We start from the raw sequence: 56,561 nt of genomic DNA on the forward strand, positions 1-56,561 counted from the left end.
TCAGTTAGTCTTGGTTCGAGTCCAGGTAGGCCAGCTCGCAGAGCTTATCTGCAAAGCCCCCGTTGTGTAGCGGCCTAGCACGCTGCCCTCTCAAGGCAGTAGCGCCGGTTCGAATCCGGTCGGGGGTACTGATCTCGATCTTGTCGGGATCGCTAGGGCCCCCGTTGTGTAGCGGCCTAGCACGCCGCCCTCTCAAGGCGGTAGCGCCGGTTCGAATCCGGTCGGGGGTACTGACTGGTCTAAACCATCATTGGTCTATGGTGTAATTGGCAGCACGACTGATTCTGGTTCAGTTAGTCTTGGTTCGAGTCCAGGTAGACCAGCTCGGACCTGCGGAAACGCAGAGTCCACGCCCCCGTTGTGTAGCGGCCTAGCACGCCGCCCTCTCAAGGCGGTAGCGCCGGTTCGAATCCGGTCGGGGGTACGCACAGGGAAGGCCCTCCACTTCGGTGGGGGGCCTTCGTCGTGCCGGGCGCTACTCGAAGCCGTACCGCCGGGCCGACTCCTCCTCCTGGGCCAGCCGGCGCAGGGCCTGCAGGATCGGCTCGGTCAGCACCGCGCCGAGCACCGCCGTCTCCACCTTCTCCGCCTCCGACGGACGGGTCTCCACGAAGTCCAGATCGAGCTTCGCCGTCCGGTGCATCAACTCGGCATAGGAGACGAGCAGTTCGCTGCCCCAGTCGTAGCCGAGCCGGCGGAACGCGGCCACCGCCACCACCAGGGACCGGTACGCGGGGGAGATCGTCGTCAGCAGCCGAGCGTTCGACCAGCCCAGCCGGTCCAGCAGCTCGTCGGCCTCCTGGCGCGCGGCCCGGACGTACTCGTCGTCCTCGTCCGGTTCCGGCACCTGCGGCAGCGCCCACAGGGCCGCGCCGAGCCGGATCGTGCGGCCCAGGGACTCGTCGTCGACGTTGCGCAGCACCTCCCGGACCGTGGCCACCGGCAGCCCGCCGACCTGGATCATCGCGCGCACCAGCCGCAGCCGGCGCAGGTGCTCCTCGCCGTACTCCGCCGTCGTCCTGTTGAGCTGGCGGCCCGGCGGCAACAGGCCTTCGCGCAGGTAGTACTTGATCGTCGCGGTGGCCACACCGCTGCGTTCGCTCAGCTCGGCAAGCCGCATGTCTTGCGCTCCTCCTTGGATATCGCCACTATCCAAGCATCGGCCGTTGGATAGTGCCGCTCACCGACGAGGGGGAAGTCATGGTGTCCCGTACCACCGCCGACGCGAAGGGTGACGTCGTCGTCCTGCTGATCGGCATGCGCATCAACCGCTTCCGGGCCGTCCACCTGTGGCTGCCGGTGATGCTCGCGATGCTGCGCATGCTGCGGGAGCTGGAGAAGGACCCCGCGCGCGGGCTGCGCGCCAAGGTGCTGCTCACGGCGTCGCCGCGCACGTACTACGTCGTGCAGTACTGGGAGTCCAAGGAGAAGCTGTACGCCTACGCGACCGCGCCGGACGCCTTCCACCACGAGGTCTGGGCCAGGCTCAACCGCAAGGAGCGGGCCGGGAAGCTGCGCGGGGAGGTCGGGATATGGCACGAGTCGTACGTCGTGCCGGAGGGGTCGTACGAGGCCATCTACGGGGACATGCCGGCGTTCGGGCTGGCCGCCGCGCACGGGCAGGTGCCGCTCGCGGCGCGCGGGCGGTACGCCAAGGACCGGTTCGCCTACCGGTCGGGGGAGGGTGCGGGCGCCTGACCGCCGTGGGGTGTCCGCCGCCGGGCCGGTGCGGGCCCGTGCGCGGTCCTCGCGCCCGCGCGGCGGAGCCGCACGTCGACACGGCCCGGGCCCCGGGCCGGCCGCCCCGCCCCCGGGAAGGACCTGCCGCGGCGTTGAGGCGGGTCCTTCCCCGGGCGGGGTCTTCCGGTGCCGGCTCAGCCCGAGCGGCGCAGGGCCTCCGAGAGGCGGGCTGCCGCGTCGATGACCGCCTGGGCGTGCATGCGGCCCGGGTGGCGGGTCAGGCGCTCGATGGGGCCCGAGACGGACACGGCGGCCACCACGCGGTTGGAGGGGCCGCGTACGGGCGCCGAGACGGACGCGACGCCCGGCTCGCGCTCGCCGATCGACTGGGCCCAGCCGCGCCGCCGTACGCCCGACAGGGCCGTCGCCGTGAAGCGGGCGCCCTGCAGGCCCCGGTGCAGGCGCTCGGGCTCCTCCCAGGCCATCAGGATCTGCGCCGAGGAGCCGGCCTTCATCGTGAGCGTGGAGCCGACCGGGACGGTGTCCCGCAGGCCGGACAGGCGTTCCGCCGCGGCCACACAGATCCGCATGTCACCCTGGCGACGGTAGAGCTGCGCGCTCTCGCCGGTGACATCACGGAGGTGGGTGAGCACGGGGCCCGCCGTCGCGAGCAGGCGGTCCTCGCCCGCCGCCGCCGCGAGCTCCGCGAGGCGCGGGCCGAGGATGAAACGGCCCTGCATGTCGCGTGCCACCATGCGGTGGTGTTCCAGGGCCACGGCCAGGCGGTGGGCCGTGGGTCGTGCCAGTCCGGTGGCGCCGACCAGACCCGCGAGGGTGGCCGGACCGGACTCCAGAGCGCTCAGGACGAGGGCCGCCTTGTCCAGAACGCCGACGCCGCTACTGTTGTCCATGCAACGATACTCACGTCTCACTCTGTGAAACGCAAGTTCAATTTTCCGTGGAACGCGCCACCCTGGAATCACACAGCGGCCCGGGGACCAACGGGCCTGGCGGTGGACGCCCGGAATCACGACGTTCAGGGGCCCCCAAGAAGGGCAGCCACCGCTCCTCAAGATCTCTAGTTGGGTCGGTGGACGCTTGCCGGCCGGAGGGAAAGCGATGGGTAGGACACTCGCGGAGAAGGTCTGGGACGACCACGTCGTCCGGCGCGCCGAGGGCGAGCCCGACCTCCTCTACATCGATCTGCACCTGCTGCACGAGGTGACCAGCCCCCAGGCCTTCGACGGTCTGCGCAAGAGCGGCCGGACGGTGCGTCGCCTCGACCTCACCATCGCCACCGAGGACCACAACACCCCCACCCTCGACATCGACAAGCCCATCGCCGACCCGGTCTCCCGGGCCCAGCTGGAGACCCTGCGCAAGAACTGCGCCGAGTTCGGCGTGCGGCTGCACCCGCTGGGCGACGTCGAGCAGGGCGTCGTGCACGTCGTCGGCCCGCAGCTGGGTCTGACCCAGCCCGGCACCACCGTCGTCTGCGGCGACTCGCACACCTCCACGCACGGCGCCTTCGGCGCGCTGGCGTTCGGCATCGGCACCTCGCAGGTCGAGCACGTGCTGGCCACCCAGACGCTGCCGCTGGCCCGCCCGAAGACCATGGCGATCACGGTCGACGGCGAGCTGCCCGAGGGCGTCACCGCCAAGGACCTGATCCTGGCGATCATCGCCCGCATCGGTACCGGCGGCGGCCAGGGCTACATCCTGGAGTACCGCGGCTCCGCCATCGAGAAGCTCTCGATGGAGGCCCGGATGACCATCTGCAACATGTCGATCGAGGCCGGCGCCCGCGCGGGCATGATCGCCCCCGACGAGACCACCTTCGCGTACCTCAAGGGCCGTCCGCACGCCCCCGAGGGCGCCGACTGGGACGCCGCGGTCGCGTACTGGAATACGCTGCGGACCGACGAGGACGCCGTCTTCGACGCCGAGGTCGTCATCGACGCCGCCGCGCTGTCGCCGTTCGTCACCTGGGGCACCAACCCCGGCCAGGGCGCGCCGCTTTCGGCGGACGTCCCCGACCCGGCTTCGTACGAAGACGCTTCGGAGCGCCTCGCCGCCGAAAAGGCCCTGGAGTACATGGGGTTGGAGGCCGGGCAGCCGCTGCGCTCCATCAAGGTGGACACCGTCTTCGTAGGCTCCTGCACCAACGGCCGCATCGAGGACCTGCGCGCCGCCGCGGATCTGCTGCGGGGCCGCAAAGTCGCCGACGGCGTACGGATGCTGGTCGTCCCGGGCTCCGCGCGCGTGGGGCTGCAGGCCGTCTCCGAGGGCCTGGACGTGGTCTTCAAGGAGGCCGGCGCCGAATGGCGGCACGCGGGCTGCTCGATGTGCCTCGGCATGAACCCGGACCAGCTGGCCCCGGGCGAGCGCTCCGCCTCCACCTCCAACCGCAACTTCGAGGGCCGGCAGGGCAAGGGCGGTCGCACGCACCTGGTGTCGCCGCAGGTCGCGGCGGCCACCGCCGTCCTGGGCCACCTGGCCTCCCCGGCCGACCTGACCGACGTCCCCGCGCCCGCTGGAGTCTGAGAACCATGGAAGCCTTCACCACCCACACCGGCCGGGCCGTCCCGCTGCGCCGTAGCAACGTCGACACCGACCAGATCATCCCTGCTCACTGGCTCAAGAAGGTCACCCGGGACGGCTTCGAGGACGGGCTGTTCGAGGCCTGGCGCAAGGACCCGGAGTTCGTCCTCAACCGCCCCGAGCGGCAGGGCGCGACCGTCCTGGTCGCCGGCCCCGACTTCGGCACCGGCTCCTCCCGCGAGCACGCCGTCTGGGCGCTGCAGAACTACGGCTTCAAGGCCGTGATCTCCTCCCGCTTCGCCGACATCTTCCGCGGCAACTCGCTGAAGAACGGCCTGCTCACGGTCGTGCTGGACCAGAAGATCGTGGACGCGCTGTGGGAGCTGACCGAGCAGGACCCCACTACTGAGGTCACTGTGGACCTTGAGGCGCGTGAGGTCCGCGCCGAGGGCATCACCGCCTCCTTCGAGCTGGACGAGAACTCCCGCTGGCGGCTGCTGAACGGCCTGGACGACATCTCCATCACGCTCCAGAACGAGGCCGACATCGCCGCCTACGAGGCGAAGCGTCCCGCCTACAAGCCGCGGACGCTCCAGGTCTGATCCGGATCCCCTGACCGGGTCGTATTTCGGCCACCTCAACATCCCCTCTGTACCCCCGATCGCCACGATTGGGGGTACAGCCATGTCTGCACCCGAACGGCCCTGCGACTCCGCCCAGCTCAGCCCAACTGCCCGCGTTAGGAGGGCTGTTGTTTGGGTAAGTGAGTGCTGTGTTCGCGTCCACCGCAAGTGCCTGGAAGGCCATTTGAGGCGGCAGTTGCCCCCTGCGCAGGCGACAACTCGCCCCAGATGGCACAATCTGTGCATGGAACACGACGGCCAACTCCAGCTCTATACGGCGGTCGCGAACCAGCTCAAGGAAGCGCACGCAAGAGTGCGCGCACTGCAAGTCCCGGAGGGCGTACGGATGGCGCTGACCCGGAAGCTGCTGGTCATTACGGCCGCGGCCAAGCACGATCTCGCCGACGCGGCAAGGCGGCTCGATCGGTTCACGGCGGACCTCGACGCGGGTCGGATCCCCGAAGAGGACCGCTGAACCGTCCGGGACGGCCGAGTCCGTTGCGGCACAAGGGTGATAAGCCCGTTTCGTGTTTGATTTGCGGTATATATCTGCCTAACGTGCGAAAAAGCTTGAACACTTTCGTTCTGGCGAAGTCTCCGAAGGGGAAGACGTGAACAAGGCGCAGCTCGTAGAAGCGATTGCCGACAAGGTGGGTGGCCGCCAGCAGGCCGCCGACGCTGTCGATCATGTCCTGGACGCCATCGTCCGCGCGGTCGTCGCGGGCGAGCGGGTCTCGGTCACCGGCTTCGGGTCCTTCGAGAAGGTGGACCGCCCCGCCCGCTACGCCCGCAACCCCCAGACGGGCGAGCGGGTTCGGGTCAAGAAGACCTCGGTGCCGCGGTTCCGCGCCGGTCAGGGCTTCAAGGACCTGGTGAGCGGCTCGAAGAAGCTGCCGCGCGGTGGCGAGGTCTCCGTGAAGAAGGCGCCCAAGGGCAGCCTGTCCGGCCCGCCGCCCACCATCGCCAAGGCCGCCGGCAAGAAGGCCGCCGCGAAGAAGACGGCCGGTGCGGCCAAGAAGGCCACGGCGGCGAAGAAGGCGACGCCCGCGAAGAAGACCACGGCCGCCGCCAAGAAGACCACGGCGAAGAAGGCGCCCGCCGCCAAGAAGACCACCACGGCGACCGCCAAGACCGCCGCGACGAAGACCGCCGCGAAGAAGACCACGGCGAAGAAGGCCCCGGCGAAGAAGGTGACCGCCAAGAAGGCCCCGGCGAAGAAGTCGACGGCCCGCAAGACCACCGCCAAGAAGACCACCGCCCGCAAGGCGACGTCGTAGGACCGCCAGGGCATTCACGCGCCGGGCCGGACTCCCCAGGGGAGCCCGGCCCGCGGTGTGTGTAAGGGCGGTCAGAGGGTCTGAAGGGTGACGAGGGTGATCCGGAGGGTCTCGCCCCCGCCCTCCGTCTCGATCCGCACGCGCTGCCCGGGGCGCAGCAGCCGCAGGTCCCCGGCGTCGAACGCGGCGCGGTCGAACGGCACCGGGGTGCCGTCGTCGAGGAGCACCTGCCCGCTGCGGGTCTCCGGGTCGTAGGTGAACGCGGTGGCTTGCATGGCCGTCAGCGTAGTGGCTTCGGCCGCCGGCCGCCGGGGCCGCACGCCGCCGCCGGACGCGGGCCCCCCGGGGCCGGCCGGGCGCCCACCGCCAAGGCCGCCGAGACCGCCGCCGTGTAGGGCCCCACCCCCAGGGCCAGCGCCGCCCGCAGGTCCTGCCCGGTGTCCACGTCCTGCCGAACCGAATCGACCCCGGCCAGCGTGAGTTCCGCCGCGCCCGACGCCCGGTGCCGCATGCGCGAATCCACACCGAACAGCGGACGCAATGCGCGGTCGCCGGCCGCCGCCAGTAAAGTCGTGCCCACTTCGGCCGCATCCGCGAGAAAAGCCCGGGGGAATTCCGCGGCGGCGGTCAGCACCCGGGACAGTTCCGCCGGACGCAGGGCCGGCAGATCGGCGTTCAGGGCCGCGACCGGAGTGCCGGGGCGGATTTCCCGTACGACGGCCGCCCCGTGCGCCAGGGCGGCGTTCAGGCCGCTGCCGGGGGTGTCCGGGACGATCCGCGCGCCCAGCGCCGCCAGTTCCCGGCCGGCCAGCTCGTCGTCCGTGACGACCGCCACATCCGACACCGCCGGGCAGGCCACCGCCGCGGCCACCGTGTCCTGCGCGAACGCCAGCGCCAGCGCCGGGCGCACCCCGTCGTCGGCGGTGTCCGCGAGCCTGCTCTTGGCCCGCGTCAGGGGCTTCAGGGGGATGACCAAGGTCCACTGCACCGGCGTACCGTCCCTCTCTCGTCCCGCACATTGTCCCCGGGTCATCTGGCGCCGCGGGGAGCGGGGCGTACGGTGTTCTCGACAGACCGGCGGCCCGGGGCCAGACTTGTGCGGCCCCCGCCGGGGTGGCAGTCCTAGAGGAAGGTGTCCTTGTGCCCCGCCGCAGAATCGGCTTCTGGTACCGCTTCGCCGCGGTGATCTGCAAACCGCCGCTGGTGGTTCTGATCAAGCGGGACTGGCGTGGAATGGAGCACATTCCGGCCGAGGGCGGATTTATCACCGCGGTGAACCACAATTCCCACGTGGACCCCTTCGCGTACGCGCACTATCAGTACAACACCGGGCGGGTCCCGCGATTCCTGGCGAAGAGCGGGCTTTTCAAGAAGGGATTCGTCGGGGCCGCCATGCGCGGCACCGGGCAGATCCCCGTCTACCGCGAGTCCACGGACGCCCTGAGCGCCTTCCGGGCCGCCATCGACGCCGTCGAGCGCGGCGAGTGCGTGGCCTTCTACCCCGAGGGCACCCTCACCCGCGACCCGAACGGCTGGCCCATGACGGGCAAGACCGGCGCCGCCCGCGTCGCCCTGCAGACCAAGTGCCCGGTCATCCCGGTCGCCCAGTGGGGCGCCAACGAACTGCTGCCGCCGTACGCCAGGAAGCCCAGCCTCTTCCCGCGCAAGACGCACCACGTGCTCGCGGGCCCGCCGGTGGACCTCTCCCGTTTCTACGACAGGGAGATGACCCCGGAGGTGCTGAAGGAGGCCACCGAGGTCATCATGGCGGCCATCACCCGCCAGCTGGAGCTGATCCGCGGCGAGAAGGCGCCCGAGACGCCGTACGACCCGCGCCGTGAGCGGATCGAGCAGCGGCGCCGCACCCAGGCACAGGCGCAGGCCAGGCAAGCGGAAGGGCAGAGCAAGTGAGCAAGCCTGTGCGGGCGGCCGTCATGGGCACCGGTTCGTGGGGCACCGCCTTCGGCATGGTCCTCGCCGACGCCGGCTGCGACGTGACCCTGTGGGCCCGCCGCGCGGAGCTGGCCGAGGCGGTCAACTCCACCCGGACCAACCCCGACTACCTGCCCGGCGTGGAACTCCCGGAGAACCTGCACGCCACCGCCGACGCGGCCGAGGCCCTCCGGGACGCGGACTTCACCGTGCTCGCGATCCCCTCCCAGACCCTGCGCGCCAACCTCGCCGAGTGGTCCCCGCTGCTCGCCCCGGACACCGTCCTGGTCTCCCTGATGAAGGGCGTCGAACTCGGTTCCACCATGCGGATGAGCGAGGTCATCGAGGACGTCGCCAAGGTCGGCGCCGACCGGATCGCGGTCGTCACCGGGCCCAACCTGGCCCGCGAGATCGCCGCCCGCATGCCCGCCCTCGCCGTCGTGGCCTGCACCGACGAGCGGGTCGCCCAGCGGCTGCAGGCCGCCTGCCACACGCCGTACTTCCGGCCGTACACCAACACCGACGTGGTCGGCTGCGAACTCGCCGGCGCGGTCAAGAACGTCATCGGGCTCGCGGTCGGCATCGCCGACGGCATGGGACTCGGCGACAACGCCAAGGGCTCGCTCATCACCCGCGGCCTCGCCGAGACCACCCGGCTCGGCCTCGCGATGGGCGCCGACCCGCTGACCTTCTCCGGACTCGCGGGCCTGGGCGACCTGGTGGCCACCTGCTCCTCGCCGCTGTCCCGGAACCACACCTTCGGCACCAACCTCGGCAAGGGCATGTCCCTGGAGGAGACCATCGCGGTCACCCGGCAGACCGCCGAGGGCGTCAAGTCCTGCGAGTCCGTGCTGGATCTGGCCCGCCGGCACGGCGTCGACATGCCGATCACCGAGACGGTCGTCAGCATCGTGCACGAGGGCAAGTCGCCGGTCGCCGCGCTCAAGGAGCTGATGGCGCGCAGCGCCAAGCCCGAACGCCGCTGAGAGCGGCCGGGCGGCCGGCTCCCGGGGCCGCCTTTCGGGGCCGTCGCGCGACGCTGTGCAACCGTCCGCGCGACGCTGAGCGACCGCCCGGGAGCGCGCGCTGACTTGGCCGCTACCTCCGGGTACTCTCAACGCGATATGAGCACCGAGAACCTTCCCCAGAGCCCTGAGCAGCCGTCGCGCAAGCCGCGCGTGGCCGTCGTGTTCGGCGGGCGCAGTTCCGAACACGGGATCTCCGTGGTCACCGCCGGCGCCGTCCTCAAGGCCATCGACCGGACGAAGTACGACGTCCTGCCGATCGGCATCACCTCGGACGGCCGCTGGGCGCTGACGGCCGACGAGCCGGAGCGGATGGCCATCACCGACCGCCGTACCCCCAGCGTGGCCGAGCTGGCGGAGTCGCACGAGGGCGGCGTGGTGCTCCCCGTCGACCCCGCGAACCGCGAGGTCGTCTACAGCGAGCCCGGCTCCGTGCCCAAGGCGCTCGGCGAGGTCGACGTGGTCTTCCCGGTGCTCCACGGCCCCTACGGCGAGGACGGCACCCTGCAGGGCCTGCTGGAGCTGTCCGGGGTGCCGTACGTCGGCTCGGGCGTGCTCGCCTCGGCCGTCGGCCAGGACAAGGAGTACATGAAGCGGGTGTTCACCTCCTTCGGGCTCAAGGTCGGCCCGTACCTGGTGATCCGGCCCCGCGAGTGGGCGCAGGACGAGTCCGCCGCCCGCAAGCGGATCATCGACTTCGCCGGTGAGCACGGCTGGCCGCTGTTCGTGAAGCCCGCGCGCGCGGGTTCCTCCATCGGCATCACCAAGGTCGACGACCTGTCCGGGCTGGACGAGGCGATCGCCGAGGCGCAGTCCCACGACCCGAAGATCCTGGTCGAGGCGGCCCTGCGGGGCCGCGAGATCGAGTGCGGCGTCCTGGAGTTCGAGGACGGCCCGCGCGCCTCCGTCCCGGCCGAGATCCCGCCGCCGGACGCCCACGCGTACTACGACTTCGAGGCCAAGTACATCGACTCCACGCCCGGCATCGTCCCGGCCCCGCTCACCCCGGAGCAGACCGCCGAGGTGCAGGGACTCGCGGTCGAGGCGTTCGAGGCGGCCTCCTGCGAGGGCCTGGTCCGCGCGGACTTCTTCCTCACCGAGGACGACGAGTTCGTGATCAACGAGATCAACACCATGCCCGGCTTCACGCCGATCTCGATGTACCCGCAGATGTGGCAGGCGAGCGGGATCAGCTACCCCGAGCTGGTCGACCGCCTGGTGCAGGCGGCGCTGCGCCGCTCCACCGGACTGCGCTGAGCCCGCGGCGGGTCAGTGCCGCATGGAGGCGAGCCCCTCGGGGATCGCCTTCTTGACGGCCGTCGCCAGGTCCATCAGCACCTGGGCGCTGTCGTCCGACCCGGACAGCTTCTTCGGCAGGGTCACCTGCACATACGCGCGACGGCCGGACGTGGTGAACCGCCACGTCCCGTCGTCCTCCTTCTCCATCAGCCACTCCACCCCGTTGACCCCGCCGCCGATCGCGTCCGGGTCGTCGCCGAGGGCCACCTTGGGATCGACCATCTTCGGCGGCCGGACGATGCCGCAGCGCAGTATGATCGCCGGGCTTCCCCAGCCCGCCGTGTAGGCGGACCGGGGCTCGGGGTCCTGGCGGCTCGCGCCGTTCACCTTTCGCGGCAGCACCTTGTCCAGATCCCGGCAGAGCGGGGCGGTCTTCGCGTCGGGGGTGGGAACTGCCACGGTGTCGCCGTCGTCTGCCGAGGAGCAGCCCGCGACCACGACGAGCAGGGCCGGCGCGAGCAGGGCGAGGGGCCGGTGGCGGAAGATGTTCACCGGCCAAGCGTAGACGGGGGCTACAGATGCACGACCGGACAGGTCAGGGTGCGCGTGATGCCGTCCACCTGCTGGACCTTGGCGACCACCATGCGACCGAGTTCGTCGACCGTGTCGGCCTGGGCGCGCACGATGACGTCGTACGGACCCGTCACGTCCTCGGCCTGGAGGACGCCAGGAATCTTGGTGATCGTCTCGGCGACGGTCGACGCCTTGCCGACCTCCGTCTGGATCAGGATGTACGCCTGTACCACGGAACCTCCAAGGCGGCCACGAGGATCATGTGGGGAAAAGGAACGCCACGGTATCGCGTCGCCGCACCCCGCGGGGAGACCTGCGGGAACCGGGCTTGCGCGCCAGGGTGCAGGCACGACAGGAGTTGACGGTCACCTCGACCGTATCGGGGACACTGAGGACGCGCGACCGGGCAGGGCACGGCACAGAAGGGGCTTGAGGCAATGAAGGGCACAGTGGGTGAGCTAGGTGAGTTCGGGCTCATCAGGGAGCTGACCTCCCGTCTCACCACCACCCCGGCGGTCCGGGTCGGCCCCGGCGACGACGCCGCGGTGGTCGCCGCCCCCGACCGCCGGGTGGTGGCGAGCACCGACATCCTGCTGGAGGGCCGGCACTTCCGCCGCGACTGGTCCACGGCCTACGACGTCGGCCGCAAGGCCGCCGCACAGAACCTCGCCGACATCGCCGCGATGGGCGCCGTACCGACCGCCCTGCTGCTGGGCCTGGTCGTCCCGGCCGAGCTGCCGGTCACCTGGCCGACCGAGCTGATGGACGGCCTGCGCGACGAGTGCCAGGTCGCGGGCGCCTCCGTGGTCGGCGGGGACGTCGTACGCGGCGACACGATCATGGTGTCGATCACCGCGCTCGGCGATCTGCGCAACCAGGAGCCGGTCACGCGCGCGGGCGCCCAGCCCGGCGACCTGGTGGCCGTCACCGGCTGGCTCGGCTGGTCCGCGGCCGGGTACGCGGTGCTCGCCCGCGGTTTCCGCTCGCCGCGCGCCTTCGTGGAGGCCCACCGGCGCCCCGAGCCGCCGTACCACGCGGGTCCGGCCGCCGCCGCGCTCGGCGCCACCGCCATGTGCGACGTCAGCGACGGCCTGATCGCCGACCTCGGGCACATCGCCGAGGCCAGCAAGGTCCGCATCGACATCCGCTCCGGCGCCATCGACATCCCGACGCAGATGCACGACATCGGGCAGGCCGTCGGCGTGGACCCGCTCCAGTGGGTGCTGAGCGGGGGAGAGGACCACGCGATCGTGGCGACCTTCCCGGCGGACACCAAGCTGCCCGCCCGCTGGAAGGTCATCGGCGAGGTCCTCAACCCCTCCGCGCTGCCCCAGGTGACCGTCGACGGGGCGCCCTGGACCAGCAAGGGCGGCTGGGACCACTTCGGGGACATCGAGTCGTGATCCCCCGCGTCCTGACCGTGGCCGGCTCGGACTCCGGCGGCGGTGCCGGCATCCAGGCCGACCTGAAGACCATGCTCGCGCTCGGCGTGCACGGCATGAGCGTGCTCACCGCGGTGACCGCGCAGAACTCCACGGGCGTCCAGGGCGCCTGGGAGCTGCCGGTGGAAGCGGTCCGGGCCCAGTACCGCAGCGTCGTGGACGACATCGGCGTCCAGGCCGTGAAGACCGGCATGCTGGCCTCCGCCGAACTGGTCGAGGCGGTCGCCGAGTTGATCTCCGGCACGGACGCGCCGGCCGTCGTCGACCCGGTCGGCGTCTCCAAGCACGGCGACCCGCTGCTGGCCGCCTCCGCCCTGGACTCCGTGCGGACCAGGCTGCTGCCGGCGGCGACCGTGGCCACCCCGAACCTCGACGAGGTCGCCCAACTCACCGGCGTCCGCGTCCGGTCGGAGGACGATCTGCGACCGGCCGCCGAGGCCGTGCTGGAGTTCGGGCCGCGCTGGGTGCTGATCAAGGGCGGACACCTCGCGGGCGACGCCGTGGACCTGCTCACCGACGGCTCCGAGGAACACCTGCTGCGGGCACCCCGCCACGACAACCGGCACACCCACGGCACCGGCTGCACCCTCGCCTCGGCGATCGCCTGCGGTCTGGCGCGGGGGCGGTCCGTGCCGGAGGCGGTCGCCGCGGCCAAGGAGTACGTCACCGGGGCGATCGCCGCCGGGTTCGCCCTCGGCGCCGGGATCGGACCCGTGGACCACGGGTGGGCGCTGGGGCGGGACGGCCGCTGAGGGCTCAGGCGGGGTACTCCGGCAGGTCGATGGCGGTCGCCGCCTTCTCCGTCAGCCGCTTGAAGAAGCCGGCCAGCGGGCGGGAGGCGAGCAAGCGGTACATCCGGTCCCGGCTGCGGATGCGCCGCTCGGTGGGCGGGGCGAAGAACGGCCCCGCGTTCCCGGAGATCTTCTGGCAGCCCTTGGCGAAGCCCCGGATCCGGCTCTCGTAGGCCGGCAGCGCCACCCGGTGGTCGCCGCCCGCCAGGGCCAGCTCACCGGCGAGGACGTGGGCGGCGACGATCGCCACGCCCGTGCCCATGCCGCCCATCGTCGCCCCGTACCCGGCGTCCCCGAGCAGCGCCACCCGGCCCCGGGTGAGACTCTCGACGTGGATCTGCGCGATGGCGTCGAAGTACAGGTCGTCCGTCTCCGCGAGGCCCTTGAGCACGGCCGGCGTCTCCCAGCCCATCCCGGCGAACCGCTCGGTGAGGATCCGCTTCTGCGCCGCGACGTCCCGGCGGTCGTACGCCAGTTGCCCGGACCGGAAGACCAGCAGCGCCCCGGCCCGCTCCGGGTCGCCGTCGTAGTTGTTGAGGCCGACACAGCGGCCGGGCTCGCTGTACAACAGGCCGGTGCGGTTCAGGCCCAGGTGGTTGGGGAGGCTGAAGCCGGCCACGTAGTGGTCGAGGAAGCGCAGGTAACGCGACTCGTCCCCGAACACCAGGCGGCGGGTGTTCGAGTGCAGGCCGTCGGCGCCGACGACGAGGTCGAAGCGGCGGGGCGCACCCCGCTCGAACGCGACCTCCACGCCCCGCGGGGTGTCGGTCAGCGCCGTGACGGAGTCGCCGAAGACGTACTCCACCGAGTCCTTCGTCCGCTCGTACATGATCCGCGCGAGGTCGCCGCGGAAGATCTCCACATCGCCGCTCATCATCTCCGCGGGCAGGTCCACCCGCGGCGTGCCGTCGGCGGCGACGACGCTCTGCGGGCCCATGCGGGTCTGGTGGGCGTGGACGTCGTCCCGGATGCCCATCGCGGTGAGCACCCTGCGGTGCACGTGCCCGCGGAAGTCGACGGCGAAGCCGCCGGCGCGCAGGGCGGGCGCCTTCTCCACGACCGTGACCCGGGCGCCGCGGCGGGCCAGGTTCAGGGCGAGGGCGGGACCGGCGACACTGGCGCCGGAGATCAGGACGGACAGGTGGCCGAGGTGGTGTGTCTTCGTCATGCCGGCCACTGTCCCGGCCCCCGCTTACCGCGCGCCTACCGTTCGCTGACCGCCGCCGACCGCAGGCCGCGGCCCTGTTCGTAGGCCGTGGCGTAGGCCTCCGGGGACAGGCACGCGCGCGTGTGCCGCGTCGTCCGGGCGACGTCCGGGTCCCCGGGCAGGGGCACGCCGCGCAGGCCCGCGGCGGCGCCGAGGAGTTCGGCCGCCCGCTGCGGGCGCGGGGCGAGGGCCGCGAGGGCGTCGGCGACATCGGCGAGCAGGAGCGCGTCGCGCGACTCCAGGGCCTGCGCACGGGCCTGGGCGAGCCAGTCCCGGGCGGCGTCCCGGTCGCCCTCGGCGGCGGCCGTACGGCCCAGCCCGATGAGGATCCGCACCGTCTCGCCGACGCTGAACCAGGTGGCCGCGCAGGCCTCCAGGGCGTTCTCGTAGTGCACGCGCGCGCGTGCCGTGTCCCCGGCCAGCCGGGCCGTGTCCCCGAGGCCGCGCAGCGCCCCCGCCACCTTGTCGCCCGCCCCGGCGGCACGGGCCAGCTCGCCGGCGCGCGTGAAGTGGGCGGCGGCCTCCTCCGCCGCCCCCCGGGCCAGCAGCACCACCGCCCGTGTGCGCAGCAGGTCGGCGGTCTCCTCCGGCGCGTCCAGCTCCCGGACGTGCACCAGGCCCTCGTCCAGCAGGGCCAGCGCCCGCGCGTACTCACCCCGGCCGTACGCGAACCCGCCCAGCGGATCGAGGCAGTTGGCCATGCCCCAGCGGTCGCCCGTGCCGCGGAAACCCTCCCACGCGCGCGTGAAGCCCGCCTCCGCGTCGGCGGCCCGCCCCGCGAACAGCGCCTGGTAGGCGAGGCCCACGTCCAGCAGGGCCCGGCCCCAGGGGTCCTGGCCCAGCTGCACACGCACCCGCTCGTCCACGCTCAGCTGGGGGCCGCCCGTGAGGGACCACAGGATCACCGTGAACGGGAGCCGCAGCGGGCGGTCGAAGGAGGACATGAGGGCGGCCACGCGCGCGATCAGACCGGCGTCCTCCGGGTCGTCGCCCCGCCCGGAGACGGCGTTCATCGCGCACAGCGCGTACTCCTCGGCCAGCCCGGGCGGCGGCTTGGCGCCGACCGCCGCGAGCAGCGCCCGGGCGCCCGGCACGCGGTCGCCGTGCAGTCCGCGCAGCCGCCGGAACCAGGTCAGCGCGGCCGTCAGCCGCAGCGCGTCCCGCGGCGCCGTCCGCGTCAGATACCGCAGCGCCGCGTCCAGGTTGCCCTGCTCGGCCGCCAGCCGCCCCAGCCAGCGCACCTGGTCCGCGCCCCGCAGCAACGGCTCCGCCTCCTCGGCCAGCCGCAGGAAGTAGGCGGCGTGCGCCGCGCGCAGCTGCGCGGCGCACGGCTCCCGGCGGTCGGTCAGTGACTCCGCGGCGAAGGCGCGGATGGTCTCCAGCATCCGGTAGCGGCCGTCGGAGACCTCCAGGAAGGACTTCTCCACCAGGGACGCCAGCGGGTCCTCCGGGTACGGCACCCCGCACACGGCCGCGACGGCGTCCAGCGTGGCACCGCCCGCGAAGACGGTCAGTCTGCTCGCCAGGTCCCGTTCCCCGGCGTCCAGCAGCTCCCAGCTCCACTCGACCACCGCGCGCAGGGTGCGGTGCCGGGGCGCCTTGGCCCGGTCCCCGCGCGCGAGCACCCGGAACCGGTCGTGCAACCGGTCCGCCAGCTCGTCCACGGAGAGCGTGCGCAGCCGGGCCGCGGCCAGCTCGATCGCCAGCGGGAGCCCGTCCAGCGCCCGGCAGATCTCCGGCACGCGCGCGTGGCCGTCGAAACCGGGCCGTACCGCGCGCGCCCGGTCAAGCAGCAGTCGTACCGCCGGCTCCTCGGGCAGCGGCGGCACCGGCACCAGCACCTCGCCGGTGATGCCCAGCGTCTCCCGGCTGGTCGCCAGCACCCGGACCCCGGGACAGGCGCCCAGGAGCAGCGCGGCCGTCCGCGCGGCGGCCTCGACGAGGTGCTCGCAGTTGTCGAGCACCAGCAGCACCTCACGGTCCGCCAGCGCCTCCAGCAGCCGGTCCAGGGCGTCCGTGGCCGGGCTGCGGAAGCCGTCCCGCACCCCGAGCGCCGCCAGCACCGCGGACGGGATCCCGGCGCCGTCGGCGAGCGGCGCCAGCTCGACCAGACAGACGTCGGCGCCGGTGCGGGCACGGGCCGCCTCCAGCGCGAGCCGGGTCTTGCCGACGCCCCCGGGACCGGTCAGCGTCACCAGCCGGGACCCGGCCAGCGCCCGGTCGATCCGGGCCAGCTCCGCGTCGCGGCCCACGAACCGGGTGAGCTGGGCCGGGAGCCGGGGCCGGGCCGGGGCGTCGGTGCCGTCCCGGAGCAGCCGGAGGTGGAGTGCGGACAGCGTGGGCGACGGATCGGTGCCCAGCTCGTCGGCGAGCGTGCGCCGGGCCTCCTCGAACACGGCCAGCGCCTCAGCGGGCCGCCCGGCCGCGTGCAGGGCCCGCATCAGCTGCCCGTACAGCCGCTCGTCCAGCGGCTGCTCCCGGAGTAGCGTCCGCAGCTCGGGCACCAGCTCCGGGCCGCCCCCGGTGCCCAGCTCGGCCTCGATCCGGTCCTGCACGACGGCCAGCCGCAGCTCCTCCAGCCGGGCCCGGTCGGCGTGCGCGTCCGGCAGGTCGGGCAGCGCGGGACCGCGCCACAGCGCGAGGGCGTCGCGCAGGAGGGCCGCCGCGCGCGCGTGGTCGCCGGCCGTGAGCGCGGTACGGCCCTCGGCGGCCAGCCGGGCGAAGCGGTGGGCGTCGACGGTGTCCGGGTCGACGGCGAGGGTGTAGCCGGCGGGCACGGCGTCGATCCCGGTGTGCGGTGCGAGCCGCCGGCGCAGGCGGGAGATCTGCGACTGGAGGGCGCCCAGGGCCCCGGCGGGCGGCTCGGCACCGTACAGGCCGTCCAGGAGACGCTCGACGGGGACCGGGCGGCCGGCGTCGAGCAGCAGCAGGCCGAGCAGGGCGCGGGGCCGCGGGCCGCCGGGGTCGACGGGGGTGCCGTCGCCGGTGTGGATCTCCGTGGGGCCCAGGATGCCGAAGCGCATTCCGTGGATTCTCGCAGCCCGGAACCGTTCATGGGTACGGCAAAAAGCCGGCCCACCCGGAGGTGGACCGGCTCAGTGCAGCGAACCAGGCAGTGGCCGCGCGCTCAGCTGTAGCGTCAGCGCGAGACCTTGCCGGCCTTGATGCACGAGGTGCAAGCGTTCACGCGCTTCGGCGTCCCGCCGACCACGGTACGCACACGCTGGATGTTCGGGTTCCAGCGGCGGGACGTACGGCGGTGCGAGTGCGAGATGTTGTTGCCGAAGCCCGGCCCCTTGCCGCAGACGTCGCAGTTGGCAGCCACGGGTCACTCCAAAGACTTCAGATGCACTTACGGTTAATCCCGGCATGCCGGGATCGAGATCCTAAGACCTGAATCTGAGTGGCGTTGCCAGGGGGAATGGCCCGATCAGGATCGGGCAACCGGAGCAGCATACAACGACTGCGTCCGTACAGCGAAACTACCATGGCAGTTCAGGCCCCCGCTCCCGGCCCTCTTCCGGAACCCGGCGGTCCGGGGTCTACGCTGCGTCCCACGTCCAGCCAGCTCAGGGAGGCGCAGGTGGCGCAGGTGCCGCAGACATTCCTCGATGCTCTCGCGGTGCGCACCTGGTGCGGTCTGGCGCTCCGGGCCCTGGGGCGGGCCCGTGAGGAGATCGACGCGATCAACGTCTACCCGGTGGCCGACGGCGACACCGGGACCAACCTGTACCTGACCCTGGAGTCCGCGGCGACGGCCGTGGAGGCGGTGTTCGCCGGATACGAGACCGGCTGCGCCGAACCCGCCCTCGCGGACGCGGTACGGGCCATGGCCCACGGGGCGCTCATCGGGGCCCGGGGCAACTCCGGGACGATCCTCGCGCAGCTGCTGCGCGGGATGGCGCAGGTCCTCGCGGACACCGGTGAGGCCTCCCGCACGGACGGCCCGACGCTGCGGCTGGCCCTGCGCCGGGCCGCCGACTCCGCCCGGCAGGCCGTGGCCCACCCCGTCGAGGGCACGGTGCTGACGGTCGCCTCGGCCGCCGCCGACGCCGCCGAGGGAGCCGAGGGGGACTGCGGGACGGTCGCGCGGGCCGCCTACGAGGGCGCGCGGGCGGCCCTGGCGGCAACCCCCGGCCAGCTGGCCGTGCTGAAGCGGGCCGGCGTGGTCGACGCGGGCGGACGCGGGCTGGTGGCGGTGCTGGGCGCGCTGGTGGAGGCGTTCACGGGGGAGGCGGTGCGGGAGACCCCGCCGCGCGGGATCCCGCAGCCCCCGGGGGCCGTCCCCGGAGCGCGCGCGGAGGCGGTGGGGCGCGGCGAACTGCGCGACCAGCCGGACACGGCCGTTCCCGGTGCGCACGCGCGCGCGGAGGCGGTACCGGAGTGCGGGCCCGAGGGCGGCCCGTGCCCCGACGCGGCCGGCGCCGACGGGCCCGCGTTCGAGGTGATCTACCTGCTGGAGGCCGAGGACGCGGCCGTGACCCGGCTGCGCGCGCGGCTCGACGCCCTCGGGGACTCCCTGGTCGTGGTCGGCGGCGACGGCCTGTGGAACGTCCACGTACACGTCGACGACGCCGGCGCCGCCGTGGAGGCCGGCGTGGAGGCCGGGCGGCCGTACCGGATCCGGATCACCCACTTCGGGCTCGGGGACGTGCACACCGGCCGGGAGCGCCCGCCGCGTGAGCGGGCCCAGCGCGCGGTCGTCGCCGTCGTACCGGGCGAGGGCCTGGCCGGGCTGTACACCGAGGCCGGCGCGACCACCGTCCTCGCGCGCCCCGGGGAGCCGCCCGCCAGCGGGGAGCTGGTGCAGGCGGTACGGCGTGCCCACGCGCGCGAGGTCGTCCTGCTGCCCAACGACGCCGAGCTGCGCCACACGGCCGCCGCCGCGGCCGAGCAGGCCCGCACCGAGGGCATCCGGGTGGCCCTGATCCCGACCCGCTCGGCGGTCCAGGGCATCGCCGCGCTCGCGGTGCACGAGCCGGAGCGCCGGTTCGACGAGGACGTCGTCCAGATGACCTCGGCGGCGGGCGCCACCCGGTACGCCGAGGTCGTGGTCGCCGAGCACGAGTCGTGGACGACGGCCGGCATCTGTCAGGCCGGGGACGTGCTCGGCCTGATCGACGGCGACGTGGCGGTGATCGGCGCGGACGTCACCGCCACCGCCCGGACCGTCCTGGACCGCATGCTCCAGGCCGGCGGCGAGCTGGTCACGCTCGTCGTCGGCGACGAGGCGCCGCGGACCGTCGCCACGCACCTGGAGGCCCACGTACGCGAGGCCTACCTGGCCGTGGACACGGTGGTGTACCGCGGCGGCCGGCAGGGGGCCCTGCTGCTCGTCGGCGTGGAGTGACCCCGGCCCCGCGTCAGCCCTCTTCCGGCTCTGTTCCTTCCCGTGCCGCCTCCAGCCTGTGGGCCGCTTTCTCCTGCCGGGCCTGAGCCGCCTGGTCGGCTCGTGGAGTGGGCCCGGCCCGGCGTGAGCCCTCTTCCGGTTCCGTCCCTTCCCGTGCCGCGTCGAGCATCTGGGCCGCCTCTTCCCGCCGGGCCCGGGCCGTCTGGTCGGCGTGGGGTGGGCCGGGCGCCGCGTCAGCCCCGTTCCGGTTCCGTTCCCTCCCGTGCCGTCTTTGTGGGCCGCCTTCTCCCGCCGGGCCCGGATCGTCTGGTCGGCGTGGAGCGGACCGGGCCCGCGTCAGCACCGTTCCGGATCCGTTCCCTCCCGTGCCGCGTCGAGCATCTGGGCCGCCTCTTCCCGCCGGGCCCGGGCCGTCTGGTCGGCGTGGGGTGGGCCCGGCGCCGCGTCAGCCCCGTTCCGGTTCCGTTCCCTCCCGTGCCGCCTTTGTGGGCCGCCTTCTCCCGCGGGCCCGGGCCGTCTGGTCGGCGTGGAGTGGGCCGGGCCCCGCGTCAGCCCTCTTCCGGTTCCGTTCCCTCCCGTGCCGCCTCCAGCATCTGGGCCGCCTCCTCCCGCCGGGCCCGGACCGTCTCGTCGGCGTCGTCGGTGCCCTCGTAGACCGCGAGCACCGCACGCGCGCGTGCCGCCGCCCGCGCCGGACGGCCCAGGTCCGCCTCCAGCCAGCCCGCGCCCAGTTCCGCTCCGGTACGGCTGTGCAGCCCGGCCGCGCCGAGGTCGGCGAACACCGCCACGGCCCGGGTCATCTGCTCCAGCGCCGCCTCGAACGCGGCCCGGATCGCCGTGTCCTCTGCCTCCTCGGACGCCGAGCGGGCCAGCAGCTCCGCGAACTGCCGGTGGGTGCCGCCCAGTTCCGCGACCAGCTCCTCCCGGTCCGCGCCCCCCGCCGCCAGTGCCGCCTCGCCCTCCCGGACCGCCTCCGCCATCAGCGCACGGGCGGGCTCCGCCCCGCGCTCCCCGCCCAGCGCCAGCCAGGCCCGGGCGCGCAGCGAGCGGACCAGGAACGGTGCGTTGCCGAGCGCGCGCCACAGCTCGCCCGCGCGCGCGTAGGCCCGGTCCGCCTCCTCGTCCAGCCCCGCGCTGCCCAGCGACTCCGCCGCGAGGTGGGCGAGGGTGGCGTGGTCCTGCTGATCGGGCCAGTGCCGGGCCAGCTCCGCGGCCCGGAGCCGCTGTTCGGCGGCGGCCCGGTGCTCGCCCAGCTCGCCCAGGCAGTCCCCGAGCCACCAGCGGGCCTGCACCACCAGCCCGTCACCGTGCGTCTCGGCGCTCAGGTCGGCCAGCGCGGACTCCAGCACCTCGGCGGCCTCCGCGTACCGGCCCCGGCGCAGCAGGAAACCGCCCAGCTGCTGCCGCGCCCACGCGCCCAGGGTGCCGCTCTCGCCGGCCTCGTCGGCCCAGTGCGCGGCCTCCAGCGCGTGCTCTGCGGCCTCGGCGGGCGCGTCCCGGCCGCCGAGCACCTCGGCGAGCTGGAGGTGCAGCTGGGCCCGCCCGACGGGCTCCACGTACGGCCCGCCGTGCTCCAGGGCCGCCCGCAGCGCCCGCTCGGCCCCGGCCGGGTCACCGGCCTGGTGGGCCAGGGCGGCGACCTGCACCTCGTACTCGACCGCGAACCACGGCAGCCCGGCGGTCACGTACCCGTCGGCGGCCCGCCGGAACAGCTCCGCCGCCCGCTCCGCGTCCCCGGTGAGCCCGGCGAGTTCGGCGAGCATCGCCCGTGCCTCGGCGGCCCGCGCCGCCAGCCGCACATCGTCCCCGCCGCGCCCCTCGACGAGCGCCAGCACCTCCCGCACGGACGCCTCGGCGTCCCCGACGGCCTGCCCGGCCTCCCGTTCGGCACCCCGGGCGGCGGCCTCGTGCACCCGCCGCATCAGGATCCGCGCCCGGCTCATCACCACCGACGCGGTCTGCCGCATCCCGGTGCCCTCGTCGGCGTACAGCGCGAGCACCTCGTCGTACAGGCCGGTGACCGCGGCGAGGGCCGCGTCGACCTCTCCCGCCAGCGCGCGGACGTACGCCCCACGCGCGCGTGCCGCCAGCGCCTCCCCGGGGTCGCCCGCCTCCGCGTACAGCACCGCCGCCCGGTCGAACAGGGGCAGTCCCTCGGGGCCGCGGGCCATCGCCTCGTGGTCGGCGATCTCCGCGCGGCCCCGCGGTTCGAGACCGGCGCCGTCCGGAACGGCCCGCGCGAGGGCCGCCCACGCCTCCAGCGCGTGCGGCTGCAGGGTGTCCGACAGCCGCCGCGCCTCGGCGAGCAGGGCGGCCACGCCGGGCTCGCCGGGGAGGTCCGGCGCCGGGGGCGCGACCGCCGGCGCCGGCGCGGTGCGCACCGTACGCACGCCCAGCGGCAGCCGCTCCACCAGCGGGCGCCCGGCCATCCGCGCGCGGATCCGGTCGCCGACCGCGGACGTGCCGTTGCGCCGGTCGAACCGCTCGGCGAGGTCCGTGGCCTCCGCGCGCGCGTGCGCGCCGAGTTCACGCGCGGTCCACGTCCGCCCGGCCGGCCCCGGCACCCGCTGCCCGCCGAGACCCAGCTCCGTCAGCCGGTCCATGAGCAGCGCCACCACGGCCATGAAGTCCAGCCGGCTGCGCGGATGCCCCGTGTCCGTGAAGTACGCCGGCCGCTCCGCCAGCAGCTCCAGACCGCGCGCCTCGTTCCCGGTCAGCGCGCAGAACTCCACGTGGTCGGCGTACGCACCCCGCATGCTCTCCATGGGCCGCACCAGCCGGACCCCGCGCAGGTGGTGGGCCCGGGCATCCTCGGTGCGGCCGAGGCGCAGCAGCGGGGCCAGCGAGGAGGCGAGCACCGTGTGCGGCTCGTGCGCGCAGGCGAACTCGCCCTCCAGCACCGGCCGCCACAGCCGCAGCGCCTCGGCGTCCCGGCCGCACCGCACCTGCCAGACGCCCTGCGCGTGCAGCTCGCAGGCGTGGCAGTCGGCCATCCGGTCCCGGTCGGCGGCCAGCCACGCGGCGTACGCCCGCTCCGCGCGCGGGAGGTCCCCGATGTGCGCGGCCACGCTCAACTCGGCGCTGCGCACGGCCCGTTCCGAGTAGCCGGCGAGCCGGTAGCGGTGCTCCATCTCGCCGAGCCACTTCTCGATCGAGGCGAGCGGGATGTGCGGCTGGTCCAGCATGCCCGCCGACATCCACTTGAAGACCCAGTGCAGCGAGTGCGCCTCGTACTCGTCGAAGTCCTCCGGCCGTTCGTCCCACAGGCGCAGCAGCCGCGCGAACGGGACGAACATCTTGTCCTTCTCGGAGCTGTAGTTGTAGACCTTCAGCTGGTGTCCGAGCGCCTCGATCACGGCGAGCGGGACGTTCAGCTTCTCGGCCTCGGCCAGCAGCTGCTCCGCGCGCGCGTTGCGGGCCGGTCCCTCCGGCTCCTCGGAGTTCTCCGCCAGCGCCCGGCGCAGCGCGTCGAAGTCGGTGATCTCGCTCATCGTCCGTCCCCCTCCCCGTGGGTCGCCCAGGCGAGCAGCCCGATGAACGCCCGGTTCAGCAGTGCCGAGTCGGCCGGCCGCAGCGGGCGCTGCGCCATCAGCAGGGCCTGTCCGTACAGCGACTCGGTGGCGGTGCCGATCAGCTCCGGGTCGCCGAGCGAACCGATTCGCCGGACCAGCGGGTTGAGGTGGTTGAGCACCAGACGCGCGCGCGGGGCGCTGCCGCGCAGCGAGCCCAGGATGCCCGCCCACAGGTCGTCGGCCTGCTCCTCGGCCGCCGCGCGGGCCTGCTCGTGCCGGGCGGCCCGGTCGTCCAGGTGCAGCGCGGGCACGGAGAGGGGATGGAAGGCCCGCAGGACGACGTCACAGCCCAGCGGATCGAGGGTCGCGCGCGCGGCGGCCAGGAAACCGGCCAGCGCCAGCTCCTCGCCCGGGTCGACCGCGTCCAGGTGGGCGGTCACGGTGTCCGCGTCCAGCTCGGCGACCACCGTCCCCGGCCGCACCCGCGGCAGCGCCTCGACCAGCTCGCTGTCGTAGGTGTAGCCGCCGTTGACCACGCCGACGCCCTGCGCCGAGGCGATCGGCGCGACCTGCCGGTACTCCTCGACGGTCCGCGTGAAGTGCACCACCGGGTGCCGCCGCGCGAACTCCTCCAGGGACAGCTGCCCGTCGGTCGTCTCGAACGGCAGCCACGGCAGCATCGTGCGCAGCATCTCCACGTCATGCCTGGCCAGTGACTTCACACCCAGGTGGTGCACGGCGAGGAAGGCCGACAGCCGCTCCGGGTCACCGGCGGCGAGCCCGGTCAGCCACGACCGGATCCTCGCCCCGAGCGCGTCCCGTACCGCGGCGAGCGTCTCGTCCTCGTACAGCGCCTCGCGCGAGGCGGTGGGCCGCAGGCTGTCGGTGTCCAGGACGCAGCGCACGAAGAACGCCCAGTCCGGCAGCAGCTGTTCGGCCCGCTCGGTGAGCAGCATGCCCTTCAGGTGCACCCGGTGGCCGGCCCGCCGGGCCGGGCTGACCGCCGCCGGCAGCACGTACGCCACCCCGCGGATCCCGGCCAGCGGCACGTCGAGGTCGATCGAGTCCAGCGGGGTGAAGCCGAACAGCTCCCGGCAGTGCCGGGCCAGCGCCACCCGCCGCCCGGCGGGACTCGGGTGGGCCCGGTCCCAGGGCGCGGGCAGGTCGGTGACCGGCTCGTCGCCGACCCGGACGTCGTAGGGCAGCAGCGAGCCGAAGTCCCGGGCCAGGTCGCGGACCCGCTCGGGCGCCAGCCACTCGGCCGCGCCGGCCCGCGCCGTCAGGTACACGGTCGTACCCGGCTCGGGCCGCTCGGTGTCGGGCAGCGTGCGCACGGTGTACGAGCCGTCGTCCCGGGCCGTCCACTCCACCGGCGGCGCCCCGGGCGTACGGGCGCTGCGGCTGACCACCCGGATCCGCTCGGCGACGACGAAGCAGGCCAGCAGGCCGATGCCGAACTGGCCGAGGAAGTCCGCCCGGGCCTCCTGCAGGCCCTCGGCCCGTTTGGAGCTGCGGCCGATGGTCGCCAGCAGGCTGTGCACGTCCGGCTCGGTGAGCCCGACACCGGTGTCCTCCACGCGCAGGGTGCCGTCCGCCGCGTACAGCCGGATCCGCGCCGGGGCGTCCGGTTCGGCGGCGCGGCGGGCGGTGACGGCGTCCACGGCGTTCTGCAGCAGCTCGCGCAGATAGACCTTGGGGCTGGAGTAGAGGTGATGGGAGAGCAGGTCCACCAGGCCGCGCAGGTCGACCTGGAAGCTGTGAGGTGGGTGAGGTGACTGGGATGCCTGGGATGCCTGAGAGGTCTGGGAGTCCATCGTCACTGCGCCGGAGGGGGGCGTGCGTGCGGCGCGGGGTCGGGCGGTCCCGTCGGGGCGGTGACCGCGAAGGATGGCCGGAGCGCGCCATCCTAAGCCGGAACAGCCCGCCTGACCAGGAGTTTCCCTGATGTTTACAGCGCCCCGGACGGAATGCGCGGGGCAGCGTCTACGGCATTGTCGGTGCCGTGGTGTGCAATGGATCGCGTGCCCGCACTGCAAGAACCGCTCAAGAAGGTGCTCGGCCCCGCCACCGCGAAGGTGATGGCCGAGCACCTCGGCCTGCACACCGTCGGCGACCTCCTGCACCACTACCCCCGCAGATACGAGGAGCGCGGCCAGCTCACCCACCTCGCCGACCTCCCCATGGACGAGCACGTCACGGTGGTCGCCCAGGTCGCCGACGCCCGCCTGCACACCTTCGCCTCGGCCAGGGCCCCCCGCGGCAAGGGCCAGCGCCTGGAGGTCACGATCACCGACGGCAGCGGCCGGCTCCAGCTGGTCTTCTTCGGCAACGGCGTCCACAAACCCCACAAGGAGCTGCTGCCGGGCACCCGCGCGATGTTCGCCGGAAAGGTGTCCGTCTTCAACCGCCGCCTCCAACTCGCCCACCCTGCATACGAGTTGCTCCGGGGTGACGGCGAGGAGGCGATCGAGACCTGGGCCGGCGCACTGATCCCCATCTACCCCGCCACCGCCAAACTGGAGTCCTGGAAGATCGGCAAGGCGGTGCAGACCGTCCTGCCCAGCGCCCAGGAGGCCCTCGACCCGCTCCCGGACTCCCTCCGCGCCGGCCGCGGCCTGCTCCCGCTCCCCGAGGCCCTCCTCAAGATCCACCGCCCGCACACCAAGGCCGACATCGCCGACGCCCGCGCCCGACTGAAGTGGGACGAGGCCTTCGTCCTCCAGGTCGCCCTGGCCCGCCGCCGGCACGCCGACACCCTGCTGCCCGCCGTCCCCCGCGTCCCCGCGGCCGACGGCCTCCTCACGGCCTTCGACGACCGCCTCCCCTTCACCCTCACCGAGGGCCAGCAGAAGGTCTCCGAGGAGATCTTCGCCGACCTGGCCGCCACCCACCCGATGCACCGGCTGCTGCAGGGAGAGGTCGGCTCCGGCAAGACCCTGGTGGCCCTGCGCGCCATGCTCGCCGTGGTCGACGCCGGCGGCCAGGCGGCCATGCTCGCGCCCACCGAGGTCCTCGCCCAGCAGCACCACCGCTCGGTCACCGAGATGATGGGAGAACTCGCCGAGGGCGGCATGCTGGGCGGCACCGAGCACGCCACCAAGGTCGTCCTGCTCACCGGCTCCATGGGCACGGCCGCCCGCCGCCAGGCCCTGCTCGACCTGGCCACCGGCGAGGCGGGCGTCGTCATCGGCACCCACGCCCTGATCGAGGACAAGGTCCAGTTCCACGACCTCGGCCTGGTCGTGGTGGACGAACAGCACCGCTTCGGGGTGGAACAGCGCGACGCTCTGCGCGGCAAGGGCAAGCAGCCCCCGCACCTCCTCGTCATGACGGCCACCCCCATCCCGCGCACGGTCGCCATGACGGTCTTCGGCGACCTGGAGACCTCGGTCCTCGACCAGCTCCCGGCCGGTCGCTCCCCGATCGCCACCCACGTCGTCCCGGCCGCCGACAAACCCCACTTCCTGGCCCGCGCCTGGGAACGGGTCCGCGAGGAGGTCGGATCCGGCCACCAGGCGTACGTGGTCTGCCCGCGCATCGGCGACGAGGACGACGACCCGAAGAAGGCCGGCAAGAAGAAGTCCCCCGAGGACGAGGCGGAGAAGCGGCCCCCGCTGGCCGTGCTCGACGTCGCCGGCCAGCTGGGCCGCGGCCCCCTCCAGGGCCTGAAGGTCGAGGTGCTGCACGGCCGGATGCACCCGGACGACAAGGACGCCGTCATGCGCCGCTTCGCCGCCGGAGAGACCGACGTCCTCGTCGCCACCACCGTCATCGAGGTCGGCGTCAACGTCCCCAACGCCACGGCCATGGTCATCATGGACGCCGACCGCTTCGGCGTCTCCCAGCTCCACCAGCTGCGCGGCCGGGTCGGCCGCGGCTCCGCCCCCGGCCTGTGTCTCCTGGTCACCGAGATGCCCGAGGCCAGCGCCGCCCGCCAGCGCCTGGGCGCCGTCGCCTCCACCCTCGACGGCTTCGAACTCTCCCGTATCGACCTCGAGCAGCGCCGGGAGGGCGACGTCCTCGGCCAGGCCCAGTCCGGCGCCCGCTCCAGCCTCCGGGTGCTGGCGGTCATCGAGGACGAGGAGGTCATCGCGGAGGCGCGGGAGGAGGCGGCGGCGCTGGTGGCGGCCGACCCCGAGCTGGAGCGGCTGCCGGGTCTGCGCACGGCCCTGGACGCGCTGTTGGACGAGGAAAGGGAGCAGTACCTGGAGAAGGGCTGAGGTGTGGCGTCCCCCCGGCGTCCCCGGAAACGGCGCGGGGCCGTGTCGATGTGCGGCTCCGCCGCGCGGGCGCGAGCAGCCACGACGGGCCGCCTGCAAGACTGAATCCGTAACCACCCCCGAACAAGGACCGAAGATGACCCGCGTGATCGCCGGCAGGGCAGGAGGCCGTCGCCTCTCGGTACCGCCCGGCACCGGAACCCGGCCGACCTCAGACCGTGCCCGCGAAGGTCTCTTCTCCACCTGGCAGTCCCTCCTCGGCGGCCCCCTGGACGGCGAACGGGTCCTCGACCTCTACGCCGGCTCGGGCGCCGTGGGCCTGGAGGCCCTGTCCCGGGGCGCCGGCCACACCCTGCTGGTCGAGGCGGACGCCCGGGCCGCGCGGATCGTCCGGGAGAACGTGCGGAACCTGGGCCTGCCCGGCGCCGAGGTCAGAGCGGGCAAAGCGGAACAGATCATCCGGCAGCCCGCCCCGGAGGAGCCGTACGACCTGGTCTTTCTCGATCCGCCGTACGCCGTGACGGACGACGATCTTCGGGAGATTCTCCTCACACTCGCCTCGGAAGGCTGGCTCGCTGAGCAAGCGCTCGTCACCGTGGAGCGCAGCACCAGAGGCGGCGAATTCCACTGGCCGGACGGCTTCGAGGCGATCCGGTCCCGTCGCTACGGCGAGGGAACGTTTTGGTACGGTCGCGCCGCCTCTACGTGCGAAGACGCACGATGACCGGACCGGAGAGCGAGGGATCACAAGTGCGCCGCGCCGTCTGTCCCGGGTCGTTCGACCCGATCACCAACGGACACCTCGACATCATCGCCCGGGCCTCCCGTCTCTACGACGAGGTCTACGTCGCGGTGATGATCAACAAGTCCAAGAAGGGCCTGTTCGAGATCGAGGAGCGGATCGAGCTGATCCGCGAGGTCACCTCCGAGTACGCCAACGTCCGCGTCGAGGCCTTCCACGGCCTCCTCGTCGACTTCTGCAAGCAGCGCGACATCCCCGCCATCGTCAAGGGCCTGCGCGCCGTCAGCGACTTCGACTACGAACTCCAGATGGCCCAGATGAACATCGGCCTCACCGGCGTCGAAACGCTGTTCGTGCCCACCAACCCCACCTACAGCTTCCTCTCCTCCTCCCTCGTCAAGGAGGTCGCGGCCTGGGGCGGCGACGTCTCCCACCTGGTGCCCGCCCCGGTGCTCGAGGCCCTGAACAAGCGTCTGCGCAAGGACTGATGGGGCTACAGTCGTCCCGTCCGTCTCCAACCCGGCTGTAGAGAGTGGCGAGCACAGGTGGACGTGCAGAAGAAGCTCGACGAGATCGTCACCACGGTCTCCGGCGCCCGGTCCATGCCCATGTCGGCGTCGTGCGTGGTCAACCGCGCCGAGCTGCTCGCGATGCTCGAAGAGCTGCGCCAGGCACTGCCCGGCTCCCTCGCCCAGGCGCAGGAGCTGATCGGCGACCGTGAGCAGATGGTCGAGCAGGCCCGGCTGGAGGCCGAGCGGATCATCGAGAACGCGCACGCCGAGCGCGGTTCGCTGATCTCCGACACCGAGATCGCCCGCCGCTCCCAGGCCGAGGCCGACCGGATCCTCGCCGAGGCCCGCAAGGAGGCCGAGGAGATCCGCGCCGAGGCCGACGACTACGTCGACTCCAAGCTCGCCAACTTCGAGGTCGTCCTCACCAAGACCCTCGGCTCGGTCGGCCGCGGCCGTGAGAAGCTCCTCGGCACCGGCCCCGGCCTGGACGAGAACGGCTACGAGGACGAGGACGCCCCCGAGCGCAGCCACGACCCGCAGACCCTGCGGCAGAACGCCGACCAGTACGTCGACGCCAAGCTCGGCGCCTTCGAGGCGGTCCTCGCCAAGACCCTGGAGGCCGTCGGCCGCGGCCGGCAGAAGCTGCACGGCCGGATCGCCACCGACGACCTCGGCGCCCTCGCCGACGACACCACGACCTTCCAGCACTCCAGCGACGCCGACTACCTCGCCGACCTCGCCGCCCTCGCGGACAGCGACCGCGCGGCGGAGCGGCAGCAGGAGCGGCCGGAGCCGGCCCAGCCGTCGTACGACCCGCAGCCCGCCTACGGCTACGGGCAGCAGCCGGACCCGTACGCGGGCTTCCCGCAGCAGCCGGAGTACGCCCCGCAGCAGGACCCGTACGGCTACCAGCAGGCCGACCCCTATTCCCCCACCTCCGGCTACGCTCCGGCGGGAGGTGCCCCCTTCCAGGGCTACGAGCCCCAGCAGGCCGCCTACGACCCGCAGCAGCCCCACGGGTCACACCAGCCCCAGCAACAGGGCCACGAGCAGCAGGGCCGGCAGGGCTACGACCTCGACGAGACCAGCCTCTTCGACACGAGCATGATCAGCGCGGAGCAGCTGAGGGCGTACGAGCAGGGCCGGGGGCTGTAGCCGCGCACCGGATTGGGCGCTGAGCGAAAGGTCCAGTATCCTGGCTCTTCGGTCGCGCGTATGCCCGCGATCACCGCTGCCCCGAGCACCTGCGGGCGGCGTCCCTCCGAGTTCGCAGATCGAAAGCAGGAATGGCTTCCAACGCCCGCCTCGACCACCGCAACCCCCTCGTGTTCGATACGCACGAGCTGGGTCGGCGTCCTGGCGCGCTGCAGCGCCTGACCCGCGAGATCGACGCTCCCAGGGATCTCGGCATCCAGGGGGTCATCGGAGTGCCGGAGGGCGCCCCGGTGGAACTCGAACTCCGCCTCGAGTCGGTCATGGAAGGGGTGCTTGTCACAGGCACCGCCCGTGCAACGGCCGAGGGGGAGTGCGTAAGGTGTCTGGAGCCGGTCGAGCTGGAGCTCGAAGCGGACTTCCAGGAACTGTTCTCGTACCCTGACGCCGACGACCGGGGCCGTGTGATCGCGGAACCGGGCGACGACGCCGAGGACGACGAGGACAGGTTCTTCCTCGAGGACGGCCTGTTCGACCTCGAACCCGTGCTGCGCGATGCGGTGGTGCTCGCACTGCCGATGCAGCCGGTGTGCCAGGACGACTGCCCGGGCCTGTGCTCCGAGTGCGGAGCGCGGCTCGCGGACGACCCGGACCACCACCATGACGCCGTCGACATCCGTTGGGCGGCTTTGCAGGGACTCGCCGGTTCGATGACGGACGGCGAGAAGGACGAGATGAGCGGCGCCGAAGCGGGCGTCGACGAGAAGCAGGAGAAGTAGCCGTGGCTGTTCCGAAGCGGAAGATGTCGCGCAGCAACACGCGCCACCGCCGGTCGCAGTGGAAGGCTGCGGTCCCCACCCTGGTTGCGTGCGAGCGCTGCCACGAGCCCAAGCAGCAGCACATCGCGTGCCCGTCGTGCGGCACCTACAACAAGCGCCAGGTCCTCGAGGTCTGAGCGGCTGGTGAGAGGCACTGTGTCCACGCCGAAGAAGAACTCAGCGGACAACCAGGCCTCGTCCCACACGCTTCTGGAAGGGCGGCTCGGCTATCAGGTCGAGTCCGCCCTTCTGGTGCGAGCGCTGACCCACCGTTCCTACGCGTACGAGAACGGCGGTCTGCCGACGAACGAGCGGCTGGAGTTCCTCGGGGACTCCGTGCTCGGCCTCGTCGTCACGGACACGCTGTACCGCACCCACCCCGACCTGCCCGAAGGCCAGCTGGCCAAGTTGCGGGCCGCGGTGGTCAACTCGCGTGCGCTGGCGGAAGTGGGTCGCGGCCTCGACCTGGGCGCCTTCATCCGGCTCGGCCGGGGTGAAGAGGGCACGGGCGGCCGGGACAAGGCATCCATCCTCGCCGACACCCTCGAAGCGGTGATCGGTGCGGTCTATCTCGACCAGGGCCTCGACGCGGCCTCCGAACTGGTGCACCGCCTGTTCGACCCGCTGATCGAGAAGTCCTCCAACCTGGGCGCCGGCCTGGACTGGAAGACGTCGCTCCAGGAGCTGACCGCGACCGAGGGGCTCGGCGTGCCCGAGTACCTGGTCACGGAGACCGGCCCCGACCACGAGAAGACCTTCACTGCTGCCGCCCGCGTCGGAGGCGTCTCGTACGGCACCGGCACCGGCCGCAGCAAGAAGGAGGCGGAGCAGCAAGCCGCCGAGTCCGCCTGGCGGTCCATCCGGGCCGCCGCGGACGAGCGGGCCAAGGCGGCCAAGGAGCCGGCCGCGGAACCCGTGAAGGAGACGGCGGACGAAGCCCTCGCGGGCGGCGACCCGTCGTCCGCCACCGCCTGAGCAAGCAGGACGCGAGCGCCCGCCCGGCCGTCGACGCCGGGGCGGGCGCTCGGTTCGTCCACCGGTCCGTACGGTTCTGACAGGGGGCCCGATGCCCGAGTTGCCCGAGGTGGAGGTCGTCCGGCGGGGCCTGGAGCGCTGGGTCGCCCACCGGACCGTCGCCGAGACCGAGGTACTGCACCCGCGTGCCGTGCGCCGGCACGTCGCCGGCCCGGAGGACTTCGCGCACCGGCTCAAGGGGCACCACATCGGCACGCCCCGGCGGCGCGGCAAGTATCTGTGGCTGCCGCTGGAGGAGACGAACCAGTCCGTCCTCGCCCACCTCGGCATGAGCGGCCAGCTGCTGGTCCAGCCGCACGAGGCGCCGGACGAGAGGCACCTGCGCATCCGGGTCCGGTTCGCCGACGCCCTCGGCACCGAACTCCGCTTCGTCGACCAGCGCACCTTCGGCGGCCTGTCACTGCACGACAACACCCCCGAGGGCCTGCCCGACGTCATCGCGCACATCGCCCGCGACCCCCTCGACCCGCTCTTCGACGACGAGGCCTTCCACCGGGCGCTGCGCCGCAAGCGGACCACCATCAAGCGGGCCCTGCTGGACCAGTCGCTGATCAGCGGGGTCGGCAACATCTACGCGGACGAGGCCCTGTGGCGCGCCCGCCTCCACTACGAACGCCCGACGGCGAACTTCACCCGCCCGGTCACGGCGGAGCTGCTCGGGCACATCCGGGACGTGATGAACGCGGCCCTCGCCGTCGGCGGCACCAGCTTCGACAGCCTGTACGTCAACGTCAACGGCGAGTCCGGCTACTTCGACCGCTCCCTGGACGCGTACGGCCGCGAGGGCCTGCCCTGCAAGCGCTGCGGCACCCCCATGCGGCGCCGCCCCTGGATGAACCGGTCCAGCTACTTCTGCCCGAAGTGTCAGAGGGCGCCGCGCGTCTCGTCGTAACGCGCGCGGGAGGCGAGGACGTCGTCCATCGCGCCCTCCACGCAGTGGATGAGCGCCAGCAGCCGTTCGGCGACCTGCCGGCCCAGGGGCGTCAGCTCGTAGTCCACGCGGGGCGGGTTGGTCGGCTGGGCCTCGCGGTACACCAGGCCGTCGCGCTCCAGCGCGTGCAGGGTCTGGGACAGCATCTTCTCGCTCACCCCGTCCACACGCCGGCGCAGCTCGTTGAAGCGCAGCGAGCCCTCGTACAGCGCGCCGAGCGTCAGCCCGCCCCAGCGGCCCGTGACGTGCTCCAGCGTGCCGCGCGACGGGCAGGCCTTGGCGAAGACGTTGTACGCGAGGTCGTCCTGGTCCTGGGTGGTGGCGCTCATAACAGGAGGATACGCCCGCACAGCGCTCACTGCCAGGTTGCACTAACCAGAAGTTAGTGCTTTCCTGTGGTTACTGCTCACCGACGGCTCGCTCCGCCGGGCCGCCGCCTTCCGTTGCTTTTTTCGAGGAGTCCGCATGACCGCGCCCGTCGTCTCCATCGCCTACCACTCCGGCTACGGCCACACCGCCGTGCTCGCCGAGGCCGTGCGCGCCGGTGCCCTCGAGGCGGGTGCCGAGGTGCACCTGATCAAGGTTGACGAGATCACCGACGAGCAGTGGGAGACGCTGGACCGCTCCGACGCGATCGTGTTCGGCTCGCCCACCTACATGGGCACCGCCTCCGGCGCCTTCCACGTCTTCGCCGAGGCCAGCTCCAAGCGCTGGTTCGGCCAGGACTGGAAGGACAAGCTGGCCGCCGGCTTCACCAACTCCGCTTCCAAGAGCGGCGACAAGCTGCACACCCTGCAGTTCTTCCAGACGCTCGCCGCCCAGCACGGCATGCACTGGGTCAACCTCGGCCTGCTCCCCGGCTGGAACAGCAGCACCGCCTCCGAGAACGACCTCAACCGCCTCGGCTTCTTCGCCGGCGCCGCCGCCCAGAGCAACAACGACCAGGGCCCGGAGGGCGTCCACAAGGCCGACCTGGCCACCGCCGAGCACCTGGGCCGCCGGGTGACCGAAACGGCCAAGACCTTCACCCGCGGCCGCGCCACCGCGTAACGCTCCCGCGCGGCGGGCTCAGTTTCGACCCGCTTCGACGGCCCGGAGACGGCCCCGGCCCTCGGCTGGACCGGATATGTCGATCATTCGAATCGGCGTTCCGATTCTTCCGGTGGTCGGGCCCGCAGGAGGTGCTGGGCGGCCTGGAAGGCCCTTGCTTTCAGGTCGGCCAGTGAGATATCCCAGCTCTCGCTCCAGTCCTCCAGATCGCTCGCGCACAGGGCGATCGGGCGAAGCTCCTCGGGATAGGGCCAACGGAGGTCAAGTGCGGTCAGCATCTCCAGCCAGATCTGATCGGCACCAGTGGCAGGATCCAGTGAGCCGTCGACTATCTGCTCCGCCAACCAGTAGATCAGGGCCCAGGAAGCGGCAGTCGGGTTGGCGGGCGTCTCGTAGCGCAGACCCAGCTCCTCCAGGACCTGATCGAACAGATCCGGCGCTTCGGGCTCCTCGCGCCGTGCCAGTCCGGCCAGGAGCGCTATCGACGGTGTGTCGACACCGGCCAGAAGTGCGTCCAGTCCTGCCTGGATGAGCCGGTCGGAGCCGACGTGACGGCCGAGCGCCCGTCCCTGAGCCACTCGTCGCAGTTGCCGCAGCGCTTCGTCTTCTGTCATGTCGCGCCCCACCAGTGAGGATGTAAGCCGGCATCGTGCCACGGTCGCGTTTCCCGGGCACCTCGATTCCGGACCGGCTGTGGTCGCGCCTGCGGATGACGGAGCCAACCCGCCCCAGCCACGACGTGTTCCGACCTCATGCACTGGGTGCCTGCCTTGGCGGGAGCGGGTGGCCGGCGGTGCCGAGCGGGGCGGAGACATGAGCGCGGGCGCCGCCGGCCGCCCGCGCCCGCCCGGAGGAGCGACGCGACTGGGCGGGACGATCCTCGCCCAGGAACTTTCGGCTTCGGACGCCCGGACGCGGCCCAGGAGCGTGCCTGGCCGCCTGACCTGCGGTGTCTCAGTACCCGAAGTCCTGCGTCCACCAGGGCCCGCCCGGGCCGAGGTGGACGCCGACGCCGAGGGTCTTGAAGTCGGGGTTCAGGATGTTGGCGCGGTGGCCGGGGCTGTTCATCCAGGCCTGCATCACGGCCGCCGCGTCGGCCTGGCCGCGGGCTATGTTCTCGCCGCCGAGGTCGGTGACGCCGGCCGCTGCGGCCCGGTCCCACGGCGTCCTGCCGTCCGGGTCGGTGTGGTCGAAGAAGCCCCGCGCGGCCATGTCGTCGCTGAACGACTCCGCCAGCTTCGTCAGCGAGGAGTTCGCCGCCAGCGGGCTGTAGCCGGCCTTCGTCCGCTCCTCGTTGACCAGCTTCAGCACCTCCGCCTCGACGGCGGCCTCCCGCGACACCGTCACCGGCGTCGAGGCCGGCGCCGGCGCCTTGGTGGCCGTACGGGACGGGGTGCTCCGCGGCTTGGCGGGCGCGGCCGGTGTGGCGCGCCGGGCCGGGGTCGTCTTCGGCGCCGGCTTCCCGGTCGTCGGTGCCGGCTTCCCGGCCGCCGTCTTGGACGGGGTCGCCGTGGGGGACGCCGACTTCGACGCCGTCGCCGACCTGGAAGCGGAGGGGGAGGGGGAGGCCGAGGGAGAGGCCGAGGCGGAGGCGGACCGGCTCGGGGAGGTCCCGCGCCCGGCGTCGCCCCCGGCGGGCGTGGTGGCCGGGCTGTCGGCGCTGCCCGAGGTGCCGCCCTGCTCGCTGGCCGTGTTGCCGGGGGTGCGCGGGGCCTGCACCCGCTCGCCGCCGGTGGTCTGCGTGCCGCCGCCGAGCTGGTAGTGGTCCAGGCCCGGCACCACGCCGGCGGCCACCGCGGCCGTACCGAGGGCCACGGCCGCCGACGCGCCGAGCAGGCCGACGCGCACCGGCCGGCCGGCCCCGCCGCGCCGGCGACGGCCGCGGGACGGCCCGCCGGAGCCCGGGCCGGAGGGGGACGCGGGGTCGGCGTCCGTCGCGAACAGATAGGCCTGCGCCTTGGCGGTGGCCTCGGCGTAGGCCTCGGGGTTCAGGTAGGGCGCGATGCCCATGGGTATCTGCCGTCCCCCCGCGGACGAGAGCCAGGGGTCCTCGCTCCCGGAGCCGGAGGGCTGCGTCTGGCCGGCCCCCGTGGCGCGGCCCGTGGCGGCGTGGCCGGCGGCGGAGCGTCGGTGGCGTCCCATGTCCCCTGCCCTCTCCTCGTGCTCGCGGTCGACCCGGTGCCGTACGGCGAGCGACTCGCTGCTGAGTGACTCCCTCAGGCCGACCCGACTCACTCGATCGAGTGAGTTTCATCTGCGATTCATTGGGTCCGGACGGTACCCCATGGCGCCGCGGGGCGATGTGTCCCGAGCGACACCGGCCGGTTAGGTTGCACCCATGAGCGAGGAAGTACGACTGGTCGCCTGGGTCCGTGGACACGTACAGGGCGTGGGTTTTCGCTGGTTCACGCGTGCCAAGGCACTGGAGATCGGCGGGCTGAGTGGCTTTGCTCTCAATTTGGCCGACGGCCGGGTCCAGGTGGTCGCCGAGGGCCCGCGGGAGGGCTGCGAGGGCCTGCTGGACTGGCTCCAGGGCAGCGACACGCCCGGGCGCGTGGACGGCGTCACCGAGATCTGGGACACACCCCGCGGCGGTTACGACGGCTTCGCCGTCCGGTGAGCCGGGGCCGCCCGGGCCCGCGTCCGGGCCGGCGGCAAGCTGCCGGGGGCATGTGCGGAGACGGAAACGCCCTGGTGGTTGCCAACAGAGGCGGGGCATGGCAGGCTCCGCTGGTACTGCTGGTCGCCACGCCCTGAGGGTCCGGAGGAGTCGCAGCGCCGCCGTTTTTCCGGCCGCGCGCCCCGGTTCGCCCACCAATACAGGGCGTGATCGTGTTGACCGTCAAACTTTTTGGTGAGACGCTGAAAGCCCCGCGCACCTTAGCTGTTTGGCATGGAACAACAGCAGAGCAACACCCGGATGTGCCAAGCACCGCGGGTGCGAATCCCTCACGACCCACACCGCATCGGTCGGTCACTCAGTGTGGAGGACCATCCATCATGGCAAAGGCGCTTCTCGGTTACGTCGGCGGCTCCGACCCTCGACTCCTCGCCGAGATGCGACGGCTGCAGCAGCGCGTCCAGGACCTGGAGTCCGAGCTCGGACGGATCCAGGCGGAGAACGAAGCGCTGACGGCTGCCGCCTCTCAGGACAGGATCATGGAGAGCATCGACGCACACCAGGCGGAGCCTGCGCTCACCTGAATCGCTGCAAAGCTCCACAACAGCAGTCACAGCGATAGGGCTGCCCGTATCAACCGCTCAGTTGATCGGACGACTGGAACCCAGTCGTCAGAGTTGCAAGGGACGCTTCGGCGTCCCTTCTTTCTTTCCCCCGCATCCTTTCACCTTCTTTAACGTCTGGTGTGCCCTGCATGTTCAATGACGAAACCGCGGGGTTGCGAGGGTTCATGGAGTGAGATAGCGGCGCCGGGTAGAGTCCAGCGGCGTGCACCTCAAGGCCCTGACCCTCCGCGGCTTCAAGTCGTTCGCCTCGGCGACCACGCTCCGGTTCGAACCAGGGATCACATGTGTCGTCGGACCGAACGGCTCGGGCAAGTCCAACGTCGTGGACGCGCTCAGCTGGGTCATGGGCGAACAGGGCGCCAAGTCGCTGCGCGGCGGCAAGATGGAGGACGTCATCTTCGCCGGCACCACCGGCCGCCCGCCGCTGGGCCGCGCCGAGGTGTCCCTGACCATCGACAATTCCGACGGGGCGCTGCCCATCGAGTACGCCGAGGTCACCATCACGCGGATCATGTTCCGCAACGGCGGCAGCGAGTACCAGATCAACGGCGACACCTGCCGGCTGCTCGACATCCAGGAACTCCTCTCCGACTCCGGCATCGGCCGCGAGATGCACGTCATCGTCGGCCAGGGCCAGCTCGACTCCGTCCTGCACGCCGACCCCATGGGCCGCCGCGCCTTCATCGAGGAGGCGGCCGGCGTCCTCAAGCACCGCAAGCGCAAGGAGAAGGCGCTGCGGAAGCTGGACGCGATGCAGGCCAACCTCGCGCGCGTGCAGGACCTCACCGACGAGCTGCGCCGTCAGCTCAAGCCCCTGGGCCGCCAGGCGGCGGTGGCCCGCCGGGCCGCCGTCATCCAGGCCGACCTCCGCGACGCCCGCCTGCGCCTGCTCGCCGACGACCTCGTCCGCCTGCGCGAAGCCCTCCAGGCCGAGATCGCCGACGAAGCCGCCCTGAAGGAGCGCAAGGAGAGCGCCGAGCAGGAGCTGAAGAAGGCCCTGCACCGCGAGGCCCTGCTGGAGGACGAGGTCCGTCGGCTCACCCCGCGCCTCCAGCGCGCCCAGCAGACCTGGTACGAGCTGTCCCAGCTGGCGGAGCGGGTGCGCGGCACCGTCTCGCTGGCCGACGCCCGGGTCAAGAGCGCCACCTCCGCCCCGCCCGAGGAGCGGCGCGGCCGGGACCCGGAGGACCTGGAGCGCGAGGCCGCCCGCATCCGCGAACAGGAGGCCGAGCTGGAGGCCGCCCTGGAAGCGGCCCAGCACGCGCTGGACGACACCGTCGCCCACCGCGCCGAACTGGAGCGCGAGCTGGCGGTCGAGGAGCGCCGGCTGAAGGACGTCGCCCGCGCCATCGCCGACCGCCGCGAAGGGCTGGCCCGCCTCTCCGGGCAGGTCAACGCGGCCCGCTCGCGCGCCGCCTCCGCCCAGGCCGAGATCGACCGGCTGGCCACGGCCCGCGACGAGGCACAGGAACGCGCGGTGCGCGCCCAGGAGGAGTACGAGGCCCTGCAGGCCGAGGTCGACGGCCTCGACGCCGGCGACGCCGACCTGGCCGAGCAGCACGAGGCCGCGAAACGGCAGCTCGCCGAGGCCGAGGCGGCCCTGGGCGCGGTCCGTGACGCGGTCACCGCGGCCGAACGCCGGCGCGCCGCGACCCAGGCCCGCCACGAGGCGCTGGCCCTGGGCCTCAGGCGCAAGGACGGCACCGGCATACTGCTGGGTGCCCGCGACCGGCTCACCGGAATCCTGGGCCCGGCGGCCGAGCTGTTGCGCATCACCCCGGGCTACGAGGTCCCCCTGGCCGCGGCCCTCGGCACGGCGGCGGACGCCATCGCCGTGACGACCCCCGCGGCGGCGGCCGAGGCGATCAGCCTCCTGCGCAAACAGGACGGGGGCAGGGCGGCCCTCCTGCTGTCGGGCACCCCGGAGGAGGCGCCCCGCAGCGGCGCGGAGAACACCGCGCCCGGCCACGACGGACCCGCGGACGGCCGGCCACCCGGCATCCCCCTGCCCGCCGCGGACCTCGTACGTGGCCCCGCCGATCTCATGCCCGCCGTACGCCGGCTGCTGCGCGACATCGTCGTGGTGGACTCCCTGGAGGACGCCGAGGCCCTGGTCTACGCCCGTCCGGAGCTGACCGCCGTCACCGCCGAGGGCGACCTGCTCGGCGGCCACTTCGCGCACGGCGGCTCCGCCGGCGCCCCCAGCCTGCTGGAGGTGCAGGCCTCCGTGGACGAGGCCGCCGCCGAGCTGGCCGAGCTGGAGGTGCGCTGCCAGGAGCTGGCCGGGGAGCAGCGGACCGCGGCCGAGCGGCGCAAGCGGGCCGCGGCCCTCGTGGAAGAACTCGCGGAGCGCCGGCGGGCCGCCGACCGGGAGAAGTCGGCCGTGGCCCAGCAGCTCGGCCGGCTGGCCGGGCAGGCGCGGGGTGCCGCCGGGGAGGCCGAGCGGTCGGCCGCGGCGGCGGCCCGCGCGCAGGAGGCGCTGGAGAAGGCCGTGCAGGAGGCCGAGGAGCTGGCCGAGCGGCTGGCCGTGGCCGAGGAGATGCCGGTGGAGGAGGAGCCGGACACCTCGGTGCGGGACCGGCTCGCCGCCGACGGAGCCAACGCCCGGCAGACCGAGATGGAGGCCCGCCTCCAGGTCCGTACGCACGAGGAGCGGGTCAAGGGGCTCGCCGGCCGCGCCGACGCGCTCGACCGGGCGGCCCGCGCGGAACGCGAGGCACGCGCGCGTGCCGAGCAGCGGCGCGCCCGGCTGCGGCACGAGGCGGCGGTCGCCCAGGCCGTCGCCTCCGGCGCCCGGCAGCTGCTCGCGCACGTCGAGGTGTCCCTGGCCCGGGCCGGGCAGGAGCGTTCCGCCGCCGAGGCCGCCAAGGCCCGGGGCGAGCAGGAGCTGGCCGCGGCCCGGACGGCGGGCCGTGAACTGAAGGCCGAACTCGACAAGTTGACGGATTCGGTTCACCGCGGCGAGGTACTCGGCGCCGAGAAGCGGCTGCGCATGGAGCAGCTGGAGACCAGGGCGCTGGAGGAACTGGGTGTCGAACCGGAGGGACTGGTGGCGGAGTACGGCCCGCACCAGCTCGTGCCGCCCTCGCCCCCCGCCGACGGCGAGCAGCTGCCCGAGGATCCCGGGCACCCGCGGAACCAGCCGCGCCCCTTCGTCCGCGCCGAGCAGGAGAAACGGCTCAAGGCGGCCGAGCGGGCGTACCAGCAGCTGGGCAAGGTCAACCCGCTGGCGCTGGAGGAGTTCGCGGCGCTGGAGGAGCGGCACAAGTTCCTGAGCGAGCAGCTGGAGGACCTGAAGAAGACCCGCGCGGACCTGCTCCAGGTGGTCAAGGAGGTCGACGAGCGCGTCGAGCAGGTGTTCACCGAGGCCTACCGGGACACCGCCCGGGAGTTCGAGGGGGTCTTCGGCCGGCTGTTCCCGGGCGGTGAGGGCCGGCTGGTGCTGACCGACCCCGACAACATGCTCACCACGGGCGTGGACGTCGAGGCGCGGCCGCCGGGCAAGAAGGTCAAGCGGCTCTCCCTGCTCTCGGGCGGCGAGCGCTCGCTGACGGCCGTCGCGCTGCTGGTGTCGATCTTCAAGGCCCGGCCGAGCCCGTTCTACGTCATGGACGAGGTCGAGGCGGCGCTGGACGACACCAACCTGCAGCGGCTGATCCGGATCATGCAGGAGCTCCAGGAGGCCTCCCAGCTGATCGTGATCACGCACCAGAAGCGCACGATGGAGGTCGCCGACGCGCTCTACGGCGTCTCCATGCAGGGCGATGGTGTGTCGAAGGTCATCTCCCAGCGACTGCGGTAACTATCTGTTCAAGAAGTGAACACAATCCCCTTGGGCCTATCTCAAAACTCACAGCGGCTGACCTATTGACTTCGAAACTTGAAGGCATAGTCTCTGCAACGTTGCTTTTACCTTCAGGTGTCACCACCTGAGAGGGCTCACCCCACACGGCAGCGTTGCCGTGGCCCGAGGAGAAAACTCGTGACCAGCACAGCGCAGGCACCTCAGTCAGGAGCCAGGACGGCCCACCCCGAACATCTCGGGCACGTCATCTTCATCGCGGCGGCCGCCGCGATGGGCGGTTTCCTTTTCGGCTACGACAGCTCCGTGATCAACGGCGCCGTCGAGGCCATCCGGGACCGTTACGACATCGGATCCGCCGCCCTGGCCCAGGTCATCGCGATCGCCCTGATCGGCTGTGCCATCGGCGCCGCCACCGCGGGCCGCATCGCCGACCGCATCGGCCGCATCCGGTGCATGCAGATCGCCGCCGTCCTCTTCACGATCAGCGCCGTCGGCTCCGCACTGCCCTTCGCGCTGTGGGACCTCGCCTTCTGGCGCATCGTCGGCGGCTTCGCCATCGGCATGGCCTCCGTGATCGGCCCGGCCTACATCGCCGAGGTCGCCCCGCCCGCCTACCGCGGCCGCCTCGGCTCCTTCCAGCAGGCCGCGATCGTCGTCGGCATCGCCATCTCCCAGCTGGTCAACTGGGGTCTGCTCAACGCCGCCGGCGGCGACCAGCGCGGCAAGCTGATGGGCCTGGAGGCCTGGCAGGTCATGCTCGGTGTGATGGTCGTCCCGGCCGTCCTCTACGGCCTGCTCTCCTTCGCGATCCCCGAGTCCCCGCGCTTCCTGCTCTCCGTCGGCAAGCGGGACCGCGCCCGGGAGATCCTCGCCGAGGTCGAGGGTGACATCGACCTGGACGCCCGCGTCAGCGAGATCGAACTCGCCATGAAGAGCGAGCACAAGTCGAGCTTCCGTGACCTGCTCGGCGGCGGCTTCTTCTTCAAGCCGATCGTCTGGGTCGGCATCGGTCTGTCGGTCTTCCAGCAGTTCGTCGGCATCAACGTCGCGTTCTACTACTCCTCGACGCTGTGGCAGTCGGTCGGTGTCGACCCGACGGACTCGTTCTTCTACTCCTTCACGACGTCGATCATCAACATCGTCGGCACCGTGATCGCGATGATCTTCGTGGACCGCGTCGGCCGCAAGCCGCTCGCGCTCATCGGCTCGGTCGGCATGGCCGTCGGCCTCGCGCTGGAGGCCTGGGCGTTCAGCTACGACCTGGTCGGCGGCAAGCTCCCGAGCACCCAGGGCTGGACCGCCCTGGTCGCCGCCCACGTCTTCGTGCTCTTCTTCGCCCTGTCCTGGGGTGTGGTCGTCTGGGTCATGCTCGGCGAGATGTTCCCGAACCGGATCCGGGCCGCCGCCCTGGGCGTGGCCGCCGCCGCGCAGTGGATCGCCAACTGGGCGATCACCGCGAGCTTCCCGTCGCTGGCCGACTGGAACCTCTCCGGCACCTACGTGATCTACACCGTCTTCGCCGCGCTCTCCGTGCCGTTCGTCCTGAAGTTCGTCAAGGAGACGAAGGGCAAGTCGCTGGAGGAGATGGGCTGAGCCTCCTGGCGAGGCCCCCGCACTCGGGGAGAAGGGCCAAGTCCCCGCTGCCCCTCTCCTCGTACCGTCCGCCGCCCCCGGCCCGGCCACTGCCCGGACCGGGGGCGGCGGTGTCGTACGGCCCGGTGCCCGCGGCGGGGGAGACGGGCGCCGGACCGCCGCACGCGCGCTCAGTCCGACAGGGCCGGGAGGACCCGTTCCGCGAAGAGCCTCAGGCTGCGCCAGCCCTCCTCCACCGGCATCCCGCCCGCCAGCGGATGCAGCACCAGGCTGTCCAGGCCCTGGGCCACGCACTGCTCCGGGGTGAGGATCCGGTACACGCCCTCGGCGCGCAGCTCCGCCACGGTCGTGGCGCCGGACCGCACCGCCGAGCGGATGCCGGCCGACTGCCAGGAGGCGTAGGTCCGGGCCTCGTGCAGGAAGTGCCCGCCGTACGCGGCCCAGGCCCGGTCCGGGTCCTCGGCCAGGTGGAGCAGCGGGGTCTCGGCGGCCGGCATCATGGTCCAGCCCTCGGTGCCGTACTCGGTGAGCCGCTCCTTGTAGTACGCCTCCAGCTCCGGCAGGTGCGCGCTCGGGAAGAACGGCAGGCCCAGCCGGGCGGCCCGGCGGGCGGCGGCCTTCGAGGAGCCGCCGACCAGCAGCAGCGGATGCGGATCGGTGTACGGGCGCGGGGTGAGCCGTACCCTGCGGCCCCGGTAGGTGAACTCCTCGCCGGTCCACGCCGTCAGCAGCGTCTCCAGCAGCTCGTCCTGGAGCCGGCCCCGGCGCTGCCAGTCCACGCCGAACAGGCCGTACTCCTCGGGCCGGTACCCGATGCCCGCCACGGTCACCAGCCGCCCGCCGCTCAGCAGGTCCAGCACGGCGATGTCCTCGGCCAGCCGCAGCGGGTCGTGCAGCGGGCCGATCACCGCCGACACCGTCACCGCGATCCGGCGGGTCGCCCCGAACACCGCGCCCGCGAAGGTGAACGGCGACGGCAGCCAGTTGTTCTCGGCGCCGTGGTGCTCCTCGGTCTGCACGGTGTGGATCCCGTGGTCGTCGGCGTACGCGGCCATCTCCAGGGCGGCCCGGTAGCGGGCGGAGAGCGCGGCGGGACCGGCGCCGGGAGCGACGAGGTTGAAACGTACGACCGTGACGGGCATGGGAAGGTCCCCCTCCGGTGCGCTGCGGTGGAGGGGGACCTTAGCTGACGAGACGTCAGATCGCCATGGGCGGGGAGGCGGGCTCGCGTGTCACACGCCGGCGGTCTCGCGCTCCCCGGCCGGCTCGGTCGTCCCGGACGGGCGGGCCACCGGCTTCGGCAGGACCAGGTAGAGCGCGCCCGAGACCACGATGGTCGCGACCCAGCCGAGGCCGTACTCGCCGATCACGTTGTTCGTCGCCAGCGGGCCGGTGAACCAGTCCGAGGTGGTGAACAGCAGGCCCGACACCAGGCCGATCGCCCAGGCGGCGACGGCCGCGGGGGAGAAGCCGCCCCGGTACCAGTAGGCGCTGGTGCGGGTGGTGTCGGCCATGGCCCGGCCGTCGTACTCGGTGCGGCGCAGCATGTCCGCGCCGAACACGCCGACCCAGGCGGAGAACGCGACCGCCAGCAGCGACAGGAAGGCGATGAACGAGCCCATGAAGCTCGTCGCCACCAGCATCAGCACCCCGCCGAAGATCAGCGAGATCACGGCGTTGACCGACACCGCCCAGTGCCGCGGCACCTTGAAGCCGAGCGTCTGCGCGGTGAAGCCCGCCGAGTACATCGACATCGAGTTGATCAGAAGCATGCCGATCAGCGCGATGAACAGGTACGGCACGGCGATCCAGGTCGGCAGGATCTCGCCCAGGAAGGACACCGGGTCGCTCGCCGAGGCCAGGTCCGGCGTGCCGACCGCCATCACCGCGCCCATCAGCACCATGGGCAGCACGACGACACCGGCGCCGCCCACCGCCGTACCCACGATCGCCTTGGAGGAGGCCGTGCGCGGCAGGTAGCGGGTGAAGTCAGGGGCGGAGGGGATCCAGCTGACGCCGCCCGCCGCGATCATGCCGATGCCGGTGATCACCGCGGCCGTGGAGCCGGCGCTGTGGTCCAGCACCTTCGACCAGTCGGTGTTCGCCACCAGGTACCCCAGCACCAGCACCGAGAAGACGCCGAAGAGGTAGGTCGCGTACTTGTTGCACTTCTGCACGGCGTTGATGCCGAGCCCGGAGATCGCGAAGGTGGCGACGACGAAGACCAGCAGCATCACCATGTCCAGCACACTGTTGGCCTTCAGGCCGAACAGGATGTCCAGGATGGTGAGCATCGCGTAGGCGCCGGTCACCGCGTTGATCGTCTCCCAGCCCCAGCGCGCGACCCAGATCAGCGAACCGGGCAGCAGGTTGCCGCGCTGTCCGAAGACCGCCCGCGACAGCGCCATGCCCGGCGCGCCGCCCCGCTTGCCCGCGATGCCGATCAGACCGACCAGGCCGTACGACACGATCGGCGCCGCCACCGCGACGACCAGCGCCTGCCAGATGTTCAGGTGGTACGCCACGACCAGACTCGCGCCCATGGTCAGCAGCAGCACGCTGATGTTCGCGCCGACCCATGTGGGGAACAGCTCCCGGGTCCGCGCGGTGCGCTCGTGGTCGGGGACCTGTTCGATGCCGCGGGTCTCGAGAGCGCCTTCGGTCTCGACGGTTTTGCTCATGAAAGAGGTGCCAGACGTGGGGGGACAGGGGGACGTGGGGACTCTACGCGCGTGGATAGAGCCGCCACCATCGTACTTTGCTCCGAGTCCTGGTATTACGTGGCCTTTGTCTCTCAGAGGAAGCCACAAACGGGGCTCCGGGGAACCCCATGGCCGATACTGGTCGGGTTATGGAAACCGTCATCCTTGTTGTAGTCATCGCCGTGGTCGTGCTCGGCGCGCTCGGCGGGCTGATCGTGGGCAGCCGGCGCCGGAAGCCGCTGCCCCCGCCGCCCCCGAAGGCGCCCGACATCACCGCGCCCCCGGCCGAGCCGCACGTCGGCGACGAGGCCGAGACGCCGCGCGACGAACCGCGCCGGACGATCGAGGAGGTGGATCTACCCGGCGGCCCCGCACCGGTCGTCGTCGAGGAGCCCCCTGTTGTCGAGGTTCCCGGGATCGAGGTCCCGGAGCCCACCGCGGGCCGGCTCGTCCGGCTGCGCACCCGCCTGTCCCGCTCGCAGAACGCCCTCGGCAAGGGCCTGCTCACGCTGCTCTCCCGCGAGCACCTGGACGAGGACACCTGGGAGGAGATCGAGGACACGCTGCTCACCGCCGACGTCGGCGTGCAGCCCACCCAGGAACTGGTCGAGCGCCTGCGCGAACGCGTCAGGGTGCTCGGCACCCGCACCCCCGAGGAGCTGCGCGGCCTGCTGCGCGAAGAGCTGCTCGCGCTGGTCGGCACCGAGGTCGACCGCACGGTGAAGACCGAGCCCGAGGACCGCAAGCCCGGCATCGTGATGGTCGTCGGCGTCAACGGCACCGGCAAGACCACCACCACCGGCAAGCTCGCCCGCGTGCTCGTCGCCGACGGCCGCACGGTCGTCCTCGGCGCCGCCGACACCTTCCGGGCCGCCGCCGCCGACCAGCTCCAGACCTGGGGCGAGCGCGTCGGCGCCTACACCGTGCGCGGACCGGAGGCCGGCGACCCCGCCTCCGTCGCCTTCGACGCGGTCAAGGAGGGCAAGGAGATGGGCGTCGACGTGGTGCTCATCGACACCGCCGGCCGCCTCCACACCAAGACCGGGCTCATGGACGAGCTGGGCAAGGTCAAGCGGGTCGTGGAGAAGCACGCGCCGCTCGACGAGGTGCTGCTCGTCCTGGACGCCACCACCGGCCAGAACGGCCTGGTGCAGGCTCGCGTGTTCGCCGAGGTCGTGGACATCACCGGCATCGTGCTGACCAAGCTGGACGGTACGGCCAAGGGCGGCATCGTCGTCGCGGTCCAGCGCGAGCTGGGCGTGCCGGTCAAGCTGATCGGGCTCGGCGAGGGCGCGGACGACCTCGCGCCGTTCGAGCCGGAGGCGTTCGTGGACGCCCTGATCGGTGACTGACCACCACCCGGGAACGTTTCCGGGTGGTCGGCGGAAAGCTCCCGCCCCCGAGGTTCAGTCGGGGACGGGAGCTTCGTCGTGTCCGGCGCTTGTTACGCGCGCGACCGGTGCGCCACGTACGCCAGCGTGCCCAGCAGCAGCCGGGCCGCCGGAGGCCTCGTCGCCGAGTCCAGCGCGGGCGGGCGCAGCCAGCGCACCGGGCCCAGGCCGCCCCGGTCGGAGGGCGGCGCGGTGATGTACGCGCCGGGGCCGAGGCCGCGCAGGTCCAGCGCGGCCGGGTCGTCCCAGCCCATGCGGTAGAGCAGCCGGGGCAGGTCGGCGGCGGCGCCGGGCGCGACGAGGAAGTGGGCGCGGCCGTCCGGGGTGGCGGTCACCGGGCCGAGGGGCAGGCCCATGCGCTCCAGCCGGACCAGGGCGCGCCGGCCGGCCGGCTCCGAGACCTCCAGGACGTCGAAGGCCTGCCCCACCGGCAGCATCACCGAGGCGCCCGGGACCTCGGACCAGGCCTTGGTCACCTCGTCCAGCGTGGCCCCGGCCGGCACCGGCGGGGCGAACTCCAGCGGATGCGCGCCGGGCGCCGCGCAGTCCGGCCGCCCGCAGGAACAGGCACCCCCGGCGGCCCGCGCCCCCGGCACCACGTCCCAGCCCCACAGTCCGGTGAACTCGGCGACGGCGGTGCAGTCCGCGGTGCGGCCGCGCCGACGCGTGCCGGAACGGATCTCGCGGATGCCGCCGATCGTGAAGCCCATGCCCCCTCCAACGGGTCCAGCGCGCCGGTGGTTACGACACGGAGCGAGACGGAAGCGGAACGTAACGCTACGGCTCCGCCTTCCCGTGGTGCTGCGGGGGCATGGCGGCGCCTTGAAGCACAACCGGTGGCACGCCGGGGAATATGCGCCCCCGAGTGCGTCACTCCGCCCACTTCCGGCCGTCCTGTGTCAAGTGAATCGCGAGCCGGCAACCGTGAGTTCATTCGAAGGGGTGGCGAATGGTGGCGTTTCAGGGATCCACGTGGCTGGACGGGTGATCGTAGGATTACTGTGAGTGTGCGAGCCCTGGGGGCACATGCCCCCGCGGGTATGCCGGAGGCAAGTCGTCGACTCGTTCGAAGGGTGAGAACCGGCGGACGGGGAGCCGTATTTACCGGCATTCTGATAGGGCTTGGCGCACAAGGCGACAAGTGGTCTCAGGGATGGGGGCGTTCCAGTGGGCGGCAACGGCGGTAGCGGGACGAACGCTGACAAGCGCCCCAACGAGCTGCTCGGCTCGTGGTTCGTGCGCAGCGGCTGGTCCAAGGGCGAACTGGCCCGCCAAGTGAACCGCAGAGCACGCCAGTTGGGCGCCAACCACATCTCCACCGACACCTCGCGGGTGCGCCGCTGGCTGGACGGGGAGAACCCGCGCGAACCGATCCCGCGCATCCTCTCCGAGCTGTTCTCCGAGCGCTTCGGCTGCGTGGTCTCCATCGAGGACCTCGGCCTGCGCGCCGCCCGCCAGTCGCCCGCCGCCTCCGGGGTCGACCTGCCCTGGACGGCCCCGCAGACGGTCGCCCTGCTCGGCGAGTTCTCGCGCAGCGACCTCATGCTCGCCCGGCGCGGCTTCCTCGGCACCTCGCTCGCCCTGTCCGCCGGCCCCTCCCTCATCGAGCCCATGCAGCGCTGGCTCGTGCCCACGTCGGCCTCCCCGGCGGCGCCCGAGCCCCAGCCCGCCTTCGACTCCCGCCGGCCGGGCCGGCTCTCCAAACCCGAGCTGGACCTGCTGGAGTCCACCACGCGCATGTTCCGCCAGTGGGACGCCCAGTGCGGCGGCGGCCTGCGCCGCAAGGCGGTCGTCGGCCAGCTGCACGAGGTCACCGACCTGCTCCAGGAACCCCAGCCCGAGGCCACCACCCGCAAGCTGTTCCAGGTCGCCGCCGAACTGGCCGAGCTGGCCGGCTGGATGAGTTACGACGTCGGCCTCCAGCCCACCGCGCAGAAGTACTTCGTGCTCGCCCTGCACGCCGCCAAGGAAGCCGGCGACAAGCCGCTCGGCTCCTACATCCTCTCCAGCATGAGCCGCCAGATGATCCACCTGGGCCGGCCCGAGGACGCCCTGGAACTGATCCATCTCGCGCAGTACGGCAGCCGCGACTGCGCGAGCCCGCGCACCCAGGCCATGCTGTATGCGATGGAGGCCCGCGCCTACGCCAACATGGGCCAGCCCGGCAAGACCAAGCGCGCCGTCCGCATGGCCGAGGACACCTTCGCCGAGGCCGACGAGTGGGACGAGCCGGACCCGGACTGGATCCGCTTCTTCTCCGAGGCCGAGCTGTACGGCGAGAACTCCCACTCCTATCGTGACCTCGCCTACGTCGCCGGCCGCAGCCCCACCTACGCCTCCCTGGCCGAGCCGCTGATGCGCAAGGCGGTGGAGAAGTTCGCCGAGGACGCCGAGCACCAGCGGTCGTACGCCCTCAACCTCATCGGCATGGCCACCGTGCACCTGCTCCAGCGCGAGCCGGAGCAGAGCACGGCCTACGCCTCGCGCGCCATGGGGATCGCCAAGAAGGTGCGCTCCGAGCGTGTGAACACTCGTATCCGAAAGACGGTCGACACGGCCGTACGCGACTACGGCGACCTCGCCGCCGTGGTCGACCTCTCCGAGCAGCTCGCCGTCGACCTGCCGGAGAACGCCGAAGCCGTCTGACCCCGCGCCCCCGGTCCCCGGCCGCGGCCGGTCCTCCCGAACTGCCCGACTCGGCTCCCCCATGCCAGGTCATCGGAAGGCCCGCCGCGGCCGGTCTCTTTTTCTGCGCCTGGCCCGGCGCCGCCCTCGCGGATGCGGTGCTCGCCGTCGTGGTTCCTCAGCCGATGGCTGCGGTCGTGCCCATGGTGGTTGCGTGACGATAACGATCGGCGGGACCGGAATCCGGCGCTTCATCCAGGCGTAACACGCACGGCGCCCTTGTCACCCCGGCGAAACAACGAGGGGCTTCCACCGAAACCGCGCTGCGCCAATCTCATGGCGCATAACCGGCCCGCCCCCCAACCGACCGGACCGCTCAGGCACCGCCCGCACGGGGCCGTACAACCGACGAGGAGACGCCGATGGCACCAGCCATCATGCTTGCGGCGGACACGAAACTGTCGTCCGCCAACACAGGCTTCATGCTCATCTGTTCCGCCCTGGTGATGCTCATGACTCCGGGACTGGCCTTCTTCTACGGAGGCATGGTCCGCGTCAAGAGCACCCTGAACATGCTGATGATGAGCTTCATCAGCCTGGGGATCGTCACCATCCTGTGGGTGCTCTACGGCTTCTCCCTCGCCTTCGGCACCGGCAGCAGCCTCCTCGGCTACAACGCCGACTGGATCGGCCTCAGCAACGTCGGCCTCACCGAACTCTGGGACGGCTACACCATCCCGGTCTTCGTGTTCATGGTCTTCCAGCTGATGTTCGCGATCATCACGCCGGCCCTGATAAGCGGCGCCCTCGCCGACCGGGTCAAGTTCTCCGCCTGGGCGCTCTTCGTCGCCCTGTGGGCCACGATCGTCTACGTCCCGGTCGCCCACTGGGTCTGGGGCGCCGACGGCTGGGCCTACAAGCTCGGTGTGATCGACTTCGCGGGCGGTACGGCGGTCCACATCAACGCCGGTGCGGCGGCGCTCGGTGTCATCCTCGTCATCGGCAAGCGCGTCGGCTTCAAGCGCGACCCCATGCGCCCGCACAGCCTCCCGCTGGTCATGCTCGGCGCCGGTCTGCTCTGGTTCGGCTGGTTCGGTTTCAACGCCGGCTCCTGGCTCGGCAACGACGACGGCGTCGGCGCGTTGATGTTCGTCAACACGCAGGTCGCCACCGCCGCCGCCATGCTGGCCTGGCTCGCCTACGAGAAGATCCGGCACGGCGCGTTCACCACGCTCGGCGCCGCCTCCGGCGCGGTCGCCGGTCTGGTCGCCATCACCCCGTCCGGCGGCGCGGTCTCCCCGCTCGGCGCGATCGCCGTCGGCGCCATCGCCGGTGTCGCCTGCGCCGCGGCCGTCGGCCTGAAGTTCAAGTGGGGCTACGACGACTCCCTCGACGTCGTCGGCGTCCACATGGTCGGCGGCATCATCGGCTCCCTGCTGATCGGCTTCTTCGCCACCGGCAAGGGCCAGTCCACCGCCACGGGCGTCTTCTACGGCGACCACACCTTCACCCAGCTGTGGAAGCAGTGCGCCGGCGTCTTCGCGGTCCTCGCCTACTCCCTGGTCGTCTCCGCCGTCCTCGCCTTCCTCCTCGACAAGACCCTCGGCATGCGGGTCACCGAGGACGAGGAGATCTCCGGCATCGACCAGGCGGAGCACGCCGAGACCGCATACGACTTCAGCGGCGCCGGCGGCGGCGTCACCGGGTCCCTCGCCGCCCCGGCCCTGGCCGCCACCGCGCAGAACAAGAAGGTGGACGCATGAAGCTCATCACCGCCGTCGTCAAGCCCCACCGGCTCGACGAGATCAAGGAAGCCCTCCAGGCCTTCGGCGTCCACGGCCTCACGGTCACCGAGGCCAGCGGCTACGGCCGGCAGCGCGGCCACACCGAGGTCTACCGCGGTGCCGAGTACACCGTCGACCTCGTCCCCAAGATCCGCATCGAGGTGCTGGCCGAGGACGACGACGCCGAGCAGCTGATCGAGGTCATCGTCAAGGCGGCCCGCACCGGCAAGATCGGGGACGGCAAGGTCTGGTCCCTGCCCGTCGAGACCGCCGTACGGGTCCGCACGGGCGAGCGGGGGCCGGACGCGCTCTGACGCAGCAGAATGCGGTCAGGGGAAAGTCGGGGGAAACGGAACAGGAGTCGCCGGGTGACGGGTACTGATGTGAGCAAAGAGACGGAAGACTCCGGACCCGGCGGCTACGCGGCGGCCCGGCTGCGCCTCCTCACCGAGGGGGCGCGGTCCGGGCCGTCGCGCCGTAGCGCCCTGTCCGAGCTGACCGACGACTGGCTCGCCGGGCTGTTCGGCGCGGCGGCGGGCGCCGCGCACGGCGTCTCGCTCGTCGCCGTCGGCGGCTACGGCCGCGGGGAACTCTCCCCGCGCAGCGACCTCGACCTGGTCCTGCTGCACGACGGCTCCGACCCCGCCGCCGTCGCCGCCCTCGCCGACCGGATCTGGTACCCCGTCTGGGACCTCGGCCTCTCCCTCGACCACTCCGTGCGCACCCCCGCCGAGGCCCGCAACACGGCCGGCGAGGACCTCAAGGTCCACCTCGGCCTGCTGGACGCCCGCCACCTCGCGGGCGACGCCGCGCTCACCGCCGCCCTGCGCACCACCGCCCTCGCCGACTGGCGCAACCAGGCCCCCAAACGCCTCCCCGAGCTCCAGGAACTGTGCGCCGACCGCGCCGCACGCCAGGGCGAGCTGCAGTACCTGCTGGAACCCGACCTCAAGGAGGCCCGCGGCGGCCTGCGCGACGCCACCGCCCTGCGCGCCGTCGCCGCCTCCTGGCTCGCCGACGCCCCGCGCGAGGGCCTGGCCGACGCCCGCCGCCGCCTGCTCGACGTACGGGACGCCCTGCACCTCTCCACCGGCCGCGCCACCGACCGGCTCGCCCTGCAGGAGCAGGACCAGGTCGCCGCCGAGCTGGACCTGCTCGACGCCGACAGCCTGCTGCGGCAGGTCTACGAAGCGGCGCGCGTGATCGCGTACGCCAGTGACGTCACCTGGCGCGAAGTGGGGCGCGTCCTGCGCTCGCGCGCCGTCCGGCCGCGCCTGCGCGCCATGCTCGGCGGGGCCAAGCCGGTCACCGAGCGCTCCCCGCTCGCCGAGGGCGTGGTCGAACAGGACGGCGAGGTGGTGCTCGCCCGCGCCGCCCGCCCGGAACGCGACCCCGTGCTCCCGCTGCGCGCCGCGGCCGCCGCCGCCCAGGCGGGCCTGCCGCTCTCCCTGCACGCCGTACGGCGCATGGCCGCCACCGCACGCCCCCTGCCCACACCCTGGCCCGCCGAGGCCCGCGAACAGCTCGTCACCCTGCTCGGCTCCGGCCGCCCCACGGTCGAGGTCTGGGAGGCCCTGGAGGCCGAGGGCCTGATCACCCGGCTGCTCCCCGACTGGGAACGGGTCCGCTGCCGCCCCCAGCGCAACGCCGTCCACGTCTGGACGGTCGACCGGCACCTGATCGAGACCGCCGTCCGCGCCTCCGAACTCACCCGCCGGGTCAGCCGCCCCGACCTGCTCCTGGTCGCCGCCCTGCTGCACGACATCGGCAAGGGCTGGCCCGGCGACCACTCGGTGGCCGGCGAGATCATCGCCAAGGACGTCGCCGCGCGCATCGGCTTCGACCGGGCGGACGTGGCCGTGCTCTCCCTGCTGGTCCGCCACCACCTGCTGCTCATCGAGACGGCCACCCGCCGTGACCTGGACGACCCCGCCACCGTCCGCTTCGTCGCCGAGGCGGTCGGCAGCCAGAGCACCCTGGAACTGCTGCACGCCCTCACCGAGGCCGACGCCCTCGCCACCGGACCGGCGGCATGGTCGTCCTGGCGCGGCTCCCTCGTCGCCGACCTCGTACGACGCGTCTCCGCCGTACTCGCCGGGGACGCCCCCGACGAGCCCGAGCCGGCCGCGCCCACCGCCGAGCAGGAACGCCTCGCCATGGAGGCCTTCCGCACCGGCGGCCCGGTCCTCGCCCTGCGTGCCCAGCCCGAACCGGTCGCCGAGGAGCCGTCCGGCGACCCGGAGCCCCTGGGTGTGGAACTCCTCATCGCCGTACCCGACCAGCCCGGCGTGCTCCCCGCCGTCGCCGGTGTGCTCGCCGTGCACCGCCTCACCGTCCGCACGGCCGAACTGCGCGCCGTCGGCCTCCCGGACGACGTGGAGGACGAGGGCACGGTCCTGCTGCTCAACTGGCGGGTCGCCGCCGAGTACGGCTCCCTGCCCCAGGCGGCCCGGCTCCGCAGCGACCTGGTCCGCGCCCTGGACGGCAGCCTCGACATCGCCGGCCGCCTCGCCGAACGCGACGCGGCCTATCCGCGCCGCCGCGGCTGGACCGCCCCGCCGCCCCGCGTCACGGTCGCCCCGGCCGCCTCCCACCACGCCACGGTCATCGAGGTCCGCGCCCAGGACGCCCCGGGCCTGCTCCACCGCATCGGCATGGCCCTGGAGAAGGCGGGCGTCCGGGTCCGGAGCATGCACGTGTCGACGCTGGGCGCGAACGCCGTGGACGCGTTCTACGTCACGACGGGCACGGGCGCGCCGCTGCCGGGGGAGGACGCGGGATCGCTGGCGGGGGTGCTGGAGGAGACCCTGCGGGCGTGACCCGTCGACCGGGCGTTCGCCGGTCGGGCGTTCGCCCGCCGGGTTCCGCTCGCCGGACCTCGCAGGCGGGGACGATTTGCTTGCGGGGCCGGATACCCTGGAAGACGCTCAGACCGCCCCCGACACCGAGGACCGAAGCCGCCGTGTTCGATACTCTCTCCGACCGCCTCAGCGCGACTTTCAAAAACCTCCGCGGGAAGGGCCGGCTGAGCGAAGCGGACATCGACGCCACGGCCCGGGAAATCCGCATCGCTCTTCTCGAAGCCGACGTGGCCCTCCCCGTCGTCCGCACGTTCATCAAGAACGTCAAGGAGCGCGCGCTGGGCGCCGAGGTCTCCAAGGCGCTGAACCCCGCCCAGCAGGTCCTCAAGATCGTCAACGAGGAACTGATCACCATCCTCGGCGGCGAGACCCGGCGTCTGCGCTTCGCCAAGCAGCCGCCCACCGTGATCATGCTCGCCGGTCTCCAGGGTGCCGGTAAGACCACCCTCGCGGGCAAGCTCGGCCGGTGGCTGAAGGAGCAGGGGCACTCGCCGCTGCTGGTCGCCGCCGACCTCCAGCGTCCGAACGCCGTCAACCAGCTGAGCGTCGTCGCCGAGCGCGCCGGCGTCGCGGTGTACGCGCCGGAGCCGGGCAACGGCGTCGGCGACCCGGTGAAGGTCGCCAAGGACTCCATCGACTTCGCGAGGTCCAAGGTCCACGACATCGTGATCGTGGACACCGCCGGCCGCCTCGGTATCGACGCCGAGATGATGCAGCAGGCCGCGGACATCCGCGACGCCGTCTCCCCGGACGAGATCCTGTTCGTCGTCGACGCGATGATCGGTCAGGACGCCGTCAACACCGCCGAGGCCTTCCGCGACGGCGTCGGCTTCGACGGCGTGGTCCTGTCCAAGCTCGACGGTGACGCCCGCGGTGGTGCGGCCCTGTCCATCCGGCAGGTCACCGGCAAGCCGATCATGTTCGCGTCGAACGGCGAGAAGCTGGACGACTTCGACGCGTTCCACCCGGACCGGATGGCCTCCCGCATCCTCGACATGGGTGACCTGCTCACCCTGATCGAGCAGGCGGAGAAGACGTTCAGCCAGGAAGAGGCCCAGAAGATGGCCTCCAAGCTGGCGTCGAAGAAGGGCCAGGACTTCACCCTGGACGACTTCCTGTCCCAGATGGAGCAGGTCAGGAAGATGGGCAGCATCTCGAAGCTGCTCGGGATGCTGCCCGGCATGGGCCAGATCAAGGACCAGATCAACAACATCGACGAGCGCGACGTGGACCGCACCGCCGCGATCATCAAGTCGATGACCCCGGCCGAGCGCCAGGACCCCACGATCATCAACGGCTCCCGCCGCGCCCGTATCGCCAAGGGTTCCGGTGTCGAGGTCAGCGCGGTGAAGAACCTGGTCGAGCGGTTCTTCGAGGCCCGCAAGATGATGTCCCGCATGGCCCAGGGCGGTATGCCGGGCATGCCGGGGCTCCCGGGCATGGGCGGCGGCCCCGGCCGGCAGAAGAAGCAGCAGAAGAAGGCCAAGGGCAAGCAGCGCTCCGGCAACCCGATGAAGCGCAAGCAGCAGGAGCTGGAGGAGGCCGCCCGCCGGGCCGCCGCCGCGACGGAGGGCGGCAACGCCTTCGGCCTGCCGGGCCAGCAGGGCGGCCAGGACTTCGAGCTGCCCGACGAGTTCAAGAAGTTCATGGGCTGAGTCCCGCGCGTACGACGTCAGGGGCGCCCTCCTTCCGCGGGGGGCGCCCCTTGCGCGTGCCGAGGCCCGCCGGGTGTCGTAACGTCCAGATATGAGCGATGCGGCGCCGCCCCGCAAGACCCCTGATCAGCCGTGGCGCGCCGAGGGCACACCGGATGAGCTCCCTCGGCGGTCCGGCCGGCTCCGGGGCGGCAAGTGGTGGGCCCTGCTCGCCACCGCGGTCGTCGTCTTCGTGCTGGCCTACCTCGGGCTGCACTACCTCGGCCAGGGCAACGAGCCGACGATCTCGTACACGGAGTTCAGCCGGCAGGTCGGCGCGGGCAACGTCACCAAGATCTACTCCAAGGGCGACGCGATCCAGGGCGAGCTGAGGAACGCCCGCGCCAACCCCGAGGGCGGCGGTGACTACACCAAGTTCAAGACACAGCGGCCGGCCTTCGCCGACGACCGGCTGTGGCAGAGCCTGAGCAGCCACGGGGTCACGGTGACCGCGCGGCCGGTGGTGCAGGAACGCAGCTTCGTGGCCAACGCGCTGATCTCGCTGATCCCGATCGTGGTCCTGGTCGTGGTGTGGGTCCTCGTCTCCCGGCGGCTCGGCGGGTCGCTGCCCGGCGCGGGCGGACTGTTCGGGCGCCGGGCGCCGCCCAAGCCGGTCGGGCTGCGGCCGGGCACGGGGCGCACGACCTTCGCGGACGTGGCCGGCATCGACGAGGTCAAGGGCGAACTGGACGACGTCGTCGACTTCCTGGAGCACCCGGACGTCTACCGCAGGATGGGCGCGAAGCTGCCCCGCGGGGTGCTCCTGTCCGGACCGCCCGGCACCGGCAAGACCCTGCTCGCCCGGGCGGTCGCGGGGGAGGCCGGTGTGCCGTTCTTCTCGGCCTCGGCGTCCGAGTTCATCGAGATGATCGTGGGCGTCGGCGCGTCGCGCGTCCGCGAGCTGTTCGCCGAGGCCCGCAAGGTGGCGCCGTCGATCGTCTTCATCGACGAGATCGACACCATCGGACGCGCGCGCGGCGGCAGCTCCTCGATGAGCGGCCACGACGAGCGCGAGCAGACGCTGAACCAGATCCTCACGGAGATGGACGGCTTCTCCGGTTCGGAGGGCGTGATCGTCATCGCGGCGACCAACCGCGCGGACATCCTGGACCCGGCGCTGACCCGTCCCGGCCGCTTCGACCGGGTGGTCACCGTGTCCCCGCCGGACCGCGGCGGCCGCGAGGCGATCCTGCGCATCCACACCCGGC

The 56,561-nt window shown here is 72.5% G+C and carries 48 protein-coding genes and 5 tRNA genes (2 of these 53 cut by a window edge); 36 read left to right on the forward strand and 17 right to left on the reverse strand.

All coding sequences use genetic code 11. The features are described 5' to 3' along the window. The 5 genes from ABZ923_RS01970 to ABZ923_RS01990 form a co-directional block, all read left to right on the forward strand. Nucleotides 1-34: transfer RNA gene (locus ABZ923_RS01970), tRNA-Gln, on the forward strand (it extends 38 nt beyond the left edge of the window). A gap of 21 nt (nt 35-55) precedes the next feature. Next, a tRNA-Glu gene (locus tag ABZ923_RS01975) sits at nt 56-128 on the forward strand. 29 nt (nt 129-157) lie between these two features. Then, nucleotides 158-230: transfer RNA gene (locus ABZ923_RS01980), tRNA-Glu, on the forward strand. Nucleotides 231-251: 21 nt separating this feature from the next. Further along, a tRNA-Gln gene (locus tag ABZ923_RS01985) sits at nt 252-323 on the forward strand. Nucleotides 324-351: 28 nt separating this feature from the next. Continuing rightward, nucleotides 352-424, forward strand: a tRNA-Glu gene (locus tag ABZ923_RS01990). A 51-nt stretch (nt 425-475) separates the two neighbouring features. Here ABZ923_RS01990 and ABZ923_RS01995 read toward each other — a convergent pair. Continuing rightward, nucleotides 476-1,120 carry a MerR family transcriptional regulator gene (locus ABZ923_RS01995; protein ID WP_361465497.1) on the reverse strand — a complete coding sequence of 215 codons (645 nt, stop codon included), beginning with the start codon at nt 1,118-1,120 and terminating at the stop codon, nt 476-478. An 80-nt stretch (nt 1,121-1,200) separates the two neighbouring features. Between ABZ923_RS01995 and ABZ923_RS02000 the strand changes: the two genes are divergently transcribed. Next, entirely contained in the window at nt 1,201-1,698 is a 498-nt protein-coding gene (locus tag ABZ923_RS02000; protein WP_361465500.1) for a DUF4188 domain-containing protein, read from the forward strand. A 176-nt stretch (nt 1,699-1,874) separates the two neighbouring features. On the opposite strand, the gene ndgR is transcribed toward ABZ923_RS02000, so the two are convergent. Next, complete coding sequence (ndgR, locus tag ABZ923_RS02005) at nt 1,875-2,591, reverse strand: IclR family transcriptional regulator NdgR (protein WP_009320373.1); 717 nt, start codon at nt 2,589-2,591, stop codon at nt 1,875-1,877. A 208-nt stretch (nt 2,592-2,799) separates the two neighbouring features. On the opposite strand from ndgR, the gene leuC reads away from it, so the two are divergent. The 4 genes from leuC (at nt 2,800) to ABZ923_RS02025 (ending at nt 6,121) form a co-directional block, all read left to right on the forward strand. Continuing rightward, on the forward strand, nt 2,800-4,224 hold the full coding sequence (gene leuC, locus ABZ923_RS02010; protein WP_361465503.1) for a 3-isopropylmalate dehydratase large subunit: 1,425 nt from the start codon (nt 2,800-2,802) through the stop codon (nt 4,222-4,224). A gap of 5 nt (nt 4,225-4,229) precedes the next feature. Next, complete coding sequence (gene leuD, locus ABZ923_RS02015; RefSeq protein ID WP_361465506.1) at nt 4,230-4,823, forward strand: 3-isopropylmalate dehydratase small subunit; 594 nt, start codon at nt 4,230-4,232, stop codon at nt 4,821-4,823. Nucleotides 4,824-5,088: 265 nt separating this feature from the next. Continuing rightward, nucleotides 5,089-5,319, forward strand: a complete 231-nt coding sequence (locus tag ABZ923_RS02020; RefSeq protein ID WP_030649187.1) for a hypothetical protein — start codon at nt 5,089-5,091, stop codon at nt 5,317-5,319. 136 nt (nt 5,320-5,455) lie between these two features. Then, on the forward strand, nt 5,456-6,121 hold the full coding sequence (locus ABZ923_RS02025; protein ID WP_361465509.1) for an HU family DNA-binding protein: 666 nt from the start codon (nt 5,456-5,458) through the stop codon (nt 6,119-6,121). A gap of 71 nt (nt 6,122-6,192) precedes the next feature. Here ABZ923_RS02025 and ABZ923_RS02030 read toward each other — a convergent pair whose 3' ends face one another. Continuing rightward, on the reverse strand, nt 6,193-6,396 hold the full coding sequence (locus tag ABZ923_RS02030; RefSeq protein WP_361465512.1) for a hypothetical protein: 204 nt from the start codon (nt 6,394-6,396) through the stop codon (nt 6,193-6,195). A gap of 5 nt (nt 6,397-6,401) precedes the next feature. After that, complete coding sequence (cofC, locus tag ABZ923_RS02035; RefSeq protein WP_361465514.1) at nt 6,402-7,109, reverse strand: 2-phospho-L-lactate guanylyltransferase; 708 nt, start codon at nt 7,107-7,109, stop codon at nt 6,402-6,404. Nucleotides 7,110-7,261: 152 nt separating this feature from the next. On the opposite strand from cofC, the gene ABZ923_RS02040 reads away from it, so the two are divergent. From ABZ923_RS02040 to ABZ923_RS02050, 3 genes are all read left to right on the forward strand, one after another. Then, nucleotides 7,262-8,032 carry a lysophospholipid acyltransferase family protein gene (locus tag ABZ923_RS02040; protein ID WP_361465517.1) on the forward strand — a complete coding sequence of 257 codons (771 nt, stop codon included), beginning with the start codon at nt 7,262-7,264 and terminating at the stop codon, nt 8,030-8,032. Then, a complete protein-coding gene (locus ABZ923_RS02045) occupies nt 8,029-9,039 on the forward strand; it encodes an NAD(P)H-dependent glycerol-3-phosphate dehydrogenase (protein ID WP_361465520.1) in 1,011 nt (336 codons plus the stop codon). The genes ABZ923_RS02040 and ABZ923_RS02045 overlap by 4 nt, the downstream gene beginning before the upstream one ends. A 138-nt stretch (nt 9,040-9,177) precedes the next feature. Further along, the gene (locus ABZ923_RS02050) at nt 9,178-10,335 is read left to right on the forward strand and encodes a D-alanine--D-alanine ligase family protein (protein ID WP_361465522.1); all 1,158 of its coding nucleotides are present in this window, start codon (nt 9,178-9,180) and stop codon (nt 10,333-10,335) included. 12 nt (nt 10,336-10,347) lie between these two features. Here the strand turns inward: ABZ923_RS02050 and ABZ923_RS02055 are convergent, their stop codons facing one another. Together ABZ923_RS02055 and ABZ923_RS02060 are read right to left on the reverse strand one after the other, a co-directional pair. Next, nucleotides 10,348-10,869, reverse strand: a complete 522-nt coding sequence (locus ABZ923_RS02055) for a DUF3515 domain-containing protein (protein ID WP_361465525.1) — start codon at nt 10,867-10,869, stop codon at nt 10,348-10,350. 20 nt (nt 10,870-10,889) lie between these two features. Beyond that, nucleotides 10,890-11,123, reverse strand: a complete 234-nt coding sequence (locus ABZ923_RS02060; RefSeq protein WP_361465527.1) for an Lrp/AsnC ligand binding domain-containing protein — start codon at nt 11,121-11,123, stop codon at nt 10,890-10,892. Nucleotides 11,124-11,327: 204 nt separating this feature from the next. Here ABZ923_RS02060 and ABZ923_RS02065 point away from each other — a divergent pair, with 204 nt between their 5' ends. Beyond that, nucleotides 11,328-12,293, forward strand: a complete 966-nt coding sequence (locus tag ABZ923_RS02065; RefSeq protein WP_361465529.1) for a thiamine-phosphate kinase — start codon at nt 11,328-11,330, stop codon at nt 12,291-12,293. Further along, entirely contained in the window at nt 12,290-13,084 is a 795-nt protein-coding gene (thiD, locus tag ABZ923_RS02070; protein ID WP_361465532.1) for a bifunctional hydroxymethylpyrimidine kinase/phosphomethylpyrimidine kinase, read from the forward strand. The genes ABZ923_RS02065 and thiD overlap by 4 nt, the downstream gene beginning before the upstream one ends. 4 nt (nt 13,085-13,088) lie before the next feature. Here the strand turns inward: thiD and ABZ923_RS02075 are convergent, their stop codons facing one another. The 3 genes from ABZ923_RS02075 to rpmB all read right to left on the reverse strand — a co-directional run bounded on the left by ABZ923_RS02075 (nt 13,089) and on the right by rpmB (nt 17,655). After that, on the reverse strand, nt 13,089-14,291 hold the full coding sequence (locus ABZ923_RS02075) for an FAD-dependent monooxygenase (RefSeq protein WP_361465534.1): 1,203 nt from the start codon (nt 14,289-14,291) through the stop codon (nt 13,089-13,091). A gap of 35 nt (nt 14,292-14,326) precedes the next feature. Next, complete coding sequence (locus ABZ923_RS02080; protein WP_361465537.1) at nt 14,327-17,353, reverse strand: BTAD domain-containing putative transcriptional regulator; 3,027 nt, start codon at nt 17,351-17,353, stop codon at nt 14,327-14,329. Nucleotides 17,354-17,469: 116 nt separating this feature from the next. Continuing rightward, on the reverse strand, nt 17,470-17,655 hold the full coding sequence (gene rpmB / locus ABZ923_RS02085; RefSeq protein ID WP_003993230.1) for a 50S ribosomal protein L28: 186 nt from the start codon (nt 17,653-17,655) through the stop codon (nt 17,470-17,472). 258 nt (nt 17,656-17,913) lie between these two features. Here rpmB and ABZ923_RS02090 point away from each other — a divergent pair, with 258 nt between their 5' ends. Beyond that, a complete protein-coding gene (locus ABZ923_RS02090) occupies nt 17,914-19,680 on the forward strand; it encodes a DAK2 domain-containing protein (protein WP_361465539.1) in 1,767 nt (588 codons plus the stop codon). 548 nt (nt 19,681-20,228) lie between these two features. Here the strand turns inward: ABZ923_RS02090 and ABZ923_RS02095 are convergent. Both ABZ923_RS02095 and ABZ923_RS02100 read right to left on the reverse strand, forming a co-directional pair. After that, a complete protein-coding gene (locus tag ABZ923_RS02095; protein ID WP_361465542.1) occupies nt 20,229-23,171 on the reverse strand; it encodes a tetratricopeptide repeat protein in 2,943 nt (980 codons plus the stop codon). After that, a complete protein-coding gene (locus ABZ923_RS02100) occupies nt 23,168-25,006 on the reverse strand; it encodes an HSP90 family protein (RefSeq protein ID WP_361465544.1) in 1,839 nt (612 codons plus the stop codon). Before ABZ923_RS02100 ends, ABZ923_RS02095 begins: the two co-directional genes overlap by 4 nt. A 198-nt stretch (nt 25,007-25,204) precedes the next feature. Between ABZ923_RS02100 and recG the strand changes: the two genes are divergently transcribed. The 8 genes from recG to mutM all read left to right on the forward strand — a co-directional run bounded on the left by recG (nt 25,205) and on the right by mutM (nt 32,563). Next, entirely contained in the window at nt 25,205-27,412 is a 2,208-nt protein-coding gene (gene recG, locus ABZ923_RS02105) for an ATP-dependent DNA helicase RecG (RefSeq protein ID WP_361465546.1), read from the forward strand. Between the two features lie 136 nt (nt 27,413-27,548). Then, the gene (gene rsmD, locus ABZ923_RS02110) at nt 27,549-28,136 is read left to right on the forward strand and encodes a 16S rRNA (guanine(966)-N(2))-methyltransferase RsmD (RefSeq protein WP_361465549.1); all 588 of its coding nucleotides are present in this window, start codon (nt 27,549-27,551) and stop codon (nt 28,134-28,136) included. 26 nt (nt 28,137-28,162) lie between these two features. Then, the gene (gene coaD, locus ABZ923_RS02115; protein WP_361465790.1) at nt 28,163-28,642 is read left to right on the forward strand and encodes a pantetheine-phosphate adenylyltransferase; all 480 of its coding nucleotides are present in this window, start codon (nt 28,163-28,165) and stop codon (nt 28,640-28,642) included. Nucleotides 28,643-28,699: 57 nt separating this feature from the next. Beyond that, complete coding sequence (locus ABZ923_RS02120; RefSeq protein WP_361465552.1) at nt 28,700-29,821, forward strand: cell division initiation protein; 1,122 nt, start codon at nt 28,700-28,702, stop codon at nt 29,819-29,821. 131 nt (nt 29,822-29,952) lie between these two features. Further along, nucleotides 29,953-30,597 carry a DUF177 domain-containing protein gene (locus ABZ923_RS02125; protein ID WP_361465555.1) on the forward strand — a complete coding sequence of 215 codons (645 nt, stop codon included), beginning with the start codon at nt 29,953-29,955 and terminating at the stop codon, nt 30,595-30,597. 2 nt (nt 30,598-30,599) lie between these two features. Next, nucleotides 30,600-30,773 carry a 50S ribosomal protein L32 gene (gene rpmF / locus ABZ923_RS02130; RefSeq protein ID WP_003951102.1) on the forward strand — a complete coding sequence of 58 codons (174 nt, stop codon included), beginning with the start codon at nt 30,600-30,602 and terminating at the stop codon, nt 30,771-30,773. 19 nt (nt 30,774-30,792) lie between these two features. Beyond that, a complete protein-coding gene (rnc, locus tag ABZ923_RS02135; protein WP_361465793.1) occupies nt 30,793-31,611 on the forward strand; it encodes a ribonuclease III in 819 nt (272 codons plus the stop codon). Nucleotides 31,612-31,702: 91 nt separating this feature from the next. Further along, nucleotides 31,703-32,563 (forward strand): bifunctional DNA-formamidopyrimidine glycosylase/DNA-(apurinic or apyrimidinic site) lyase, encoded by an 861-nt coding sequence (mutM, locus tag ABZ923_RS02140; protein WP_361465558.1) that lies wholly within the window; start codon nt 31,703-31,705, stop codon nt 32,561-32,563. On the opposite strand, the gene ABZ923_RS02145 is transcribed toward mutM, so the two are convergent. Next, a complete protein-coding gene (locus ABZ923_RS02145) occupies nt 32,536-32,931 on the reverse strand; it encodes a helix-turn-helix domain-containing protein (protein WP_361465561.1) in 396 nt (131 codons plus the stop codon). The genes mutM and ABZ923_RS02145 overlap by 28 nt on opposite strands. A 136-nt stretch (nt 32,932-33,067) precedes the next feature. Here ABZ923_RS02145 and ABZ923_RS02150 point away from each other — a divergent pair, with 136 nt between their 5' ends. Next, nucleotides 33,068-33,652, forward strand: coding sequence for a flavodoxin family protein (locus ABZ923_RS02150; protein WP_361465564.1), 585 nt, complete (start codon nt 33,068-33,070; stop codon nt 33,650-33,652). An 83-nt stretch (nt 33,653-33,735) separates the two neighbouring features. On the opposite strand, the gene ABZ923_RS02155 is transcribed toward ABZ923_RS02150, so the two are convergent. Both ABZ923_RS02155 and ABZ923_RS02160 read right to left on the reverse strand, forming a co-directional pair. After that, a complete protein-coding gene (locus ABZ923_RS02155) occupies nt 33,736-34,266 on the reverse strand; it encodes a hypothetical protein (RefSeq protein ID WP_361465567.1) in 531 nt (176 codons plus the stop codon). A 340-nt stretch (nt 34,267-34,606) separates the two neighbouring features. Further along, entirely contained in the window at nt 34,607-35,794 is a 1,188-nt protein-coding gene (locus ABZ923_RS02160; RefSeq protein WP_361465570.1) for a CAP domain-containing protein, read from the reverse strand. Nucleotides 35,795-35,990: 196 nt separating this feature from the next. On the opposite strand from ABZ923_RS02160, the gene ABZ923_RS02165 reads away from it, so the two are divergent. The 4 genes from ABZ923_RS02165 (at nt 35,991) to ABZ923_RS02180 (ending at nt 42,296) form a co-directional block, all read left to right on the forward strand. Next, entirely contained in the window at nt 35,991-36,272 is a 282-nt protein-coding gene (locus ABZ923_RS02165) for an acylphosphatase (RefSeq protein WP_058082041.1), read from the forward strand. A 380-nt stretch (nt 36,273-36,652) separates the two neighbouring features. Next, on the forward strand, nt 36,653-36,856 hold the full coding sequence (locus ABZ923_RS02170) for a hypothetical protein (protein ID WP_030346494.1): 204 nt from the start codon (nt 36,653-36,655) through the stop codon (nt 36,854-36,856). Nucleotides 36,857-37,100: 244 nt separating this feature from the next. After that, on the forward strand, nt 37,101-40,700 hold the full coding sequence (gene smc, locus ABZ923_RS02175; RefSeq protein ID WP_361465574.1) for a chromosome segregation protein SMC: 3,600 nt from the start codon (nt 37,101-37,103) through the stop codon (nt 40,698-40,700). Between the two features lie 180 nt (nt 40,701-40,880). Continuing rightward, nucleotides 40,881-42,296 carry a sugar porter family MFS transporter gene (locus ABZ923_RS02180; protein WP_361465577.1) on the forward strand — a complete coding sequence of 472 codons (1,416 nt, stop codon included), beginning with the start codon at nt 40,881-40,883 and terminating at the stop codon, nt 42,294-42,296. Between the two features lie 170 nt (nt 42,297-42,466). Here the strand turns inward: ABZ923_RS02180 and ABZ923_RS02185 are convergent, their stop codons facing one another. After that, the gene (locus ABZ923_RS02185) at nt 42,467-43,438 is read right to left on the reverse strand and encodes an LLM class flavin-dependent oxidoreductase (RefSeq protein ID WP_361465579.1); all 972 of its coding nucleotides are present in this window, start codon (nt 43,436-43,438) and stop codon (nt 42,467-42,469) included. A gap of 90 nt (nt 43,439-43,528) precedes the next feature. Next, nucleotides 43,529-44,977: a cytosine permease gene (locus tag ABZ923_RS02190; RefSeq protein WP_361465582.1), complete on the reverse strand. Its 1,449-nt coding sequence runs from the start codon at nt 44,975-44,977 to the stop codon at nt 43,529-43,531. A gap of 170 nt (nt 44,978-45,147) precedes the next feature. Here ABZ923_RS02190 and ftsY point away from each other — a divergent pair, with 170 nt between their 5' ends. Beyond that, nucleotides 45,148-46,350 (forward strand): signal recognition particle-docking protein FtsY, encoded by a 1,203-nt coding sequence (gene ftsY, locus ABZ923_RS02195; protein ID WP_361465583.1) that lies wholly within the window; start codon nt 45,148-45,150, stop codon nt 46,348-46,350. Between the two features lie 92 nt (nt 46,351-46,442). Here the strand turns inward: ftsY and ABZ923_RS02200 are convergent, their stop codons facing one another. Beyond that, complete coding sequence (locus ABZ923_RS02200) at nt 46,443-47,099, reverse strand: bifunctional DNA primase/polymerase (protein WP_361465586.1); 657 nt, start codon at nt 47,097-47,099, stop codon at nt 46,443-46,445. Between the two features lie 457 nt (nt 47,100-47,556). Here ABZ923_RS02200 and ABZ923_RS02205 point away from each other — a divergent pair, with 457 nt between their 5' ends. From ABZ923_RS02205 to ftsH, 6 genes are all read left to right on the forward strand, one after another. Next, nucleotides 47,557-49,035, forward strand: a complete 1,479-nt coding sequence (locus ABZ923_RS02205) for a hypothetical protein (protein WP_361465589.1) — start codon at nt 47,557-47,559, stop codon at nt 49,033-49,035. A 401-nt stretch (nt 49,036-49,436) separates the two neighbouring features. After that, nucleotides 49,437-50,777, forward strand: coding sequence for an ammonium transporter (locus tag ABZ923_RS02210; RefSeq protein ID WP_361465591.1), 1,341 nt, complete (start codon nt 49,437-49,439; stop codon nt 50,775-50,777). Further along, nucleotides 50,774-51,112: a P-II family nitrogen regulator gene (locus ABZ923_RS02215; protein ID WP_030990174.1), complete on the forward strand. Its 339-nt coding sequence runs from the start codon at nt 50,774-50,776 to the stop codon at nt 51,110-51,112. The genes ABZ923_RS02210 and ABZ923_RS02215 overlap by 4 nt, the downstream gene beginning before the upstream one ends. A gap of 54 nt (nt 51,113-51,166) precedes the next feature. Further along, nucleotides 51,167-53,617 carry a [protein-PII] uridylyltransferase gene (locus ABZ923_RS02220; RefSeq protein ID WP_361465594.1) on the forward strand — a complete coding sequence of 817 codons (2,451 nt, stop codon included), beginning with the start codon at nt 51,167-51,169 and terminating at the stop codon, nt 53,615-53,617. A 143-nt stretch (nt 53,618-53,760) separates the two neighbouring features. After that, nucleotides 53,761-55,314 (forward strand): signal recognition particle protein, encoded by a 1,554-nt coding sequence (gene ffh / locus ABZ923_RS02225; RefSeq protein WP_361465596.1) that lies wholly within the window; start codon nt 53,761-53,763, stop codon nt 55,312-55,314. A gap of 91 nt (nt 55,315-55,405) precedes the next feature. Further along, on the forward strand, nt 55,406-56,561 hold the 5' portion of the coding sequence (ftsH, locus tag ABZ923_RS02230; protein ID WP_361465599.1) for an ATP-dependent zinc metalloprotease FtsH. It continues 779 nt past the right edge of the window; 1,156 of the gene's 1,935 nt are visible here — the first part of the coding sequence; its start codon is at nt 55,406-55,408; the stop codon falls past the right edge of the window.

The organism is Streptomyces sp. NPDC046881 (genome assembly GCF_040645015.1).
Classification (GTDB): Bacteria; Actinomycetota; Actinomycetes; order Streptomycetales; family Streptomycetaceae; genus Streptomyces.

Excerpts from the sequence above, each read along its gene's own strand:
- ABZ923_RS01995 (WP_361465497.1), bottom strand. The coding sequence starts at position 1,120 with ATGCGGCTTGCCGAGCTGAGCGAACGCAGCGGTGTGGCCACCGCGACG.
- ABZ923_RS02000 (WP_361465500.1), top strand. The coding sequence starts at position 1,201 with ATGGTGTCCCGTACCACCGCCGACGCGAAGGGTGACGTCGTCGTCCTG.
- ndgR (WP_009320373.1), bottom strand. The coding sequence starts at position 2,591 with ATGGACAACAGTAGCGGCGTCGGCGTTCTGGACAAGGCGGCCCTCGTC.
- leuC (WP_361465503.1), top strand. The coding sequence starts at position 2,800 with ATGGGTAGGACACTCGCGGAGAAGGTCTGGGACGACCACGTCGTCCGG.
- leuD (WP_361465506.1), top strand. The coding sequence starts at position 4,230 with ATGGAAGCCTTCACCACCCACACCGGCCGGGCCGTCCCGCTGCGCCGT.
- ABZ923_RS02020 (WP_030649187.1), top strand. The coding sequence starts at position 5,089 with ATGGAACACGACGGCCAACTCCAGCTCTATACGGCGGTCGCGAACCAG.
- ABZ923_RS02030 (WP_361465512.1), bottom strand. The coding sequence starts at position 6,396 with ATGCAAGCCACCGCGTTCACCTACGACCCGGAGACCCGCAGCGGGCAG.
- ABZ923_RS02050 (WP_361465522.1), top strand. The coding sequence starts at position 9,178 with ATGAGCACCGAGAACCTTCCCCAGAGCCCTGAGCAGCCGTCGCGCAAG.
- ABZ923_RS02065 (WP_361465529.1), top strand. The coding sequence starts at position 11,328 with ATGAAGGGCACAGTGGGTGAGCTAGGTGAGTTCGGGCTCATCAGGGAG.
- ABZ923_RS02075 (WP_361465534.1), bottom strand. The coding sequence starts at position 14,291 with ATGACGAAGACACACCACCTCGGCCACCTGTCCGTCCTGATCTCCGGC.
- ABZ923_RS02080 (WP_361465537.1), bottom strand. The coding sequence starts at position 17,353 with ATGCGCTTCGGCATCCTGGGCCCCACGGAGATCCACACCGGCGACGGC.
- ABZ923_RS02095 (WP_361465542.1), bottom strand. The coding sequence starts at position 23,171 with ATGAGCGAGATCACCGACTTCGACGCGCTGCGCCGGGCGCTGGCGGAG.
- ABZ923_RS02100 (WP_361465544.1), bottom strand. The coding sequence starts at position 25,006 with ATGGACTCCCAGACCTCTCAGGCATCCCAGGCATCCCAGTCACCTCAC.
- recG (WP_361465546.1), top strand. The coding sequence starts at position 25,205 with ATGGATCGCGTGCCCGCACTGCAAGAACCGCTCAAGAAGGTGCTCGGC.
- rsmD (WP_361465549.1), top strand. The coding sequence starts at position 27,549 with ATGACCCGCGTGATCGCCGGCAGGGCAGGAGGCCGTCGCCTCTCGGTA.
- ABZ923_RS02125 (WP_361465555.1), top strand. The coding sequence starts at position 29,953 with ATGGCTTCCAACGCCCGCCTCGACCACCGCAACCCCCTCGTGTTCGAT.
- mutM (WP_361465558.1), top strand. The coding sequence starts at position 31,703 with ATGCCCGAGTTGCCCGAGGTGGAGGTCGTCCGGCGGGGCCTGGAGCGC.
- ABZ923_RS02145 (WP_361465561.1), bottom strand. The coding sequence starts at position 32,931 with ATGAGCGCCACCACCCAGGACCAGGACGACCTCGCGTACAACGTCTTC.
- ABZ923_RS02150 (WP_361465564.1), top strand. The coding sequence starts at position 33,068 with ATGACCGCGCCCGTCGTCTCCATCGCCTACCACTCCGGCTACGGCCAC.
- ABZ923_RS02155 (WP_361465567.1), bottom strand. The coding sequence starts at position 34,266 with ATGACAGAAGACGAAGCGCTGCGGCAACTGCGACGAGTGGCTCAGGGA.
- ABZ923_RS02160 (WP_361465570.1), bottom strand. The coding sequence starts at position 35,794 with ATGGGACGCCACCGACGCTCCGCCGCCGGCCACGCCGCCACGGGCCGC.
- ABZ923_RS02165 (WP_058082041.1), top strand. The coding sequence starts at position 35,991 with ATGAGCGAGGAAGTACGACTGGTCGCCTGGGTCCGTGGACACGTACAG.
- ABZ923_RS02170 (WP_030346494.1), top strand. The coding sequence starts at position 36,653 with ATGGCAAAGGCGCTTCTCGGTTACGTCGGCGGCTCCGACCCTCGACTC.
- ABZ923_RS02185 (WP_361465579.1), bottom strand. The coding sequence starts at position 43,438 with ATGCCCGTCACGGTCGTACGTTTCAACCTCGTCGCTCCCGGCGCCGGT.
- ABZ923_RS02190 (WP_361465582.1), bottom strand. The coding sequence starts at position 44,977 with ATGAGCAAAACCGTCGAGACCGAAGGCGCTCTCGAGACCCGCGGCATC.
- ftsY (WP_361465583.1), top strand. The coding sequence starts at position 45,148 with ATGGAAACCGTCATCCTTGTTGTAGTCATCGCCGTGGTCGTGCTCGGC.
- ABZ923_RS02200 (WP_361465586.1), bottom strand. The coding sequence starts at position 47,099 with ATGGGCTTCACGATCGGCGGCATCCGCGAGATCCGTTCCGGCACGCGT.
- ABZ923_RS02210 (WP_361465591.1), top strand. The coding sequence starts at position 49,437 with ATGGCACCAGCCATCATGCTTGCGGCGGACACGAAACTGTCGTCCGCC.
- ABZ923_RS02215 (WP_030990174.1), top strand. The coding sequence starts at position 50,774 with ATGAAGCTCATCACCGCCGTCGTCAAGCCCCACCGGCTCGACGAGATC.